Raw genomic sequence first — 57,671 nt, 5'->3', positions numbered from 1 at the left:
GAGCGCCCGGACAACTACGACCTGATGGTGCTGTCGGGGCCCGCGGTGGCGGCCCAGGACCAGGTGTCACCGCTGCTGGCCCTGGCCGCCAAGGTGCTGGGGGCCCTCGTGCCCGGCCTGCCGGCGCAGGACCTCGACGTCGACGCCATCTCGCGCGATCCCGCGGTGGTGGCGGCCTACAAGAGCGATCCGCTGGTGTACCACGGCAAGGTTCCGGCCGGCATCGGCCGCGCGTTGCTGCAGGTCGGCGAGACGATGCCGCAGCGGGCGCCGGCGCTGACGGCGCCGTTGCTGGTGGTGCACGGGTCCGAGGACCGGTTGATTCCCGTCGCCGGCAGCCGTCGGCTCGTCGAGTGCGTCGGGTCCACCGACGTCGAGCTGAAGGTGTATCCCGGCCTGTATCACGAGGTCTTCAATGAGCCCGAGCGCGAGCAGGTGCTCGACGATGTCGTCTCCTGGATCACCGCTCGGCTGTGAGCGGGCGTGTCGGACCGCTCCCGTACGTTGGCGCTAATGACCCGCACGGGCGATGAGGCGCAGAGCGCAGCGATGAGGAGGAACGGCGCTAATGACTCGCGCCGGTGACGATGCAGAGCGCAGCGATGAGGAGGAACGGCGCTAATGACTGACGACAAGATGCTGGCGCGCATCGCCGCGCTGCTGCGTCAGGCCGAAGGCACCGACAACTCCCACGAGGCCGACGCGTTCATGTCGGCCGCGCAGCGGCTCGCGACGGCCGCGTCCATCGACCTCGCGGTGGCGCGCTCCCATTCGGCCCAGCGTTCGGCCGCGCAGGCCCCGACGCAGCGCACCATCACCATCGGCGCGGCGGGCACCAAGGGGTTGCGGACCTACGTTCAGCTCTTCGTGCTGATCGCCGCGGCCAACGACGTGCGGTGCGACGTCGCGTCCAATTCGACGTTCGTCTACGCCTACGGGTTTGCCGAGGACATCGACGCCAGCCACGCCCTGTACGCCGGCCTGGTCGTGCAAATGGTGCGCGCGTCGGACGCCTACCTCGCCTCGGGCGCGCACCGTCCCACGCCGACGATCACCGCCCGGCTCAACTTTCAGCTGGCCTTCGGGGCGCGCGTGGGCCAACGGCTGGCCGAGGCCCGCGACGAGGCCCGGCGGGAAGCCACCAAGGACCGGCAACGTGCGCCGGGAACCGCTATCGCCTTGCGGGACAAGGAGGTTGAGCTCGTGGACTACTACCGCGGTGCGTCCAAGGCGCGCGGCACCTGGCAGGCCAGTCGAGCCTCGGCCGGGTATTCCTCGGCGGCGCGGCGCGCGGGCGACCGGGCCGGCAAGCGAGCGCGGCTCGGCAACAGCCCGGAACTCCCCGGGGCGCGGAGCGCGCTGAGCGGGTGACTCCCGGGAACTTCCCGCGGCGGGATTCTCAACGCTCCAGGGTCTATGCGGCCGAGGAATTCGTCCGCACGTTGTTCGACCGCGCCGCCCAGCACGGTTCACCCGCCGTGGACTTCTTCGGCACACAATTGACGCTGCCGCCGGAGGGCCGCTTCGGCTCGGTGGCCTCCGCCCAGCGCTACGTGGACGACGTGCTGGCGCTGCCGGCGGTGCGCAGCCGGTGGCCGGGGGTGGCCCCGTTGCGGGTCCGGCCGCGCCGGGCCGCCACCGCCGCGCACTACGAAAACCAGGACGGCGCAGGCGTTATCGCGGTCCCCGACCGTGACACCGCCGACTGGGCGCTGCGTGAGCTGGTGATGTTGCACGAAGTGGCGCATCATTTGTGCCGGGCCGAGCCGCCGCACGGCCGCGAGTTCGTCGCGACGATCTGCGAGTTGACGGAGCTGGTGATGGGACCCGAAGTGGGGCATGTGCTGCGCGTCGTCTACGCCAAAGAGGGTGTGCGGTGAGCGATCCCGACGAGAGGGCCCGCGAGATCGAAGCCCAGATGACCGACGACGAGCGGTTCTCCCTGCTGGTCTCGGTGATGGGCGCCGGCGACCTGTGGCCGGTGCGCGACGAACGCATCCCGGCGGACACGCCGATGAGCGCGGGGTACGTGCCCGGGATTCCCCGCCTCGGGGTGCCGCCCCTGCGGATGAGCGATGCCGGCCTGGGCGTCACCAACCCCGGCTACCGTCCGGGCGACACGGCCACCGCGCTGCCCGCCGGGCTGGCGCTGGCCGCGGGTTTCGATCCGGCGCTGGCCCGGTCCGCAGGCGAAGTGATCGGCTCAGAGGCGCGCAGCCGCGGATTCAACGTGCAGCTCGCCGGGGCGATGAACCTCGCGCGCGACCCGCGCAACGGCCGCAACTTCGAATACCTTTCCGAGGACCCGCTTTTGACCGCCGCGATGATCGCGGAGTCGATCGACGGCATTCAGCGCCACGGCGTCATCTCGACGGTCAAGCACTACTCGCTGAACTGCAACGAGACCAATCGGCACTTCCTGGACGCGGTCATCGATCCCGACGCGCACCGCGAGTCCGACCTGCTCGCCTTCGAGATCGCGATCGAGCGGGCGCAACCGGGCGCCGTGATGACCGCCTACAACAAGGTCAACGGCGTCTACGCCGCGGCGAACGATGTCCTGATCAACGAGGTGCTCAAGGGCGCCTGGGCGTATCGCGGTTGGGTCATGTCCGACTGGGGCGCCACGCCGAGCTGGGAGTGCGCGCTGGCCGGCCTCGATCAGGAGTGCGGCGCCCAGATCGACGCGCTGCTGTGGCAGGCCGAGGCCTTCGGCGCGCCGCTGCGCGACGCGTACGCCGAGGGCAGGCTACCCAGGGAGCGGTTGTCGGACATGGTCCGACGGATCCTGCGGTCCATGTTCGCCGTCGGTATCGACCGCGACGCCGCGCCGCCGGAGCCGGATCGGGCCGCGCACAACGAGATTGCGCTGCGCATCGCCCGCCAGGGGGTCGTGTTGCTGACCAACCGGGGAGCGCTCCCGTTGACGCCCGAGCCGGGCACGCGCATCGCCGTCATCGGCGGATACGCGCACCTGGGCGTGCCGGCCGGTTATGGTTCGAGCACCGTCGTTCCCGACGGCGGCTACGCGGGCGTGGTCCCGATCGGCGGCGCGGGGCTGGAGGCCGGGCTGCGCAACCTGTACCTGCTGCCGTCGTCGCCGTTGCAGGAGTTGCGAAACCAGTTGCCGCGGGCGCAGATCGAATTCGACCCCGGCATCAGTCCGGCCGAGGCGGCGCTGGCGGCGCGGCTCGCCGATGTCGCGATCGTGTTCGCGGTGCGCGCGGAAGGGGAGGGATACGATCTCGCCGACCTGTCGCTGCCCTGGGGCCAGGACGAAATGATCGCGGCGGTGGCGGCGGCCAACCCCAATACCGTGGTGGTGCTCGAGACCGGCAACCCGGTGAGCATGCCGTGGCGCGACGCGGTGAATGCCGTTGTGCAGGCGTGGTATCCGGGTCAGGCCGGCGCCCGGGCGAGCGCCGAGATCCTCACCGGCCGGGTCAATCCTTCGGGCCGGCTTCCGATCACCTTTCCCGCCGATCTGGACCAGACGCCTCGCCCGCGGCTACCCGGTGTCGGCACGCCGTGGGGGACCGCGAGCACGATCGAATACTTCGAGGGCGCCGATGTCGGCTATCGATGGTATGCGGCCAACGGCCACGTCCCGATGTTTGCCTTCGGTCATGGCCTGTCCTACACCAGGTTTGACTACCGTGACCTGGTGGTCACCGGCGGGGAGACCATCACGGCCAGTTTCACCGTCGTCAATGCCGGCGACCGCGCCGGGGCCGACGTGCCGCAGCTGTATGTGACGGCGGAGCCCGGCGGACCGTGCCTGCGGCTGCTGGGATTCGAGCGGATCGAGTTAGAACCGGGCGCCAGCCGCCGGCTGAGGATCGAGGCCGATCCGCGCCTGCTCGCACGCTACGACGGCGGCGCCGGATGCTGGCGGATCGAGGCGGGCGATTACACGGCGGCCGTGGGCATTTCGGCGTTGGCCATGCGGCTCGCGGCGGGGGTCGAACTGACCGGCCGTACGTTCGGGCGATGACCCCCTCGGGCTGACGCCCGAACGTACGACCGGCCCGAGGCGTTACTCGACGGGGGTCAGCGCGTCGCCGCACGTGCAGCGGTAGCCCTCGCCGGCGCCCGAGCAATGGCAGGGCACCTCGATGCGGACACGGCAGCCGCAGCCTTCGTGACCGCACGTCAGCAGGGTCCCGGCTTCGTAAGTTGCCATTTGACTCACCCTTTTTCTCCTGGTGTGACTCGTGCGGCGCGGTTCGGCCGCACCCCCACTATATACCCCCCATGGGTATGCGTAAACGGTCGCGACGGGTTTCGTGGCGGGGACGGCTGTCGTGCGGGGGCCCGGCGGGCGCGGCTAGCGTTGACGTCATGAGCGAGAAACCGACCCCCCACGACGTCGACGCATTCCTGGACAGCACGGTGGTGGGCGACGATCCGTCCTTGACCGCGGCGCTCGAGGCCAGCAACGCGGCCGGCCTACCGCCGATCGCGGTGTCGGTGCAACAGGGAAAGTTCCTGAGCCTGCTCGCCGGCGCCATCGGCGCGCGGCGCATCCTCGAGATCGGCACCCTGGGCGGCTTCAGCACCATCTGGTTGGCGCGTGGCGCCGGGCCGCAGGGCCGCGTGGTGACGCTGGAGTACGAGCCGAAGCACGCCGAGGTGGCGCGGGGCAACTTGAAGCGCGCCGGCGTCGACGATCGGGTGGAGGTGATCGTCGGCGCGGCGCTGGATACACTGCCGACGGTCACCGGACCCTTCGATCTGATCTTCATCGACGCCGACAAGGAGAACAACCTGGCCTATGTGGAGTGGGCGGTCCGATTGGCCCGGCCCGGTGCGGTGGTGGTGGTGGACAACGTGATTCGCGACGGGCAGATTCTGCGGCCGCATTCCGACGATGCCAGGGTGCGGGCGACCCGCGAGACGCTGCAGGCGATGGGCGAGCACCCGCGGCTGGACACCGCGGTGATCCAGACGGTGGGGGCCAAGCACTGGGACGGCTTCGCCTTGGCGCTGGTGCAGTAGCTCAGCGCGGGGACAGGTCGGCGACCGCCTGCGCGGCGGAGGTGAGTTCGCCGATCCGCAGGGCGGCTTCACCGGCGTACAGGGCGGCGCCGTCCAGCCAGGAGTCGGGCACACCGGCCACCGGTGCCAGCGGCGTGAAGAACGGGAGGGCCGGCGACTGCAGGCGCATCAGTGCGCCCGCATCGAAATAGCCCAGCGCCGACAGGGGACGACTGGCCGCGTTGAGCGCCGCCGGCACCGCCTTGGCCCGCCCGTCGGCGCGGCACCACCGGCGCGTCGCCTCGTTGGGCACGACGCGGTGCCGTAGCGGCCAGCTCAGGCCGAACAGGTTTGTCTCGATCGTCCTGTCGGCCCGAAGGATTCGCCGCTGATACTCGCGGCTCGCGTTGGCCTCGTGCGTCAACAGGAATCGCGTGCCCGCGATGACACCGCTGGCGCCGCCGTCGAGCGCGGCGCGAGTGTCGGCGGCGGTGGCGACGCCGCCGGCCAGGAACACCGGTCGGTTCCCGGCCGCGCGCAGGGCGTGCGGGAGAAAATCCAGGGCCGGCACGGTCCCCACGAGGTGCCCGCCGGCCTCGCGCCCCTGAGCGATCAAACCGTCAGCGCCGCAGGCGATCGCGGCCCGAGCCTGCGCCTCGGTGCCCACCATCACGAAGACGAAGACCCCGGCGTCGCGCAGATGCTCGACGAGGCCCCGCTTGTCGCCGAACGCCAACACCACCGCGTCCACCCGGGCGTCGACGCAGGCCGCGACGTGATGGCGATGCACAAAGGGCAGCAACAGGTTTACCGCGACGGCACGACCCGGCGCCTGCTCGCGCACCTCGTCGATCGAGGCGCGCAGCCGGCGCGGGGTGTCGATGCCCAGCGTGCCGAGCCCGCCCGCGTTGGCGACCGCGGCCGCCAGGGCCGCCCCCGCAAGACCGCCGCCCATGCCGGCCTGTCCCACCGGGTGATCGAGCCGCAATCGATCCGCGAGGTCCATGCCTCAAGAGGCTACGCGGTTTCTCGAACTGGGCCGCGATCGAGCGTAATGTTGATCACAGATGGATGGGTGCAGCCCAGCTCAAAAGGCTTGCTGCATAACAGAAAGGTCACAAAATGAGTACAGTCCATTCATCAATCGATCACCACCCCGATTTGATGGCGTTGCGCGCCCGCTACGAGCGTGTCGCCGAGTCGATGAGTGCGCATTTCACCTTCGGCCTGGCGCTGCTGACGGGTCTGTATGTGGCCGCGTCGCCGTGGATCGTGGGGTTCAGCGCGACGAGGTCGCTCGCCACGTCTGACCTGATCGCCGGTATCGCGGTGGCGTTCCTGGCGTACGGGTTCGCCACGACGCTGGATCGCGCGCACGGCATGACATGGACGCTGCCGGTACTCGGCGCGTGGGTCATCGTGTCGACGTGGATCCTGCCGGACGTCACGCTGACCACCGGCATGACCTGGTCGAATGTCGTCGCGGGCGCGTTGCTGACCTTCCTGGGTCTCAACGCCACCTACTTCGGCATGCGCACGCGCGCCACGGGAACGCACGCCTAGCCCCGAACTCGGTTAGGGCACAGGTCGATTCGCCGCCTGGCCGGGCGATCCGGTCAGGCGGAGATCAACCGCAGACTGCGCCGATGGCGGCCGAGCTGACCAGCTTGACGTACTTGGCCAGCACCCCGGTCTTGTAGCGCGGCGGCGGCGGTGTGAAACCCTTTCGCCGCGAATCGAATTCAGCCGGATCGGCGAGCACGTCGAGCACCCGGTTGGCGACGTCCAGCCGGATGCGGTCGCCGTCGCGCAGAAACGCGATCGGTCCGGCGTCCACCGCCTCCGGGGCGATGTGACCGACGCACAGCCCCGTCGTCCCGCCGGAGAACCGGCCGTCGGTCAGCAACAGCACGTCCTTGCCGAGACCGGCGCCCTTGATCGCGCCGGTGATGGCGAGCATCTCGCGCATGCCGGGTCCGCCCTTCGGGCCCTCGTAGCGGATCACCACCGCGTCGCCCTTGGTGATGGTGCCGTCCTCGAGGGCATCGAGCGCGGCCCGTTCACCGTCGAAAACCCTTGCGGTGCCCTCGAACACGTCGGAATCGAAGCCGGCGGACTTCACCACCGCGCCCTCGGGAGCCAGCGATCCGCGCAGGATGGTGATGCCGCCGGTGGGGTGAATAGGATTGCTCAGGGCCCGCAGCACCTTGCCGTCGGGGTCGGGCGGGGCGATCTCGGCCAGGTTCTCGGCCACGGTCGCACCGGTGACCGTCAGGCAATCGCCGCGCAGTAGGCCGGCATCCAGCAACGCCTTCATCATCACCGGCACGCCGCCGATGTGGTCGACGTGCGACATCACGTGGCGGCCGAACGGCTTGACGTCGGCCAAATGCGGAACCTTCGACCCGATCCGGCTGAAGTCGTCGAGCGTCAGCGCGACGTCGGCCTCGTGGGCGATGGCCAGCAGGTGCAGCACCGCGTTGGTGGACCCGCCGAACGCCATCACCACCGCGATGGCGTTCTCGAACGCCTCCTTGGTGAGGATGTCGCGGGCGGTGATCCCGCGCCGCAGCAGTTCGACGACCGCCGCGCCGCTGCGCCGCGCGAACCCGTCGCGGCGGCGGTCGGTCGCCGGCGGCGCCGCGCTGCCCGGCAACGACATCCCGAGCGCCTCGGCGGCGCTGGCCATCGTGTTGGCGGTGTACATGCCGCCGCAGGCGCCCTCGCCGGGGCAGATCGCCCGCTCGATGGCGTCGACGTCCTCGCGCGGCATCAGCCCGCGGGCGCAGGCCCCCACCGCCTCGAACGCGTCGATGATGGTGACCTCGCGCTCGCTGCCGTCGGAGAGCTTGGCCACCCCCGGCAGGATCGAGCCCGCGTAGAGGAACACCGAGGCCAGGTCCAGCCGCGCGGCGGCCATCAGCATCCCGGGCAGCGACTTGTCGCAGCCGGCCAGCAGCACCGAGCCGTCGAGGCGTTCGGCCTGCATCACCGTCTCGACGCTGTCGGCGATCACTTCGCGCGACACCAGGGAGAAGTGCATCCCCTCGTGGCCCATCGAGATGCCGTCGGACACGGAGATGGTGCCGAACTCGAGGGGGTACCCGCCGGCCGAGAACACCCCCTCCTTGACGGCCTTGGCGAGCCGGTCCAGCGAGAGGTTGCACGGCGTGATCTCGTTCCAGGACGACGCGACGCCGATCTGCGGCTTGGCGAAGTCCTCGTCTCCCATGCCTACTGCCCGCAGCATGCCACGGGCGGCGGCCTTCTCCAGGCCGTCGGTGACGTCACGACTACGCGGCTTGATGTCGGCGGTCCGAGCCGAATCGGTGGTGGGCATCGTTCAAGTATGCGCTGGCCAGTCGCGATGCCCGTTCCCGGGGTGATACCCCGTCGGGGTATAAGCTGGGATGGGCGGGCCAGACGGAGCGGCAGGGTGAATCGACGATGACAGACGAACACGGGTACTCGCAGCAGAAGGACAACTACGCCAAGCGGCTGCGGCGCATCGAGGGCCAGGTGCGGGGCATCGCCCGCATGATCGAGGAAGACAAGTACTGCATCGACGTGCTGACCCAGATCAGCGCCGTCAACAGCGCGTTGCGGTCGGTCGCGCTGAATTTGCTCGACGAGCACCTGAGCCACTGCGTCACCCGGGCCGTTGCCGAGGGCGGCGACGAGGCCGACACGAAGCTCAGCGAGGCCTCCGCCGCGATCGCTCGCCTCGTCCGCTCCTGATCGCAGGGCGTGTTGCCGCGCCAAGTTGGAGGAACCGGTAGCCGGTGTGCGTACGGTATGGGGAGCGTGACCTCGGCGACGTTGCTCAGCCGATTGCGCACACCCAAGCGATGACTGTGATGACTGCCGAAACCGCCAACGCAGCCGCGCGAACGTGGACGCCACGGATCGCGGCTCAGCTCGCCATCCTCGCGGCCGCGGCCTTCACCTATGTCACCGCCGAGATCCTGCCGGTGGGGGCGCTGCCGGCGATCGCCCGCAACCTCAACGTCAGTTTGGTCCTGGTGGGGACCCTGCTGTCCTGGTACGCCCTGGTCGCGGCCCTGACGACGATCCCGCTGGTGCGCTGGACCGCGCACCTGCCGCGCCGCCGCGTGCTGGTCGCGAGCCTGACCTGCCTGACCGCCTCCCAGCTCATCTCGGCGCTGGCGCCCAACTTCGCGGTGCTGGCCGCCGGGCGGGTGCTGTGTGCGATCACCCACGGGCTGCTGTGGTCGGTCATCGCGCCGATCGCGACCCGGCTGGTGCCGCCCAGCCACGCCGGGCGAGCCACCACATCGATCTACGTCGGCACCAGCCTGGCGCTGGTCGTCGGCAGCCCGCTGACCGCGGCCCTGAGCCTGATGTGGGGATGGCGCCTGGCCGTCGTGTGCGTCACCGTCGCGGCCGCGCTCGTCACGGTCGCCGCCCGGCTGATGCTGCCGGAGATGGTGCTCACCGAGGATCAGCTGGCCCACGTCGGGCCCCGGTCCCGCCATCACCGCAACCCGCGGCTGATCATCGTGAGCGTGCTGGCGATGATCGCGGTCACCGGCCACTTCGTGTCCTACACGTTCATCGTCGAGCTCATCCGCAACGTCCTGGGCGTGCGTGGGCCGAACCTGGCCTGGGTGCTGGCCGCCTACGGGCTGGCCGGCCTGCTATCGGTGCCGCTGGTGGCGCGGCCCCTGGACCACCGCCCCAAGGGCGCCGTCATCCTGTGCATGACGGGTCTGACGGCCGCCTTCGTGGTGCTGACGGCGCTGGCGTTCGGCGGCCGGTCCGGCGCGACGACCGCGCTGATCGGCACCGCCGCCATCGTGCTGTGGGGGGCCATGGCCACCGCCGTATCGCCGATGATGCAATCCGCCGCCATGCGCAACGGGGCCGACGACCCCGACGGGGCCTCGGGCCTCTACGTGACGGCATTCCAGGTCGGCATCATGGCCGGCTCGCTGGCGGGCGGGCTGCTCTACGAGCACAGCGTCACGATGATGCTGATCGCTTCGGCGATCCTGATGGCGGTCGCGCTGGTCGGCATCGCCGCCAACCGGCGGATGCTCGACGTCCCCCCGCCGCGGCCGACAAGCTCACTCGATTCATAACCGTCCAGCTCAGAGGCGTGTTCTTGGCTGCTCCGGGGCTGCGGACGCCCGCCGGCGACGGTCGACGGCGCCCGCCCTATGCCAGACTGTGTCGGAGTAGACGAGTGGAGGTATGCATATGTCGGGCTGGACGAAGGCCTGGACTTTCAAGGGTCTCTTCGCCGCTCTGAACGTCACCGGCTGGGGCGCAGTGTTGACCCTGGCGCTGGTGCTGAGCGCCGCCCCCGCGCTGGCCGACCCGGACCCGGCTCCCGCCGACCCGGGCGCCGTCGCCGCCCCGCCCGGCCCGCCCGCGCCGCCGGATCCCTTCGCGCCGCCACCCCCGCCCGACCCGCTGGCACCGCCGCCCCCGCCCGACCCGGCGGCGGCGCCACCATGGCTCCCGCCGATGGCGGAACCCGCGGCGGCCTCGGCCGCCGGGCAGAACCCCACCCCGTTCACCGGGACGGCCCCGTTCGGGCCCCCCAAGATCCAGCCCGCCAACGGGTCGACCGTCGGCGTCGCCCAGCCGATCATCATCAACTTTCCGGGACGCGTCGACGACGCCGGCGCCGCGGAGGGCGCGGTCCACGTCTCGTCGGTGCCCGCGGTCCCGGGCAAGTTCTACTGGATGACCCCGACGCAGCTGCGCTGGCGGCCGTTGAGCTTCTGGCCCGCCCACACCGCGGTGACCGTCGACGCCGGGGGCACCGTGTCGAGCTTCCGCACCGGAGACACGCTGGTCGCCACGGCCGACGACGCCACGCATCAGCTGACCGTCACCCGCAACGGCACGGTGGAGAAGACGATCCCGATGTCGATGGGCATGACGTCCGGCAACCACCAAACCCCCAACGGCACCTACTACGTGCAGGACAAGAAGGCGTCGGTGGTGATGGATTCGTCCACCTATGGGGTCCCGGTCAACTCGACCTACGGCTACAAGGTGACGGTGGAGGACGCGGTCCGGTTCGACAACGTCGGCGACTACGTGCACAGCGCCCCCTGGTCGGTGGACGACCAGGGCAAGCGCGACGTCAGCCACGGCTGCATCAACATCAGCCCCTCCAACGCGAAGTGGTTTTTCGACAACTTCGGCGCGGGAGACCCGATCATCGTGAAGAACTCCACCGGCGGCAACTACAAGAAGAACGACGGCTCCGCCGACTGGATGAACTAGCTGCCCGCGAGCAGTCGCAGAATCGCCCATTTCCCTGCGAAATCGGGCGATTTTGCGTCTGTTGGCCATCTCCTTGTCGAGGGGCCTTCCGCGGGCGCGGCGGTTATGTATAGCATCATATATAACTTCGGCCCCTGAGGAGCGGCGATGCGCGGTCCACGCGACCGGATGGTGGTATCTGCCGCCCTGCTGATCAGGGAGCGCGGCGCCCACGCCACCGCCATCTCCGACGTCCTCGAGCACAGCGGCGCGCCGCGCGGATCGGCCTACCACTACTTCCCGGGCGGGCGCACGCAACTGCTCTGCGAGGCCGTGGACTACGCCGCGGACCACGTCGCCGCGATCATCGCCGACGCCGCGAGCGGCCTCGACCTGATCGACACCCTGATCGACAAATTCCGCCAGCAGCTGCTCGACAGCGACTTCCGCGCCGGCTGCCCCATCGTCGCCGTGTCCGTGGAGGCGGGCGAGCAGGACGCCGAGCGCATGGCGCCGGTCGTCGAGCGCGCGGCGGCGGCGTTCGACCGCTGGACCGACCTGATCGCCCAGCGCTTCATCGCCGACGGCGTAGCCCGGGAACGGGCGGGCGAATTGGCGGTCCTGGCCACCACCGCGCTCGAGGGTGCGATCCTGTTGGCCCGGGTGCGCCGCGACCTGATGCCCCTCGACGTCGTCCGCCGCCAGGTGCGCGAACTGCTCTTGGCTACGTCGTCGTATCGGGTGACCGGAGAGGATGTCCCACAGTGACCACAGACACGACCGGTGAATGGCACTCCACCGCATGCATCCTGTGCGAATGCAACTGCGGCATCGTCGTTCAGCTCGACGATCGCCGGCTGGCCCGCATCCGCGGTGACAAGGCGCACCCGGCATCGCAGGGCTACACCTGCAACAAGGCGTTGCGGCTGGATCACTACCAGAACAGCCGCACCCGGCTGACCGCCCCGCTGCGCCGACGCGCCGACGGCAGCTACGAGGAAATCGACTGGGACACCGCGATCGTGGAGATCGCCGAGGGATTCAAGCACATCCGCGACACCTACGGCGGGGACAAGATCTTCTACTACGGCGGCGGCGGGCAGGGCAATCACCTGGGCGGGGCGTACAGCGGCGCCTTCCTGAAGGCGCTCGGCTCACGGTACCGCTCAAATGCGTTGGCGCAGGAGAAAACCGGCGAGTCCTGGGTCGACGGGCAGCTGTACGGCGGTCACACCAGGGGAGAGTTCGAGCACGCCGAGGTGGCGGTGTTCGTCGGCAAGAACCCGTGGATGTCGCAGAGCTTTCCGCGCGCCCGGGTGGTGCTGAACGACATCGCCAAGGATCCGGCCCGGTCGATGATCGTCATCGACCCCGTCGTCACCGACACCGCCAAGATGTCCGACTTCCACCTGCGGGTGCGGCCCGGCACCGACGGGTGGTGCCTGGCGGCGCTGGCCGCCGTCCTCGTCCAGGAAAACCTCTGCGACGAGACGTTTCTCGCCGAGCACGTGCGCGGCGCCGACACCGTCCGCGACGCGTTGCGCGACGTCGCGGTCGCCGACTACGCCCAACACTGCGGGGTCGACGAGGAACTGCTGCGCGCGGCGGCGCGGCGCATCGGCGCCGCGGCGAGCGTCTCGGTCTTCGAGGACCTCGGCGTGCAGCAGGCACCCAACAGCACGCTGTGCTCCTACCTGAACAAGCTGCTCTGGGTTCTCACCGGCAACTTCGCGAAAAAGGGCGGCCAGCACCTGCATTCGTCGTTCGCACCCCTGTTCGGGCAGTTCTCCGGCCGCACCCCGGTCACCGGCGCGCCCATCATCTCCGGGCTGGTGCCCAGCAACGTGGTCCCCGAGGAAATCCTGACCGACCATCCGGACCGCTTCCGCGTCATGATCGTGGAAAGCAGCAATCCCGCTCACTCGCTGGCCGATTCGACCGCCTGCCGCGAAGCCTTCCAGTCGCTGGAACTGATGGTGGTCATCGACGTCGCGATGACCGAGACCGCCAGGCTCGCCCATTATGTACTTCCGGCCGCATCCCAATTCGAGAAGCCGGAAGCCACCTTCTTCAACCTGGAGTTCCCGCACAACACTTTCCAATTGCGCCGTCCGCTGCTCGAGCCGTTGCCGGGAACACTGCCCGAGCCCGAGATCTGGGCCCGGTTGGTGCGGGCGCTCGGCGTGGTCGACGACGCGGATCTGCGGCCCCTGCGCGAAGCCGCCCAGCGGGGTCGGCAAGCGTACGCCGAGGCCTTCCTGTCCGCCGCCACCAATCCCACGGTGGCTCAGCTACTTCCGTACGTGCTCTACGAGACGCTCGGACCGACCTTGCCGGACGGGCTGCGCGGCGCGGCCGCCCTATGGGGCCTGGCCCAGAAGACCGCGATGAACTATCCCGACGCCGTGCGGCGCGCCGGTCACGCCGACGGCAACGCCCTGTTCGACGCGATCCTCGACAACCCCTCGGGCGTGACGTTCACCGTCCACAACTACGAGGACGACTTCGCGTTGATCAGCCACTCCGACCAGAAGATCGCGCTGGAAATCCCGTCGATGCTCGACGAATTGGCCGCGCTGGCCCGGACCCCGGCCGAGCTGACCACGCCCGAATTTCCGATCGTGCTGTCGGTGGGGGAGCGGCGCGCCTACACCGCCAACGACATCTTCCGCGACCCGTCCTGGCGCAAACGCGACGCCGACGGCGCGCTGCGGGTGAGCGTGGAAGACGCCCAGGCCCTAGGGCTCGTCGACGGATGCCGGGCCCGCATCAGCACCGCGGCCGGCAGCGCCGAGGCCACCGTCGAGATCACCGAGACCATGCTCGCCGGACATGCCGCTCTGCCCAACGGTTTTGGGCTCGACTACCTCGACGACGACGGTCACACCGTGGTGCCCGGAGTGGCCCCGAACGCCCTGACCTCGACCGGGTGGCGCGACCCCTACGCCGGTACGCCGTGGCACAAGCACGTGCCCGCGCGCATCGAGGCGCTGACGCCGGTTAGTTCCAGATCTTGACCCGGCGCTCCGGTTCCAGGAACAGCGCGCCGGTGTCGGCGCCGTCGAACGCGTCGTAGAAGGCGTCCATGTTGCGCAGCACGCCGTTGCAGCGGAATTCCGGTGGCGAGTGCGGGTCCACCGCCAGCCGCCGGATCGCTTCGGCCTCACGGGATTTGGTGCGCCACACCTGGGCCCAGCCGTAGAACACGCGCTGCACGCCGGTCAGGCCGTCGATCACGGGGGCGGGTTGGCCGTTCAGCGACAGCTGATAGGCCAGCAGCGCGATCGACAACCCACCCAGGTCGCCGATGTTCTCCCCGACCGTGAACGCGCCGTTCACGTGGTGGCCGCTCGACAGCCCCCTCGGGATGTACGTGTCGTACTGAGCGATGAGGGCCTTTGTGCGAGCACCGAATTCGGCGCGGTCGGCGTCGGTCCACCAGTCGACCAGGTTGCCGTCGCCGTCGTACTTGGCGCCCTGGTCGTCGAAGCCGTGACCGATCTCGTGCCCGATCACCGCGCCGATGCCGCCGTAGTTCGCGGCGTCATCGGCCTCGGCGTCGAAGAACGGCGGCTGCAAAATGGCTGCCGGAAAGACGATTTCGTTCATCCCCGGGTTGTAGTACGCGTTGACCGTCTGCGGGGTCATGAACCACTCGTCCTTGTCCACCGGGCCGCCGAGCTTGGCCAGCTCGCGGTCGTGGTTGACGGCGTACCCGCGCTGGTAGTTGCCGTAGAGGTCCTCGCGGTCGACCACCAGCGTGGAGTATTCGCGCCATTTCGCCGGGTAGCCGACCTTGGCGGTGAACTTGTCGAGCTTGGCCAGCGCCCGCTCCCGCGTCTGGGGCGTCATCCACTCCAGGTCGTTGATGCTCATCCGGTAGGCCGCCTGCAGGTTGGCCACCAGCTCGTCGATGCGCGCCTTGGCGCCGGGCGGGAAATGCCGTTGCACGTACAGCTTTCCGACGGCGTCGCCCATCAGGCTCTCGACCAGCGAGACCGCACGCTTCCACCGGTCCCGGATCTGCTCGGTGCCGGTCAACCGGCGGCCGTAGAAGTCGAAGTCCGCGGCCACCACCTCGTCGGTCAGCCAGGCGGCCCGCGCGCGGATCACCCGCCACCGCGCCCAGCTCTTCCACACCTCGAGGTCCTCGCTGCGCCACAGCTCGGCGAATGACCGAACGTAATCCGGTTGGCGCACAACGACTTCCGCCAGCGCCTCGGGCTGGGTGCCCAGCGCGACGACCCACGTGCCCCAGTCGAAACCCACCGACTCGTCGCGCAGTTCGGCGAACGTGCGCAAGTTGTAGGTGAGGTCGGCGTCGCGGCGCTTGACCACATCCCAGTGCGCCTCGGCCAGCCGGGTCTCGAGCGCGACGATGCGCTCGGCGGTCCGGATGTGGCTTTCCGGGTCGCCGCCGAAGACCAGGCCGAACATCCGGGCGATGTGCCCGGGGTACGCCTCGAGCACCTCGGCGTGCTGTTCTTCGCGGTAGTAGGACTCGTCGGGCAGCCCGAGCCCGGACTGGGTGAAGTGCACCAGATAGCGGGCCGAGTTCTTGGCGTCGGTGTCCACATACATCGCGACACCGCCGCCCACCCCGGTGCGCTGCAGGGCGCCGAGGGCGGCGGCTAGCGCGTCGGCGTCGGCCGCGTCGTCGATCACGGCCAGTTCGTCGAGCAGCGGGCGCACGCCGCGGCGCTGGACGGTCTCCTCGTCGAGAAAGCTCGCATACAGGTCGCCGATGCGTTGCGCGTCCGCGTCGCCGGCGGCCGCACCCCGCTCGCTGGCCTCGACGATCAGGTCCCGCACCTGCTCCTCGGCGCGGTCGTACAGCTGCCGGAAGGCGCCGTCGGTGGCCCGGTCCGCCGGTATCTCGTATTCGGCCAGCCAGCGGCCGTTGACGTGACCGAACAGGTCGTCTTGGGGGCGGATGCTGTCGTCTACGTAGCTCAGGTCGATGCCCGAGCGGAGGGCCGTATTCGTCACCCCGCCATCCTTCCATCTTTCCCGGGTGCGACGATCGGGCCATGTCCGAGGGCGCGCGCACCGAGCCACCTGCCGAAGAAGATGTCGTCGACGCCGGCGACGACGCCGAAGAGGGCGGCCACCCGACCGCCGACGACGCTGACGACGGCGAACCCGGCGATGGGGTCTTCTCGCATTACGGGGTGGCGTCAACGGTTCTCGGCGTGCTGTCGGTGGCCGCGGTCGTGCTCGGGGTGATCATCTGGTCCGGCCACCGCGACCAGGTCGCCGAGCGCGGTTATCTGAGCCGCGTCATGCAGACCGCCGCCGGGTGGACCAACGTGCTGATCAACATGAACAGCGGCAACGTCGACGCCAGCCTGCAGCGGCTGCACGACGGCACGGTCGGCGAACTCAACACCTACTTCGATGCCGCCGTGCAGCCCTACCGGGCGGTGGTGGAAAAGCTGCAGTCCAAGAGCGCCGGGCGGATCGACGCGGTGGCGATCGAAACCGTGCACCACGAGCTGGACGCCCAGCCCGGCGCCGACAGGCCCCCGGGGTCGGAATCGGTGACGACCAAGCTGCCGCCGTTCGCCAGCCGGACCGACTCGGTGCTGCTGGTCGCCACGTCCGTCAGCGAAAACGCCGGCGCCAAGCCGCAGACCGTGCACTGGAACCTGCGGCTGGACGTGTCCGACGTCGACGGCAAGCTGATGATTTCCGGACTGAGTTCGATCCGATGAGAAACATCTGGCGACTGTTCGCATTCGACATCGCGGCCCCGCTGGCCGCGATCGCCGCGTTGGTGGCCATCGGGGTGGTGCTCGGCTGGCCGCTGTGGTGGGTGTCGGCCTGCTCGGTGCTGGTCCTGCTGACCCTCGAGGGCGTCGCGGTCAACTTCTGGCTGCTGCGCCGCGATTCGGTCAGCCTCGGCACCGACGACGACGCGCCGGGGCTGCGGTTGGCGGTGGCCCTGCTGTGCACGGCCGCCCTGGCGGCGGCCGTCGCGACCGGATACACGCACTGGACGAAGACGGACCGCGACTTCACCGACGACTCCCGCAAGGTCGTGCGGATCGCCACCGGCATGGCCGAGGCCATGGCGTCGTTCAGCCCCACCGCCCCGACCGATGCGATCGACCGGGCCACGGCCATGGTCGTCCCCGAGCATGCGGCGGCGTTCAAGGAGCAGTACACCAAGTCCAGCGCCGAGCTGGGCCAGCACAAGGTCACCGCCCAGGCCGCCACGGTCTCGGCCGGCGTCGAGGCGCTCGGGCCGACGGCGGCCAGCGTCGCGGTGATCCTGCGGGTGACCCAGAACGCGCCGGGCCAGCCACCCAGTCAGGTGGCGCCGGCGCTGCGGGTGACGCTGACCAAGCGCGGTAGCGACTGGCTGGTCGCCGACGTGCTGCCGATCAGGTAGCTCAGTTGGATTCGGCCGAGGGGCCGGACTTCACCTTCACGAACCGGTCCGACAACCGGCGGATGCGGATCATCAGTGCGGCCGTCGGGCTGGTGCTGCCGTCGAGGTAGCCGCCCAGCTCCTCGGGGCTGACCCCGATGCGGGACGCGAACTCCTGCTGCGCGAGTCCCGAGCGGTCGATCAGTAGCCGCACGTGGCGGGCCACCTCGGCGCGCTCGTTGGCGTCCAGGTGGGTGCGGGCGCGCTCGAGCACCTCCCACAGCGCCTTGGCGATGCCGTAGGGGCGGGTGCCGCCGAGGACCTCTTCGACCTGGCGGGCGGTGCGCCCGTACGGGTCGCGCTTCAACGCGCCGGCGATGCGCTTCCAGGTGGCGATGTCACCGCCCTGCAGGGCCGACCGGATGGCGGCGGTCGGCCAGAACTCCACCGGCTGGTCCAGGTCCGGAACGGATCCGGACGGCCCCTCGGACGGGCCACCGCCGCGGTTGCGCTGTTCGGGGGCCGGCCGGCGGGGCGGCGGTGGGGGGCGTCGGTCGGATGCCAACGTCACCTCGCCTCCTCCAGCATCGCTACCGCCACGGACAGGCAGCGTTCCCTGATCCCCTCCCAGTCCGAGTTCGCGTCGGCTTCCGACCCCTGGTCTTCCGGGTAGTCGCACGGATCGGGATCTGCGAGTCGACGGACCAACTGGGTGGCGATGCATTGCCGCCTGGACGATTCACAACAGTAATACCTGTCCATTCCGGCCAGCACCACCGCGGCGGTCTCGGGTTCCATCGCATCCACCATGTCTGCAAAGTCGGCATAATCGCGGCGACTGTTACGGCACATGATGAGGTAGCCCTTGAGCCGCAGGGTCTCCGCGCCGGTCGGGACCAGCAACCGGTCGCCGGTGGGCAGCTGCACATGGGTCGTCTCCACCGGGCTGCGCCGCGCGTACCTCGGACGGTCGGTGGCCCCCGCCGGTGCGGCGTCCGGGTCGGTCTCGAGCGCGTCGATCGCCACCGACAGGCGGCCCCGCCACAGCGTCACCGGATGAACGGGCCGGTCCGACCCGGAAATGGCCTTGGCGATCCCGTTGCGCGCCGCCAGCCCGCCGACGAGCTTCTTGGGGCCCGACGAACCGTTGGCATGGCCGTTGGTGGCGGTCTTCCTGTCGGCCGCGGTCACCCCGACGGCGACCTTCTCCTCGCCCAGCGCTACCTGGTGGGGGATCTGCCCGGGCCCCAGGCCGCGGGTGCGTTCCTCGTCGGGGCCCGACGAAGCCTGACCGCGGCCGCGACCGCAGCCGCTGAAGGCCAGTGGATCGGTCACGCAGATGGCGTCGGGCGCCAGGTGCTTGAGCTTGGCGGCGGACTTGAGCACCATCCGCAGGTCCGCGCTGGGCGCCACCAGCGCCGAGATGTCGTCGGGAATGACGACGACGTCGCCGAGGTCGACCTCCGGCAGCGGCCGGTCGAAGTCGACCGACGGCAGCACGCGGGACAGCCACGGCGGCAGCCACCAGTTCCACTGCGCGAACATCGCCATCAACGCCGGAACCATCACCAGCCGCACCACGGTGGCGTCCACCGCGATCGCCACGGCACAGGCCACGCCGATCTCGGCCACCAGCGGCATGCCGGCGAAGGCGAACCCGACGAACACCGCGATCATGATCAGCGCCGCGCTGGTGATGGTGCGGGCGCTGGTGCTGACGCCGTAGGCCACCGCGTCACGGGTGTTGCCCGAATGCAGGAACCGTTCCCGGATGCGGGTGAGCAGGAAGATCTCGTAGTCCATCGACAACCCGAAGGTCATCGCGAGCACCAACGGGGGAACCGTGCTGTCGATCGAGCTGATCTGGGCGAAGCCGAGATCCTTCAGCCATCCCCACTGGAACACCATCACCAAACTGCCGTAGGCGGCCGCGACCGACAGCAACGTCATCAAGACGCCCTTGAGCGCCAAGAACACCGAGTGGACGGACACCAACAGCATCACGAACGCGATCAGCGCGACGAAGCCCAGCACCAACGGTTCGGTCGCCGACACCTGGTCGTCGAAGTCCTTGATCAGCGCGGTCGGGCCGCCGACGTCCACGCGCGCGGTCCCCAACTGTTGGACCTTGGGGAGCTCCGCGCGCATCCAGCCCACGGTTTCGCGGGCCCGCATGTCCTCGGGGTCCACCGACAGCACCGCGGACAGCAGCGCGCTGCCGTTGTCCTCGGCGTACTGGGGCGGTGACACCGAGACGATGTTCGGCGCCTGCGTCATCCGCTGGCGGACCGCGCCGACGGTGTGGCTGTGCTCGGGCGAGGCCGCCCCGCCCTCGGGGAAGTTGATCAGCACCCGGATCGGCCCGAGCGCGCCCGGACCCAACGCCTGGGCGGCGGCGCCGACGCCGGCGCGGATCTCGTGGGACGAGTCGAACTGGCGTAACAGGCTGTTGCCCAACACCATTGACGCCGCGGGCGCGGCCATCACGAGCAGCACCAGCGACGCCGCCAGCGCGGACATCCACGGCCGGCGCATCACCCATCCGATCCACCGGTTCCAGAACCGCGACTGGGTGCTTTCGGGCCGACGGGACCAGTGCAGGAAGCCCGACCGCTTGGCGGCCGCCCGGCCGAACGTCGCCAGCGCCGCCGGTGTCAGGGTGGTCGAGGTCAGCATCGCGACGGCGACGGCCAGGATCGCGCCGGTGGCCATCGACTTCAGCGCCGGGGTGTTGATCACGTAGATCCCGGTGAGGGACGCGACGACGGTCGCCCCGGACAACACCACGGCCAGCCCGGAGGTCGCCATCGCGGCGTCGACGGCCTCGCGGGGCTGTCGCCCGCTGCGCAGTTCCTCGCGGAAGCGCATCAAGATGAACAGCGAATAGTCCACGGCCAGCGCGATCCCGAACATCGACACCGTCGAGGTCACGAACACCGACATGGTGGTGTACGCGGAGAGCAGGTACACCAGGCCCATCGTCACCACGACCGTGCACACGCCCAGGGCCAGGGGGATCGCCGCGGCGGCCAGTGAGCCGAACACGGCGAGCAGGACGATGAGGATCACCGGCAGGTTCCACCGTTCCGCGGCGGCGATGTCGTGCTTGGTGTTGGCGGCCGCGGCGGCGCTCAGCGCCCCCTGGCCGATGACGTAGAGCCGCACCCGGCCATTGGCGGTCTGGCCGGGCTGGTCGCCCTTGATGCCGACCTTCGTGCGGAGCTTCTTGGCGACGTCGCTGGTGTTGCGGGAATCGAGCCGCACCGACAGCACGTAGGGGCGGTCGGGTTGCGGCGGCCGCTGGGTGGGGTTGGGGATCTCCGAGGTGCCGGGGACCTCGGCGGTGAGCCGACGCAACTGTGCGACCGCCTCGTTCATGTCCTGGTAGGTGGCGTCGGCGCGGGGCGCGGCCACCAGCGCCAGCGATGACCCGCCCTGGTCGTGGTAGAGCTCCTCGAGCTGGTCGTGGACCGCCAGCGACTGGGAACCGGCCACGTCGAAACCGCCGCCGGTGAGGTTGCCGGATTGCGTCAGCGCCAGGTAGACCGCAGGAACCAATGCCAACAACCAGCCTGTGAAGACCAACCAGCGGTACTTACGCAGGCTGCGGCTGAGGCGCATCATCAACTGCTGGATTTTTCTCGCTCCCCGGTTCTCGCGTAGCGCGTGCAGGCGAGGATACCGGAGCACGCTGTGGTTTATGTGGGGTTATGTAGTTCCTGAGCTGCGGTGACGGCGTCGTTGCCAAGAAGCTGCGGAGTCGTTGTGAACCGGTGACCAAGCGGGATCTCGGTCACATCCGCAGTTCGCGGCTGGCCGGGCGATATCGGCGGTGGCAGGATGTCGGTTGGCCTGGCGGGTCCTCGGGGGATTCAGGGGGACCCGGCCATCGGCAAGGCCGTCCATTGCAGCTGTTTGCGACGCGCCCATCCGTTGCGGTCCGCGCAAACTGTGAGGAGTTCTCGATGACGACAGGCAGCGCTGGACGGCGTCGCAAAATCTTGGCCGGCCTGATCGCCGCCGCCGCGCCCGGCGCCGCCCTCGCGGTGCTCGCCGGTCCGCCGGCGACCGGCGCCAACGATCCGTGCGCGGCCAGCGAGGTCGCCCGCACCATCGGCTCGGTCTCGAAGTCGATGGGTGACTACCTGGATTCGCACCCCGAGACCAACCAGACGATGACCTCGATGCTGCAGCAGCAGGCGGGGCCGCAGTCGCTGAGCGGGCTGAAGACCTACTTCGACGCCAACCCGAAGGTCGCCGGGGACATGGCGTCCATCGCGCAGCCGCTGACCAACCTGTCGCTGCAGTGCAAGCTGCCGATCTCGATCCCGCAGATGATGGGCATGATGCAGCAGGCGCAGGGGGCCGCGGGCGCCCTGCCCGCGCTGCCCGGTAACCCCCCGGGCGCCTCCCCGCTGGGCGGAACGGGCGCCCCGCCCGCCGCGCCGCAGCCCGCTCCTCTCCCTGCCGGCACCAACCCCCTCTCGGGCCCGCCGCGCGGAAACACCGTCGGCTAGCTGTCCCGGCCCTCGGTCTCCGGGTTTCGGTCGGGCGGCAGCGGCCCCTGCAGGGCGGCCTCGGTCGGGTCGGCGGAAGCGTCGCCCGGCTGCGGCACGATCGGCAGCGGACCGGTGATCGGGTCGTCGTCGGAGTCGTCGACGTTCTCGGTGCGGAACACGAAGAAGAACACCACCCAGCCGACCGCGGCGATGAGCAGCCAGCTGATCAGCCGGTAGATCAGCATGGCCGAGATCGCGCTCGACAGGGACATCCCGCTCGAGACCAGCCCCGGCACCAGCACCGCCTCGACGACCAGCAGCCCGCCGGGCATCAGCGGGATGGTGCCGACCGCGCGGGCCGCGGCGTAGGCGACGGTCAGCCCGGCCACCGACGCGTGATCCCCGGCGGCGTACGCGGCGAAGCCGAGGCAGGCGACGTCGGCGACCCAGTTGAACATCGACCAGCCGAACGCCACCCCCAGGTCGCGGCGGCCCAGGCTCACCGATTCGAGCTGCATCAGCGTCTCGCGCCACTTGTCCAGGCCGGTGTCGGCGGGCTTTCCGCGCACCGAGTTGACCCACGTCAGGACCCGGCTGCCGATGCCTTCGATCAGCTCCGGCCGCGAGGCGACGGCCTGCGCCAGCAGCAGCAGGGCGACGAAACCGCCGAGCGTGAACAGCAACGAGAACGGGTTGTTCTTCGCGCCCAGCAGGAAAGCACCGCCCAACCCGAGCAAAGCCAACCCCACCGCCTGCAGCACGCCCGACATCACCAGCTGCCACGACGCCACCACCGTCGAGGCACCCCAGAGCCGTTGCTGGCGGAACAGGAACGTCGCCGACAGCACGGGCCCGCCGGGCAGCGTGGTGCTCAGCGAGTTGGCCGCATAGAACGCGGCCTCGGAGCGCAGTTGCTTGACGTGCACCCCGGCCGACTTGAGCAGGGTGCGCTGGATCTGGGCAAAGCTGTGCATCGACGCGGCCGCCGCCACGACCGAGGCGAGCAACCACCACCAGTTCGCCTCGTACAGGCTCATCCACGCCTTGGCCAGCTGATCCCAGCCCAGGGAAACCTCGACGGCAAGCACGATGGCAACCATCCCGAGGATGACCCAGCGCACCCACCAGTACTTCCCGCGCGGGGTTTGTTCGCGCGGGAAGTCGAGATTGCGGGCGGGTGCGTCGTGGGACACGTGATTTAGGGTAACGGTGCAGGTGGCGCGGCGATCGCTGCGCGCCGCCGACTGTGTCGCCGTCGTGACCGGATCGTGCCGGCTCCGACGGCTGCAGGCGACCCGCAGGCGCCTCGGAACGGGTTCGGAGCGGCACCAGCGCCCCTTGCGGCCGATAGGCTGGCCAGATGTCAGCAAACATCGACGACGCCTCGGTTGAACCCGTCATACGCAAGACCGCAGCCTGGGCGTGGCGGTTGCTCGTCATTTTGGCGGCCGCGGTCGCCCTGTTGTGGGTGATCCAGAAGCTGGAAATCATCGTCGTTCCGGTGCTGGTGGCGCTGCTGTTGAGCGCGTTGCTGCTGCCGGTGGTCGACTGGCTGGACCAACGGGGCCTGCCCCGTGGCGGCGCGGTGGCGTTGGTGTTGCTGGGCGGCTTCGCGATCCTGGGCGGCATCCTGGCCTTCGTCATCCTGCAGTTCATCGACGGTCTGCCCGGTCTGACCGAACAGGTGGCGCAGAGCATCGAGTCGACCCGCCGGTGGCTGATCAACGGGCCGACGCATCTGCGCAGCGAACAGATCGACAGCGCGGGCAACGCGGCGATCGAGGCGCTGCACAACAATCAGGCGAAGCTGACCAGCGGTGCACTGTCTACCGCGGCTACCGTCACCGAGCTGGTCACGGCGGCGGTGCTGGTGCTGTTCACGCTGATCTTCTTTCTCTACGGCGGGCGCAACATCTGGCAGTACGTGCTCCAGGTCATCCCGTCGGACGTTCGCGCCCGGGTGCACGAGGCTGGCAAGGCCGGGTACGGGTCGCTGATCGGGTATGTGCGGGCCACCTTTCTGGTGGCGCTGACCGACGCGGCCGGGGTCGGTGCCGGCTTGGCGATCATGGGCATCCCGCTGGCGCTGCCGCTGGCCTCCTTGGTGTTCCTGGGTGCCTTCATCCCGCTGATCGGTGCGCTGATTTCGGGCCTGCTGGCTGTGGTGGTCGCCCTGTTGGCCAAGGGCATCGTGTACGCGCTCATGACGCTGGGTGTGTTGATCGCGGTCAATCAGGTCGAGGCCCACCTGCTGCAACCGCTGGTGATGGGCCGCGCGGTCTCGATTCACCCGCTCGCCGTGGTGCTGGCCATTGCCACCGGCGGCGTGCTCGCCGGGATCGTCGGCGCGCTGCTGGCCGTCCCGACGGTCGCATTCCTCAACAACGCGTTCCAGGTGCTGCTGGCGCCGAATCCCGAGGCGGAAGCCGAAAGACAGACCGAGGAGGCGGACGAGACGAACGCCATCCTGCAAGCCGAACCGGACAAACCCGGGGACGGCTCCGGCTGATACAGCTTCAGCAGGCGCCGAAGCGCTTGCCCTATAGCCGTCCCTCGCGCCGCAGCAGATCCGCCGCGGACAGCCCGCCGCCGGAGCGGCGCCGCTGCCGCGCCGGGTCGCCGTTCTCGCCCTGGCCGCGGGGGTTCACCGCGTCGCCGGGGGCGTCGCTGTCGGGGTCGTCCGGGCGGTTGCCGGGCACGGGGATGGCCCGGGTCTGATCGCCGGACGGCGGAGCCGTCGGCGGGCGCTGGGGTGCCTGCGGGGCCAGCGGCGCGGGCTTGGCCGGGGGGCGCGGTTCGGCCGGCCGGTCCCGGCCCGGGGCGCCCTGCGCGGCGAAACGTGTGGTCTTGGCCTCGGTCGGCTGGTTCGGCCGGGCCGGGATGCGGGTGGTGTCCACGCTGTCGTCGGCCCGGGTGGTCGACGCGCTCGGGGTGGGTTCCTTTGCGGGCCGGGGTTCCGGCGCCGGGCGCGCCGGTCGCGACGGCTCCAGCGGCGCGGGGTGGGTGGGGTCGTGCGGCGGACGCGGCGCGGCGGCGACCAGGCTGGCCGCCACCGGCGGCCGCGCGGGGCGCCCGTTGAGCGTCGGCCGCTTGCGCTCGTCGGGCAGATCGATCTCGCCCAGCCCGATCTTGTTCTGCAGGCGCCGGGCCCAGCGCGGCGCCCACCAGCAGTCGTCGCCGAGCAACTTCATCACCGACGGCACCAGGAACATCCGGACGACCGTCGCGTCCAGCAGCAGCGCCGCCATCAGACCGAACGCCAGATACTTCATCAACACCAGGTCGGAGAACACGAACGAGCCCGCGACCACGGCCAGCACCAGCGCGGCGGCCGTGATCAGGCGGCCGGTGGTCGCGGTGCCGATCCGGATGGCCTCGGCGGTCGACATGCCGCGTTCGCGCGCCTCGACCATGCGCGAGACCAGGAACACCTCGTAGTCGGTGGCCAGGCCGAAACCTACGGCGACAACCAGCGCGATGACCACCACCATCAGCGGGGTCGGCGTGAAATTCAGCACCCCCGACAGGTGACCGTCGACGAAGATCCACGTCAAGATACCCATCGTGGATCCCAGCGTGAGAGCGCTCATCACCGCGGCTTTCACGGGCAACACCACCGAGCCGAACGCCAGGAACATCAACAGCATGGTGGCGCCGAGCAACAGCACCAGCATCAGCGGAGCCTTGTCGAACAGGCTGTGGATGCTGTCCTGCTCCAGCGCCGGGGTGCCGCCTACATAGAGATTCAGCCCCTTCGGGGGGTTGACCGCCCGCAGTTCGGTGATCTTCTTGGCGGCGTCGTTCTTGTTGACCAGGCCGTTCTGGATCACCCGCACCGAGCCGTCCTTGGGCACCGTGGCGCCGTTCGGGCCGGCGACGCAGGGATTGCCGGCGATGGTCGGGCAGGCCCGCTCCTCCCATTGCTTGTCGGTGAACCCGCCGATCGAGGAGATCCTGTTGCGGATGTCGGCCACCTGCTGGTCGGTGACCTTGCTGTGGTTGTCGCTCTGGATCACCACCGTCAACTGCTCGGTGCGGTAGCCGGGGAATCGCTTGTCGAAGTGTTCCTGCGCCAGGCGCACGGCGTTGTCGGGCGGCAGATACTTCTCGCTCATGCCGCCGAACGAGAGGTTGCCCAGGGGGATGACCAGCAGGATCATGCCGACGGCGATCGGGATGGCAAACGCCAACGGCCGCTTCATCACCCAGTTGACGAGTTTGCCCCAGAAGCCGGCCTCGACCTCCTCGCGGGTCTTGGTCTTCTGCAGCCGGTCGGCGAGCCAGTTCAGGTAGGCGCGCGAATACTTCCAGTTGCGCAGGAACGGCACCCGGAACGCGGTCCGCACGCCCAGCGCGTCGACGTGGCGGCCGAGGATGCCCAGGCACGCGGGCAGGAACGTGATCGACAACAGCGCGGCAAGCCCTACCGCCGCGAAGATCGCGTAGGTCAGCGAATGCACGAAGCCCTGCGGCAACACCAGCAGGCTGGCGCTCGAGGCGATGATCAGCACCGCCGAGAACGTCACTGTGCGCCCGGCCGTCATCACGGTTCTTCGCACGGCGGCCTCGGTGTCGTAGCCCTCGGCGATCTCCTCGCGGAACCGGCTCACCACGAACAGCCCGTAGTCGATGGCGATACCCAGGCCGATCAGCGAGACCACCGGCTGGGCGAAGAAGTGCACCGGCCCGAACAGGGAGACCAGCCGCAGGATGCCCAGCGAACCCGCAATGCTCAGCCCGCCGACGATGGCCGGCAGGCCGGCGGCGACCGCGCCGCCGAACACCAGGAACAGGACCACTGCCACCAGCGGCACCGCGAGGACCTCCATGCGGCGCTGGTCGGTCGCGATCGTGCCGGTCAGGGCGTTGGCGATCGGCTCGAGGCCGGCCAGCTCCACGTTGCCGCCGCCGAGCTTCTGCAGGCCGGGCGCGATGGCCTTGTAGTTGTTGAGGATGCTGTCGTCGTCGTCGCCCTTGAGCGGAACGCTGACGAAGGTGTGCTTCTTGTCCTCGCTGACCATCCCCTTGATCACGGGGTTGTCGCTATTGGGCGCGGCCAGCCAGCCCGCCCACCCGACGACCTGGTCGGGATGATCCGCCTTGAACTTGTTGAGTTCGCCGACGACCTTGTCCCGCCACGCCGGGTCCTCGACCGTATTGCCGTCGGGGGCGGTGAACGTCGCGACCACGTGGCTGGTGCGGTCGCGGCCGTAGGTCTCGTCCCCCAGCACCGACGCCTTGACGGATTGACTGCCGTCGTCGTAGAAGCCGCTCTGTGTAACATGCTTGCCCAGGCTGATCCCGAAAACGCCGCCGAGCAGACACAGAGCTACCGTGACCCCGATCACGATGTACCGATACCGGTACACAGTTCGACCCCACCAGGCGAACACGCAAGCTCCTTACTGGATCGTCTTAGTCGTCAACGACCCGCGCACTGGTTGTTCAGTGTCACACACGCGCGGTCAACAGCGCTGACAGCGGCCGGAACGGCTGCAGCCATGCGCCCTGGTCAGGCAGCGAATCCAGGCCGATCCGCGGCAATGGTTCCCGGAAGACGCCGGCGATGTCCTCCAGGTCAACGAAGTCCAAGGTATCCGACGCTAGCGCCCAACTCGCATGTTCGCGAAATCCGATCACTTGGACGCTGATGCCGGTCCGGGCGATCTCCTCGAGCGGTTGGCGGAACGCCTGTCCGTCGGCCGACGCCACCACCAGGGCCGCCAGCCCTTCGGTCCGCCGGAGTTCGATATGGGCCAGCATGTCGCGGTCGACGTCGCTGTCCTCATCGATCTTCGGCTTGGCGAACACCGCGAACCCCACGTTACGCAATGCGTCCACCCAAGGCCGGACGACGTCGGCGCTGCCCGGCGCGATGTTGGTGAACACGGTGGCCTCCGGCTCGACGACGACGCCCGGTCGCTGCGCGCTGATCTCGGCCGTGCGCGACAGCAGCCAGCGTCCCAGGGCGTCGAACCGCGGGCGTTCCAAGGCGGTCGGCCGGCGACCCAGGATCGAGCCCAGACCCATGTCGAGGTTGGGGGCGTCCCACACCAGCAACACGCGTCCGCCGGACGGCGAAAAGCCGCCTAGGGCGCCCACGCTGTCGTCGGGCAGCACCGCCGGCGGCGCGACGGGTTCCGCTCCGGCGTTGGTCGTCTCAGTCAGGCTCATCACTCATCGCCTACTCATCGTTTAAGCCAAACGAACTCGGTGACGGCGCTGCCCGCTTCTTGGGCTTTCGTCTCGTACTTGGTGGTCGGGCGGACGGTCGAGATGGGCAGCGGGGTTTCGGGCTCCGCCCGGCGCAACCGGGACTCGCCCGCGCCGACTTCGGCGATGTGCTCGGCGTAGCCGGCGTGGTCCGTCGCAACGTGGAGGACACCACCAGGGAGTAGCCGGTCGGCTATCAAGCCAACCGTGCCCGGCTGCAGGAACCGGCGCTTGTGGTGCCGCGCCTTGGGCCACGGATCGGGGAAGAAGACGCGGACCCCGGTCAGCGAAGCCGGGGCGATGAGCCGCTGCAGCACGTCGAGCGCGTTGCCGCGGACCAATCGGATGTTGGTCACCGCGTCGCGGTCGATCGCGCACAGCAACTGCGCCAGCCCCCGCCGGTAGATCTCGACCGCGATCACATCGACGTCGGGCTCGTCCTTGGCCATCGCCAGCGTCGATATGCCGCTGCCACAACCGATTTCGAGCACCAGCGGCGCCTGACGCCCGAACCACGAGCGGGTGTCCAGCGGCGGCTCGTCGCCGACGGCCCCGTCGGCCGGGGCGCCCACCGACAGGCCGAGGTCGGGCCAGCGCCGCTCCCACGTCTGGCGCTGCGCGTCGGACAGCGCGGATCGTCGCGACCGAAACGCCGTCGCGGGCAGGTAGCGCTGGTCGGGCCGGGCCGATTCCCCGGTCGGCGTGTCGGCAGACATCGCCACCCCGCGCTGCGCATGCATTTGTCCATGGTGGCCTATAAACCTCGGATGTAGCCGCCCCTGGTCCGGATTGATACCCAACAGTTGCCTTGAACTGGTAACTGATTAACGGTGGCTCGCTTCTTGGCGACGTGAATGCCACCATTCGGTGGGACCGACGGGGCGATCGGGTCATTCGGACCGAACAGGCGGGGTATGAGGGGACAAGGACACCAGATTTTCGTCGACGAGCTGACGCGGTTTGCCGACGGCGTCGTCGATCCGCGCGTGACGGCGATCGCCAGGCGAACCGCCGCACCCCTGCGCGTCGTGGTTCGCGGCCGCCGGGGGGTCGGCCGCCGCACGGTGGCCCGCGCGCTGGACCGCGCGGGAAGCGCGTCGGGGATCGCGGCGGACCTCCAGCTGAGCGCGGCGGCGCCCGATCCGGGCGCGGACGCGGTGGTCTACGTGGTCGCCGAGGTGGTCAAGCCAGAGGACGCCCACGCCATCGCGGCCGCCGGGCAGCCGGTGGTGGCGGTGCTGAACAAGGCCGACCTGTCGGGCCGGCGCGGCGACGGGCCGATCGCGGCGGCCCGGGCGCGGTGCGCCGATCTGTCGGCGCTGATCGGCGCTCCCATGGAACCGATGATCGGCCTGCTCGCGGTCGCGCTCGACGAGCTCGACGAAGCCGACGACAACGCGCTGTGGGCGGCGCTGCACACGCTCGCCACGCACCCCGGGGCCGCCGCGTGCCTCGACGGCTCGTTCGCCGGGTTCCTGGCGGCGGACGGCCCGGTGCCGACCGGCGTGCGTCAGCGCCTGCTGGACACCCTCGACCTGTTCGGCACCGCGCTGGCCGTCGCCGCGATCCGCCAGGGCAGAACGCCGGCGCAGGTGCGCGCCCTGCTGCGCCGGATGAGCGGCGTCGACGCCGTCCTGGCCAAGGTCGGCGCGCTGGGCGCCGAGGTGCGCTACCAGCGGGTGCTCGGCGCCGTCGCGGAATTGGAGGCGCTGGCCGCCGGTGGCGGCCTGCTCGGCGAGCGGATCGGCGGGTTCCTGTCCCGCGACGACACGGTGGTCGCCCGGATGGCGGCCGCGGTGGATCTGGCCGAGGCGGCCGGGCTGGACCCGGGCGGCCCCGGGTCGGCCGGTGTGGACCGCGACCCGTCCGCGCACCTGCCACGCGCGGTGCGGTGGCAGCGCTACAGCCGCGCCTCGGCCAGCGAACTGCACCGCGCCTGCGGCGCGGACATCGCCCGCGGATCGCTGCGGCTGTGGTCGCAGGCCTGCGCGTCACTGCCGGGGGAATCCTGGTGAGCGGCGGCGATCCCATCGCCCAGGTGGACGCGCTGGTGGCCGCGGTCGCGCCGGACCTGGATCCGCCGGCCGTGCACCGCTGCGACGTGGTCCTGGTGACCGGCCCGTGGATGGCCGGGGTGAGCGCGGTGGCCACGGCGCTGCAAGGCCGCCTGCCGCAGCACAAGTTCGTGGAGTCGACGGACCTGGGGCCCGGCGAGGTGCCGATGGCGGTGGTGTTCGTCGTGTCCGCGGCGGCCCACTTGACTGCCTCCGACTGCGCGCTGCTGGACGCCGCGACCGAGCACACCGACGCGGTGGTGGGGGTGGTGTCCAAGATCGACGTGCACCGGGGTTGGCGTGAGGTGGTCGACGCCAATCGCGAAGCGCTGGCCGCACATTCGCCGCGCTACGGCCGGGCGCCGTGGGTGGGCGCGGCCGCCCTGCCCGATGCCGGTGAGCCGGACGTCGACGCCCTGGTCGCCGCCGTCTCGGCGCAACTCGACGACCCCGACCTCGCCCGGCGAAACAGGTTGCGGGCGTGGGAATCTCGCCTACAGACCGTCAAACGGCGGTTCGACCGCGACGTCGAGGGATCTGGTCGTCGCGCGCGGGTCGAGGCGCTGCGCGAGGAACGCAGCACGGCGTTGCAGCGGCGGCGTCAGGCGAAGAGCGAACGCACCATCACCCTGCGCGGCCAGATCCAGCAGGCTCGGGTGCAGTTGTCGCACTCCGCGCGCAACCAATGCGCGACCGCGCGCACCGAGCTGCAGGAACACGCGGCCGGGTTGTCGCGGCGCGACATGTCCGGGTTCGAGGCGCACACCCGCGCCCGCCTCGACGAGGTGGTGGCCGAGGTCAGCGACGGCACGGACACGCAGCTGTCCGACGTCGCGCAGGCGGTGGGTGTGCCGGTGGACCTGCCGGCCCTCGAGAAGATGCCGGAGGTCGACGTCTCGGCGCCGCCGCTGAAGTCGCGCCGGCAGGAAACCTGGCTGATGATCGTGCTGGGCGTCGGCTTCGGGCTGGGGGTGGCGCTCACGCTGAGCCGGCTGCTGAGCGGCGTGGTCTCGCGGCTCAACCCCGCGCTGGCGGTCGTCGCGGCGGTGGTGTGCGTGGCGATCTCGGTGGCGCTCACCTTCCTGGTGATCAACATTCGCGCCCTGCTGCATGACCGGGCGCTGCTGGACCGCTGGGCGGGCGACGCGACGTCCTCGCTGCGCTCGGTGGTCGAGGAACTGGTCGCGACCCGGGTGCTGGTCGCCGAGTCGGTGCTCAGCAAAGCCTTGCTCGCCCACGACGAGGCCGAGAACGCGCAGGCGTCCGCCGCCGTCGGCGTCATCGACACCGAACTGCGCGAGCACGCCATGGCCGCCGCGCGGGCCGCGGCCGCGCGGGATCGGGAGATGCCCGCGGTCGCCGCCGCCCTGCGGGCGGTGCGTGCAGAACTCGGAGAACCGGGTATACAACCGGCTGAAAGTCCCGCCGAAACCGGCGACGGTGACGAAACCGAAAAACCCGCTTCGAGGAGCGAAGATGGCGACCCGTCGGGAGCTTCTGAATCGTTGTTGTGAGAAGGCTTATACCTGCCCGAGACTTCCCCGACAAGTTCCTCACGATAACCTGTAGTTAACGCCACCAAGTCCTTAATTATGTGGGCGACGGCATACCGAGCAACACAAGCCCGATACGCAACGGATCCAGGAGAGTTCGATGACCTCAGCGACCATTCCCGGTTTGGACACAGCACCCACGAAGCACCAGGGCCTGCTGTCATGGGTGCAGGAGGTTGCCGAGCTCACCCAGCCCGACCGGGTGGTGTTCGCTGACGGCTCCGACGAGGAGTTCAACCGGCTGGCCGCGCAACTGGTCGAGGCCGGCACGCTGAAGAAGCTGAACGAGAAGAAGCACCCCAACTCCTACCTGGCGCTGTCCGACCCGTCCGACGTGGCGCGCGTGGAGTCGCGGACGTTCATCTGCACCGAGCAGGAGAGCGGCGCCGGCCCGACCAACAACTGGATGGACCCGTCCGAAATGCGGTCCATCATGACCGACCTGTACCGCGGCTGCATGCGCGGCCGCACCATGTGGGTGGTGCCGTTCTGCATGGGCCCGCTCGGCGCCGACGACCCGAAGCTGGGTGTGGAGATCACCGACTCCGAGTACGTCGTCATCTCGATGAAGGTGATGACCCGGATGGGCAAGGCCGCGCTGGAGAAGATGGGCGACGACGGGTTCTTCGTCAAGGCGCTGCACTCGGTGGGGGCTCCGCTGGAGGAGGGCCAAAAGGACGTCCCGTGGCCGTGCAACGACACCAAATACATCACCCACTTCCCGGAGACCCGCGAGATCATGAGCTACGGCTCGGGTTACGGCGGTAACGCGCTGCTGGGCAAGAAGTGCTACTCGCTGCGGATCGCCTCGGCCATGGCCCACGACGAGGGCTGGCTGGCCGAGCACATGCTGATCCTCAAGCTCATCTCCCCGGAGAACAAGGCGTACTACTTCGCCGCGGCGTTTCCGTCTGCCTGCGGCAAGACCAACCTGGCCATGCTGCAGCCGACCATTCCGGGCTGGCGCGCCGAGACGCTCGGCGACGACATCGCCTGGATGCGGTTCGGCAAGGACGGCCGGCTGTACGCGGTCAACCCCGAGTTCGGTTTCTTCGGCGTCGCGCCCGGCACCAACTGGAAGTCCAACCCCAACGCCATGCGCACCATCGAGGCCGGCAACACCGTCTTCACCAACGTCGCGCTCACCGACGACAACGACGTGTGGTGGGAGGGCCTCGAGGGCGACCCGCAGCACCTGATCGACTGGAAGGGCCGCGACTGGACGCCGGACTCCGACGAGAAGGCCGCCCACCCGAACTCGCGCTACTGCACGCCGATGTCGCAGTGCCCGATCCTCGCGCCGGAGTGGGACGACCCGCAGGGCGTGCCGATCTCGGGCATCCTGTTCGGCGCCCGCCGCAAGACCACGGTCCCGCTGGTGACGCAGGCCCGCGACTGGCAGCACGGCGTGTTCATGGGTGCCACCATGGGCAGCGAGCAGACCGCCGCCGCCGAGGGCAAGGTCGGCACCGTCCGCCGCGACCCGATGGCCATGCTGCCGTTCCTGGGCTACCACGTCGGTGACTACTTCCAGCACTGGCTCGACCTGGGCAAGAACGCCGACGAGTCCAAGATGCCGAAGGTGTTCTTCGTCAACTGGTTCCGTCGCGGCGACGACGGCGGCTTCCTGTGGCCGGGCTTCGGCGAGAACAGCCGCGTGCTCAAGTGGATCGTCGACCGCATCGAGCACAAGGCCGGCGGTCAGGACACCCCGATCGGCATCGTGCCGAAGGCCGAGGACCTCGACCTGGACGGGCTCGACGCCAGCGGCGACGAGGTCGCCCAGGCGCTGGCGGTCAACCCGGCCGAGTGGCGCGAGGAACTGCCGCTGATCGAGGAGTGGTTCGAGTTCGTCGGCGACAAGCTGCCGACCGGCGTCCGCGACGAGTTCGAGGCGCTCAAGCAGCGGCTGTCCGAAGCGGGCTGATCAGCCCGCCAGCCGCGAATTGGGGCTGGCCTTCTTCTGCGCGTACATCAGCTCGTCGGCGCGGGCGAGTAGTTCGCCCACGTTCGCGGTGTCGGAAACCGGCGCCCGCACGAAGCCGATGCTGGCCGAGAGACGGTAGGGCCGTTCACTCGTCTTGTTGAAATTCCCGAACGCGAGCGCGAGCCGCTCCTCGAGCGACGGGGTGTCGCCGTCGCTTTCGGTGATCATCACACAGAATTCGTCGCCGCCGATGCGGGCGAGGATGTCGGACTCGCGCCGGATGGTGCGCAGCACCCCGGCGACGTCTTTGATCAGTTTGTCGCCCGTGTCGTGGCCCAGCTCGTCGTTGACCTTCTTGAGGCCGTCGACGTCGAGGAAGGCGAGCACGCAATTGTGGCCGAGGTGGTGCGACCCGCGCAGTTTCTGCTCGGCCAGCAGGTAGAAGCCGCGACGGTTGTTCAACCCGGTCAGCTCGTCGGTGACCGACAGCCGGCGGATCTCCTCGTTGGCGTCCTCCAGGGCGGCGGTGCGGTCGCGCACCCGCCGTTCCAGCTCGGAGTACACCCGCACGTTCTCCATCGCGATCGACGTCGAGTCCGCCAGGGCCTGCAGCAGGTGGACCTCCTGGTCGGACGGCTGGTGCCGGCTGGCCCAGTAATTGCCGATCGCGCCGATCGGCTCGAGCTTGCGGATGGGCACCATCACCAGGCTCTTGACGAAGGTGGGGCGGTACAGGGCGTGCGGGATGCGCGGGTCGCCGTAGATGTCGGGGATCACCGCCGCGTCGCGGTTGAGCATCGCCCAGCCGCTGATGCAGGACCCGATGGGGAAACGGCTGCCCTTCCACAGCGGGGCGATCGCGTCCTCGTCGGCGTAATAGCAGCTGTCGTTGTCGCGGAGCACGAACGTCGCGCCGTCACAACCGGTGAGCTCGCGCGCCGAGGAGCGGACGATGCGCTGCAGGTCGGGCAGGGTGCGCGCCAGCGACAGCTCCTGAATGGCGTGCACGAGCCGCTCCATGCCGTCGACATAGTCGGAATCGGCGAACGAAGATGCGGCAGGCTCCGATTCTTGCTCGGCGGTCATGCGCACCTCCGTGCGGCAGTGGCGTATCCCGCCGCGCGTTGCTGACCAAGGTCGGGTTCCAGGGCCCACGGCGCTCTACTTGACTGCATTATGGCTGGCGCCGCGCGCCCCGCGCCGGGATTGACGCAGAAACTCGCCGGGTCCACCCACCACTTAACACCCGTCAAGTTTGGCGGCGGTACAGTCTGCGCATGCAGATCCGCCCGTATATCGGCGCCGACAAACCTGCTGTCATCCTGTACCCGTCCGGCACGGTCGTCACCTTCGATGACCTCGAGGCCCGCGCCAATCGCCTGGCGCACCGGTTCCGTCAGGCGGGCCTGCGCGAGGGTGACACGGTCGCCATCCTGATGGAGAACAACGAGCACATCCACGCGGTGATGTGGGCTGCTCGCCGCAGCGGTTTGTACTACGTGCCCATCAACACCCATCTGACCGCGGCGGAGGCCGCCTACATCGTCGACAACAGCGCCGCCAAGGCGATCATCGGCTCGGCCGCGCTGCGCGACACCTGCGCCGGCCTCGCCGAGCAGCTGCCGCGCGGGCTACCGGAACTGTTGCTGATCGCCGCCGAGAAGCACGACGAGGGCCTGCCGGGCTGGGAGCGCTACCCGGAATGCGTTGCCGGCCAACCGGATACCCCGATCGACGACGAGATCGAGGGTGACCTGCTGCAGTACTCGTCCGGAACCACCGGCCGGCCCAAGGGCATCAAGCGCGAATTGCCGCACGTTCCCCCGGCCGACGCCCCCGGCATGATGTCGGCGCTGGTCGGCTTCTGGATGACGCCCGATTCGGTCTACCTGAGCCCCGCGCCGCTGTACCACACGGCGCCGTCGGTGTGGTCGATGAGCGCGCAGGCCGGCGGCATCACCACGGTGGTGATGGAGAAGTTCGACGCGGAGGGCTGCCTGGATGCCATCCAGCGGCACCGGGTCACCCACGGACAGTTCGTGCCGGCGATGTTCACCCGGATGCTGAAACTGCCTGATGCGGTGCGTCATTCGTACGACCTGAGCAGCCTGCAGCGGGTGATGCACGCCGCGGCGCCGTGCCCGGTGGAGATCAAGAAGCAGATGATCGACTGGTGGGGTCCGATCATCGACGAGTACTACGCCTCCTCCGAGGCGCACGGGTCGACGCTGATCACCGCCGAAGATTGGCTGGCGCATCCGGGTTCGGTCGGCAAGCCCATGGGGGGCGCCGTGCACATCCTGGACGAGAACGGCGACGAGCTCCCGCCCGGCCAGGCCGGCGAGATCTACTTCGAGGGCGGGTATTCGTTCGAATACCTCAACGACCCAACGAAAACCGCGTCATCGCGCTCCAAGCACGGCTGGGCCACCGTCGGCGACATCGGCTACGTCGACGACGAGGGCTACCTGTACCTGACCGACCGGCGCCACCACATGATCATCTCCGGCGGGGTCAACATCTACCCGCAAGAAGCCGAGAACCTTCTGGTCACACACCCCAAGGTGATGGACGCGGCGGTGTTCGGCGTTCCCGACGACGAGATGGGCCAGCGCGTCACCGCGGTTGTGCAGACCGTCGACCCCGCGGACGCCACCGACGCGTTCGGCGATGAGCTGCTGGCCTGGCTGCGGGATCGCCTGGCGCACTACAAATGTCCGCGATCGATCGCCTTCGAAGCGCAGCTGCCGCGCACCGACACCGGCAAGCTCTACAAGAATGGGCTGATCGAGAAGTACTCGGTGTGACCGATGCTCCGGGTGGTCGACCTGTCGAGCGCGCCGGAGGGCGGCGCGGCGTCGCCGCCCGGCGTGATCATCGCCGTCGGCTCGGCCGACGACATCGCTAGGGCCGGAACCTGGCTTGACGCAGCGACTTTCACGCTGACCGAGGACGCCTGCGCCGACCGCCGGGTCATCACCGTCGATTCCGTGTCCGACGCGCTGGTCGAGCTGACCGATCGCTGTCGACGTTGGCCGCACGCCGGCGGGATCTGTGACGACGTATTGCGCGCGGTGGATCCCGAGGGGCCGACGCTGGCCGGGGTGGTGGCCGAGTCGCTGGGGTATTCAACGCTGCAGTCCGGCCCGGAGTTCGCGCGGTGGCTACAGGAGCGCGGCCGGGTCCGCATGCCCGACATCGCCGACCCGGTACTGGCGGACCGTGACGGCGACATCCTGCGCATCGCCTTCAACCGGCCGCAGCGCCACAACGCGTTCTCCACCGACGCCCGCGCGGCGCTGTTGGAGGCGCTGTCCGTCGCGCAGCTGGATCCCTCGGTCACCGGCATCGTGTTGAGCGGCAACGGCCCATCGTTTTGCAGCGGTGGAGATCTCGCCGAATTCGGCACCTTCGCCGACCCGGCGAGTGCCCACCTCGCCCGCACCCGGCACAGCCCCGCCCTCGCGCTCGACGCGCTGACCGCGCGACTCGGCCGCGCGTGCCGCGCCGAGGTGCACGGCCGGGTGATGGGCAGCGGACTGGAGATGGCCGCGTTTTGCGGGTGGGTCACCGCCCGCGGCGACGCGGTGTTCGGGCTACCGGAATTGGCGCTCGGCCTGATCCCCGGCGCCGGCGGCACCGTCAGCGTCGCCCGGCGGATAGGCCGGTGGCGCACGGCGTATCTCGTGCTGTCCGGCCACACCGTGGACGCCGAGACCGCGTTGGCCTGGGGGTTGGTGGACGAGGCCTAGCGATCGCGCCGCGGCACGCTCGACGTGGCCCGGGTTCGGCGTCAGAAGCCCGAATACGTGGTCGTGGTCGTCGAGGGCAGATGGGAGACGACCAGCACCCCGGCGACGACGTAGATCAGCACGAAGATCACCGCCGCGACGACGCCCACGATGGCGCCGATGATGGCCCACTTCTTGGCGTTGTTGGCCGCCTCGTGCGCCTCGGCGTAGCGGCCCTGCGCCCACAGCCCGGAGACCTTGTTGGAGTACACAATCGAGACGATCCCCAGCGGCAGGCAGCACAGCACCGTGCACAGGATCGCCCAGACCAGATAGTTCTCGGGTTCCGGCTGGCCCTGCCAGCCCGGCTGGGCCGCGGGCCATCCCGCGGGCGGCTGACCCGGCCACGCCGGCGGCGGCTGCGGCGGATACCCCGGCGGCGGCTGACCTTGCCAGTCCGGCGGCGGTTGGCCTTGCCATTCCGGTTGTTGCCCTTGCCATTCCGGTTGTTGCCCGGGCCATTCAGGCGAACCGCCGGGCGGCGCGGGAGGATAACTCATGGCGGCTGCCTTTCCCTTTGGTTCGGAAGTCAGGCAAATATACTCCCAAACGCCGTTCTGCCGCCGCGCGATTGACAAGCCCGCGTCAGATCCCGCCGCGGGTCACCAGTTGCCGGGCGATCACATTGCGCTGGATCTCGTTGGTGCCTTCACCGACGATCATCAACGGCGCGTCCCGAAAGTAGCGTTCGACGTCGTACTCGGTGGAATAGCCGTAGCCGCCGTGGATTCGCACCGCGTTCAGCGCGATCTCCATCGCCACCTCGGAGGCGAACAGCTTGGCCATCCCGGCTTCCATGTCACAGCGTTCACCGCTGTCGTAGCGCTCGGCGGCGTAGCGGGTGAGCTGGCGGGCGGCGGTGAGTTTGGTCGCCATGTCGGCCAGGTAATTGCCCACCGACTGGTGCTGCCAGATCGGCTGCCCGAAGCTCTCCCGCTGCTGGGCGTAGGCCAGCGCATCCTCGAGCGCGGCGGTGGCCACGCCCAGGGCGCGCGCCGCCACCTGGATGCGGCCCGTCTCGAGTCCCTTCATCATCTGTGAAAAGCCCTCGCCCGCAACGCCACCCAGTATCGCCGTTTCCGGCACCCGGTAATTGTCGAAGGACAGCTCGCAGGACTCCACGCCCTTGTAGCCCAGCTTGGGCAGGTCCCGCGACACCGTCAGCCCCGGCCCGTGCTCGACGAGCACGATCGAGATGCCCGTGTGGCGCGGCTTGGCGTTCGGGTCGGTCTTGCACAACAGGGCGATCAGCCCGGAGCGGCGGGCGTTGCTGATCCAGGTCTTGGACCCGTTGATCACCAGGCCGCCCGCGTCGTCGCTCAGGGCGGTGGTCGCCATGTTCTGCAGGTCCGAGCCGCCGCCGGGCTCGGTCAATGCCATGGTGGCGCGCACCTCGCCGCCGGCCATCGGCGGCAGGTAGGTCCGTTTCTGCTCCTCGGTGCCGAACAGCGTCAGCAGCTTGGCGACCACGGTGTGCCCGCCCATCGCGCCGGCCAGGCTCATCCAGCCCCGCGCCAGTTCCTCGGTGACCCGCACGTAGCAGGGCATGGACACCGGCGAGCCGCCGTACTCCTCGGGCACGGCCAGCCCGTAGATGCCGATCCGCTTCATCTGCTCGATCCACGCCTCGGGATAGGTATTGGCGTGTTCGGTCTCGCGCACGCTCGGCTTGACCTCGCGGTCGATGAACGCCCGCACCGTCGCGACCAGCATGTCCTCTTCGTCGTTCACCTATGAGCACCTCGTCGATTCGCGCCGAACGTCGACTTGCTGGGGAAAATCGGCACCAGCAGGTCGACGTTGGGCCTGATCCGGATTGACCCTCGATTCCACAGCCTGCCAGCATGTGGCGTTGTGACTAGTGACGGGTATGCGCGGATTCGCGAGGGTGGGCCGTACTTCGACGACCTCTCGGTGGGGCAGGTGTTCGACTGGGCGCCGTCGATGACGCTGTCGTCCGGCCTGGCGGGCGCGCACCAGGCGATCGTTGGCGACCGGCTGCGCCTGGCGCTCGACGCCGATCTGTGTGGGGCGGTGACGGGGCTGCCCGCCCCGCTGGCCCACCCGGGGTTGGTGTGTGACGTGGCGATCGGCCAGTCGACGCTGGTGACCCAGCGGGTCAAGGCCAACCTGTTCTATCGCGGCCTGGTGTTTCACCGGTTCCCCGTCATCGGCGATTCCCTCTACACCCGCACCGAAGTGGTTGGGCTGCGGGCCAATTCACCCAAGCCGGGCCGGGCCCCGACGGGCTTGGTGGCGCTGCGGATGATCACGATCGACCAGGCCGACCAGTTGGTACTCGACTTCTACCGTTGCGGGATGCTGCCCGCCGGACCGGATTTCGATGCCGACAACGCACCGCACGACGATCTGTCCACCATCGGCGCCGACGTGCCCGGCCCGGCCCACGATCCCACCGCGCAATGGGACGGTGAGGTTTTCCGCACCAAGGTGCCCGGGCCGCACTTCGATCCCGCTCTGGCGGGATCGGTGCTGCACAGCACCGCCGACGTCGTCACCAATGCCCCCGAGCTCGCCCGGCTCACCCTGAATATCGCTGCGACCCATCATGATTCGCGGGTCGGCGGGCGCCGGCTGGTGTACGGCGGACACACCATCGGGCTGGCGCTCGCGCAGGCCGGCAGGCTGCTGCCCAATCTGGTGACGGTGCTGGGCTGGGAGTCGTGCGATCACACAGGTCCCGTACACGAGGGCGACACCCTCTACAGCGAGCTGCACATCGAATCCGCCGAGCCGACCGAGCATGGGGGAGTGCTCGGGTTGCGGTCGCTGGTGTATGCCGCCGGTGACGCGGAGGGCGGGCCGGACCGGCCGGTGCTGGATTGGCGGTTTCGCGCGCTGCAGTTCTAACGACGATGCGCGCCACGAGCACAATGGGGGGCGTGAGCTCGGCCGCAACCGCCTGGGGAAGCAGCGGGCTGGCCTACCTGACCGGCCCGCCCGACGGACCCGCCGACTTCTCCCGCGCCCGCGTGCTGTCCCGCGCGCACGAGGTGGCCGCGGCGATCGGCGGCCGCTGGGGCATCGACGTCGACGCGGCCGGGCTGCTGACCGGCCGGGCCGCCCTGCGGGGCCTGACCCGCGCCGGCCGGGTGTCGCCCGGCGGCGCCACCCGCCTGCTCGCGGCGCGGGACGGCTGGTGCGCGCTCACCCTCTCCCGCGCCGACGACCTCGCCGCCGTCCCGGCGCTCCTGCAGGTCGACGACGCCGCGGTCGACCCGTGGCCGCAGCTGCGACGGTGGGCCGCCACCCGTGCGGTCCCCGACATCGTCGAGCGGGCGGCGCTGCTCGACATCCCGGCGGCGGGCCTGGGCGAGGCGACGGCCGCGCCGCCGCACACACGCCGCATCGGACCGCCGGCGCCACCGCGCGCGCCGCGGGGGATGCTGGTGGCCGATCTGTCCTCGATGTGGGCGGGCCCGCTGTGCGGTCGGCTGCTGGCCCACGCCGGGGCGACGGTCGTCAAGGTCGAAAGCCCTCGCCGCCCGGACGGAACCCGCGCCGGGGACCGAACCTTCTTCGACTGGATGAACCACGAAAAGCTGTGCTATGGCATCGATTTCGACAGCCAGACCGACGAATTACGCGAGCTCCTCACGGTCAGCGACGTCGTCATCGAGGGCTCCCGCCCGGCCGGGCTGGCGCGCCGGGGCCTCGGGCCCGACGACGTCGCGCCACGACCGGGCCGAATCTGGTTGCAGATCACCGCCTATGACGGGCGCCGGCCGGGATTCGGGGACGACGCCGCCGTCGGCGGCGGCCTGGTCGGGACCAGCGCCGAGGGGCCGGTGTTCTGCGGCGACGCCATCGCCGACCCGCTGACCGGCCTGCAGGCGGCGCTGGCGGTGGCCGAATCCCTGGCGCGCGGCGGCGGCGAATTGATCCGCCTCTCCATGGCGGCCGTCGCCGCGACCTACGCGGCGCTGCCCACGGGGCCCTCGGAGTCGCCCGCGCCGGTGTCACCGCCGCTAATGCCGCCGGCGGCGCCACCCGCGTCCGGGCTGGGCGCCGACAACGCGGCGGTGCGCCACCTCGTCGGCCAAAGACGTTGCCCGTCATGCTGATTCGTCAGGCGACCCTGCTGGATGGGACCGTGACCGACATCCGCGTTGGCGCGCAGATCGAGGAGATGGCGCCCTCGGGCGAGGGTCTGACCCCGCGGGCTGGCGAGGGCGTGCTGTACGCGGGCGGCGGAACCGTGCTGCCCGGGCTGCACGACCACCACGTGCACCTGCGCTCGGCGGCCTCGGCGCTCGATTCGTTCTTCGTCGGACCGCCCGGGGTCAGCACCGAAGCCGAGCTCACCCAGTTGCTGGCGAACGCCACGCCCGGGCCCGACGGGTGGATTCGCGCCGTCGGCTACCACGATTCGGTCGCCGGGGAACTCGACCGGACCGCTCTGGACGCGATGGTCCGCAGCGTGCCCGTGCGCATCCAGCACCGCAGCGGCGCGTTGTGGATCCTCAACTCCGAGGCGCTGGGCCGGATCGGCCTGGCCGAACACCCCGACGGGCGACTGCGCAGCGCCGACGACGGCTGGTCGCAGGCCCTGGACCGACGCGAAACCGACCTCGCCGAACTCAGCCGCCGCATCACGGCGACCGGCGTCACCGGGGTCACCGACGCCACCCCCGACCTCGACGCCGACGACAGGGCCTTGCTGGCGGCGGCGCACGGCCGCGGCGAGTTCCGGCCACGGGTCAGCTTCCTGTCCCCGGGCAAGAAAATCCTGCACGACGACCGCCTCAACCTCGACGGCCTCACGGAATGGATTGCCGGCCAGCACAACACGGGCCAACCGGTCGCCGTGCACTGCGTGACCGCGGCCCAGCTGGTGGTGACCATCGCCGCCCTGCGCGCGGCCGGCGGCCACCCGCAGGACCGCATCGAACACGCCGCGGTGGTGCCCGACGACAACGTGGCCGACCTCGCCGAGCTCGGGGTCACCGTGGTCACCCAGCCCAACTTCGTCGCCGAGCGCGGCGATCAGTACCTCGCCGAGGTTTCCGCCGCCGAGCACGATCAGCTGTGGCGCGTCGCGGCGCTGCGCGACGCGGGCGTGCCGGTCGCGCTGTCCACCGACATGCCGTTCGGCCACGGCGACCCGTGGACGGCGATGCGCGCCGCGGTGCACCGCACCACACCGAGCGGTGCCGTTCTGGGCGCCGACGAATGTGTCTCGCCGTCAACGGCTTTGACGATGTTTCTGGGCTGCGCGGATCGACCGGACCGGGTGCGCGCGGTGCGCACCGGGCAGCCGGGCGACCTGTGCGTGCTCAGCGAGCCACCGGCGACGGCGCTGGCCGAGCTGGACGCCGGCATGGTGGCCGCCACCGTCATCGGCGGCGAGCTGGTGTACTTCGCGATGTGACCCGGCGGTCAGGACGCCGGGGCGAGCGCGGCGCGCAGGATGTCGCATTGGCTGCCGAAGAACTGTTGTGACACTTGAAGTTTCGGCGCGATCAGGTCGAACCCGTGGAAGGCGCCGGGAACGATCTCGACCTGGCACGGCACCCCGGCGGCTTTCAGCCGTTCGGCGTAGGCCAGGTCTTCGTCGTGGAACAGGTCATGGGTGCCCACACCGATCCATGCCGGGGGCAGCCCGCTCAGGTCGTCGCGCCGGGCGGGCACCGCGACCTGCGGGTCCGCGCCGCCCAGGTATGCGGCCCAACCGAATCGGTTGCTGCGGTTGTCCCAGAGCCGGTAGTTCGCGCTGGGCTCGGTCGCCGAACTGCGGTCGTCGAGCATGGGATAGGTCAGCAGCTGGAACGAGGGGCTCACCTCGGCGCGGTCGCGGGCCAGCAGGGCCAGGGCCGCGGCGAGGCCACCGCCGGCGCTGGCACCCCCGATGGCCACCCGGTACCGGTCCACCGACGGCAGCCCGGCGAGCCAGGTCAGCGCCGCGTAGCAGTCTTCCAGCGGTGCGGGGTACGGATGTTCGGGCGCCAGGCGGTATTCCACCGACGCCACGGTGATGCCCAGCCGCCTGCTGAACCCGCTGCACAACCGGTCGTCCTGCTGGGCGGTGCCGATCACGTATCCGCCGCCGTGAATCCACAGCAGCGCGGGCGTCGGCTCGCTGACACCGGCGGGCCGGAACAGCCGGACGCCGGCCCCGGACTCGAGGGTGATCACCTCGACGTCGCGGACGGGCTTGCCCAGCCGCGCCCGCCAGTCCATCGCCGCCCGCATGATGGGCAGGGTGCGTGGGCCGACGAGCCGCCGGGGAGCGAAGCGGGCGAGTTTTTGCAGGTCAGGATGAACAGCGTCGTTCGTCACCGATCCAGTATCACCGACGGGGAAAATGAAGGGACCGCTATCGGTGTTCTGCCGTTCATGACACGAGGAGGCCGCGTGCCCGCAAACGTCCCCCACCTCGCCACGCGATTGGTCGACACGACGCTCGGGATGCTTCGGGTCCAGGTGAGTGGCGGAACCGGTCCCGCGGTCCTCATGTGGCCGAGCCTGCTGATGACGGGCGACCTGTGGGCCGGGCAGGCCGCCCGGTTCGGCGACAGCCATCGCCTGGTGCTCGTCGACCCGCCCGGCCACGGCAGCAGCGCGCCGCTGAGCGGGCCCTTCAGCTTCGCCGACTGCGCGCGCTGCGTCGTCGACCTGCTGGACGGGCTCGGCATCGACCGCGCCCACTTCGTGGGCAACTCCTGGGGCGGGATGATCGGCGGCACCTTCGCCGCGCTGCACCCCGAACGGCTCGACCGCGCCGTGCTGATGAATTGCACCGCCTCCAAAGCCGGTGTCGCACAAAAGATTCAGTACGCCGCCATGCTGTGGCTGGCGAGACTGCTCGGCGGCATCCGGCCGCCGCTGACCCGGTCGGGCATCCGCGCCTTCCTGGGCCCGACCACGCTGCGCACCCGCCCGGACGTGGTCGAGGCCGTGCGGACGAACGTGGCTGCGGTGAACGCCGATTCGGTCCGCTGGGCGGTGCGCAGCGTGGTCTCGGCCCGGCCCGATCAGCACGCCCTGCTGGCGCGCGTCACGGCGCCGGTGCTGGTGGTCGCCGGCGCGGAAGACGCCACCTTCCCGGTGGCCGAAACCCGGGCCATGGCCGAGTCGATCCCTACCGCGTCCTTCACCGTCCTGGACGGGGTCGCGCACCTCGCGGCGCTCGAGGACCCCGCCCGGGTGAACGCGCTGCTGGAGTCGTTTCTGTTCGGGTGACGCGGCGCCGCTATCGAACCGAAACACGCGTTGCCACGTAGCCCTAACGGGCCCGTGCAGGGCCCACAAGGCAGTGGATTAACCGAACCGCGATCGGGGTATCGGTGCAATGCTGGCGAACGTGCTTGCCGTCAGCTTGTGGGGTTTGTCGGCTCGTGTTCGCTACGTCCCGCCTGGGGCCGCGCGTCGCAGGCCGCCCGATCGGCCGCGACGCGAGGGGCGAGACATGCTGGGGCAGCTATACGATCGGGCACTCGGCGGGGAGCGATGTTGGATCCGCCATGACGACGGCGAACTGCGGCCGCTGCCGGCGCACCGCTGGTTGGGCGTGCGATGTCCCCCCGACGGCTCAGGCGGATCCGGTGACGCCGTCGACGAGGTTTTCGACGAGGCCGTCACCCAGATGTGCACCGGGCCGACCATCGAGCTGGGCTGCGGTCCGGGGCGGTTGGTGGCGAGACTGATCCAGCGGGGCATCCCCGCACTCGGTATCGACCGATCCGCGACCGCGATCCAGCTGGCGGGCCGGGGCGGTGCGCCGGCCCTGTTGGGTGACGTGTTCGAGGAGCTGCCCGGAACGGGCTTGTGGCAGACGGTGTTACTGGTCGACGGCAACGTCGGGCTCGGTGGAGACCCGCTGCGGATTCTCGCGCGCGCCTTCGAGTTGTTGGCCCGCGGCGGCCGTTGCATCGCCGAATTCGAAGCCGAGACCATCGGCATCCGGTCGCGCTGGGTCCGCCTCGAGTCGTCGTGCGAGGTCGGGCCCTGGTTTCGCTGGGCCACCGTCGGGGTGGACAGCGCCGCCGCGCTGGCCGCGCAGGTGGGGCTGACGCTGACCGGCGTCCGCCTGATCGGCGACCGGGTGATCGCCAGCCTGGCGGCGGTCTGAGCGTGTCGCGCGCAGCTAAATCAGGCGCACGTAGCGAACCGCCAAATGCGTTCCAAACAGGGTGAATAACCCCGTCAGCGACACCCCTGGGCAAAGCGTGAGCGCAACCATAGCCGGTTCTACGTAAACACCGGTTTCGGCGACCTGCCCGGGGGTACAGTTCCCGACATGACGGCGAACCGACCGGGTTTCACACCGTGGATGAAGTGGTTGCTGCGGGCCGGTCCCGCCGACTATGCGCTGGCGCTGAGCGTGGCCGGGGCGTCGCTGCCGGTTGTCGGCAAACACCTCGAGCCGCTGGCCGGCATCACCGCCATGGGCGTGTGGGGCGCGCGGCACGCACCCGAGGCGATCTCCGCGGCGAAAAAGGACTGGTTCACGCCGGGGATCAACGACGCGCGGCGCCGGGACCGTGAGAGCACGCGGCAGGTCTCCCTCGCGGCGTTGCGGGGGGTCGTGTCGGCGGCGGACCTCGAGATGGATTGGCCGGCGGCCGAACGGACACCGCCGATCTGGGACGGCCTGCGCCAGCGGCGCCACCTTTATCGCCGGGGCGTCCACTACGGGGACCACCCCGCACAGGTGCTCGACGTCTGGCGCCGCAAAGACCTGCCCGCGCAACCCGCGCCGGTCCTGATCTTCCTGCCGGGCGGCGCCTGGGTGCACGGCAGGTGCATGGGTCAGGGGTCCGCGCTGATGTCGCGGCTGGCCGAGCAGGGGTGGGTGTGCCTGGCGGTCGACTACCGCGTCGCGCCACACCACCGCTGGCCGCGCCACATCGTCGACGTCAAAACCGCCATCGCGTGGGCGCACGCCAACGTCGACAAGTTCGGCGGCGACCGCAATTTCGTTGCGATAGCGGGGTGTTCGGCCGGCGGCCACCTGTGCGCGCTGGCCGGGCTGACCCCCGACGACCCGGAGTACCGGGCGAAGCTGCCCGAGGGTGCGGACACGTCGGTGGACGCGGTCGTCGGAATCTATGGCCGGTACGACTGGGAGGACCGCTCCACGCCGGAGCGCGCCCGGTTCGTCGAATTCCTGGAACGGGTCGTGGTGAGAAAGTCGATCGCCCGTCATCCCGAAGTATTCCGGGCCGCCTCGCCGATCGCCCGAGTGCACCGTAATGCGCCGCCCTTCCTCGTGATTCACGGCAGCAAGGACAGCGTCATCCCGGTGGAGCAGGCGCGCAGCTTCGTCGAGCGGCTGCGGACGGTGTCGCATTCGACGGTGGGCTACCTGGAGTTGCCGGGCGCGGGCCACGGATACGACCTCATCGACGGCGAGCGCGCCGGCGCGGCGGCACACGTCGCCTCCCTGTTCCTCAACCAGGTTTATCGCACCAAGACACGGATCGGGGCAAAAGAGGTTATCTGAGCCGGCGCCGCTGAGTATGGTCCCTCTATGGGTAAGGGGCAGCGGTGAAGAGGCTTAGCGGCTGGGACTCGGTGCTGCTGTACAGCGAAACGCCGAACGTGCACATGCACACCATCAAAGCCGCCGTCATCGAACTGGACGTTGATCGGCGTTCCCTGGACGTCGACGCGTTCCGGCAAGTCATCGCCGGCCGGCTGAACAAGCTCGATCCGTTCTGCTACCAGCTCATCGAGGTCCCCCTCAACTTCCACCACCCGATGTGGCGGGAAAACTGCGAGGTCGACCTCGACTATCACATCCGTCCCTGGCGAGTGTCGCCGCCCGGGGGCCGCCGCGAGCTGGACGAAGCCATCGGGCAAATCGCCAGCACCCCGCTCGACCGCAGCCGCCCGCTCTGGGAGATGTACTTCGTGGAAGGGTTGGCCAACAACAGGATTGCGGTCGTCGGCAAAATTCACCACGCGCTCGCCGACGGCGTCGCATCCGCGAATTTGTTGGCCCGCGGCATGGACCTGCAGCCGTGCCCGGACGGCGGACCGTACATGTGCGACCCACCCCCGACCACGCGGCAGCTCGTCGCCTCGGCGCTCGCCGACCACGTCCGCCACGTTGGGCGGCTGCCGCACACGATCCGCTACACCGCGCAGGGTTTGGGCCGGGTGCGCCGCAGCACACGCAAGTTCTCCCCGGAACTGACGCGGCCGTTCGAGCCGCCGCCGACGTTCATGAACCACAAGCTCACCCCGGAACGCCGGTTCGCCACCGCCACACTGGCCCTGGCCGACGTCAAGGAGACCGGCAAGCGGCTCGGGGCGACGATCAACGACATGGTGCTGGCCATGTCGACGGGCGCGTTGCGCACCCTGCTGTTGCGCTACGACGGCAAGGCCGAGCCGTTGTTGGCTTCGGTGCCAATGAGTTTCGACTTCTCGCCCGAGCGGATCTCCGGCAATCGTTTCACCGGCGTGCTGGTCGGCCTGCCGACCGATTCCGACGATCCGCTGGAGCGGGTGCGGTGCAGCCACGAGAACGCGATCGCCGCCAAGGAAAGCAACCAGCTGATGGGACCGGAGTTGGTCAGCCGGTGGGCGGCCTACATGCCGCCGGGCCCCACCCAGGCCTTCTTCCGGTGGGCGTCCGGCCGCGATGGCCACAACAAGATCCTCAACCTGAACATCTCCAACGTCCCCGGGCCGCGCGAGCGCGGCCGCGTGGGCGGTGCGCTGGTCACCGAGATCTATTCGGTGGGCCCGTTGACCGCCGGCAGTGGGCTCAACATCACCGTGTGGAGCTATGTCGATCAGCTCAACATCTCGGTGCTCGCCGACGGGGCCACGTGCGAGGACCCGCACGAGGTCACCGACGCCATGGTCAACGATTTCATCGAAATACGCAGGGCCGCAGGGATTTCGGAGAAGCTCACCACAATCGAAGCCGCGATGGCGCCGGCCTGACCGGGTCGGCACGGTCGCTGACCGCGCGCGGGCGGTAACCCGAATCTCGCCGGGCCGTTAACGCCATTCCCGTCGACCGTTACCATCGGTCCGACAAGTCAGTAGCGTGACGAACAAGGGAGCACCGTGAGCGAAGAGGCCAACGAACCCGAAGTCCTGGTCGAACAGCGGGACCGGATCCTCATCATCACGATCAACCGGCCGAAGGCCAAGAACGCGGTCAACTCCGCGGTGGCCAACGGCCTGGCCGCCGCCGTCGACCGGCTCGACGACGAACCCGGCCTGTCGGTCGGCATCCTCACCGGCGCGGGCGGCTCGTTCTGCGCGGGCATGGACCTCAAGGCCTTCGCCCGCGGCGAGCTCCCGATCGTCGAGGGCCGCGGCATGGGCTTCACCGAACGTCCGCCGGTCAAGCCGCTGATCGCGGCGGTCGAGGGCTACGCGCTGGCCGGCGGCACCGAGCTGGCGTTGGCGACCGACCTGATCGTGGCCTCCAAGGACTCGGCGTTCGGCATCCCGGAGGTCAAGCGCGGCCTGGTCGCCGGGGGCGGCGGGCTGCTGCGGCTGCCGCAACGCATCCCGTCCGCGATCGCCATGGAGCTGGCACTGACCGGTGAAAACCTGAGCGCCGAGCGCGCGCACGCGCTGGGAATGGTCAACGTCCTCGCCGAGCCCGGATCGGCGCTGGACGCGGCGATCGAGCTGGCCGAGAAGATCGCCGCGAACGGGCCGCTGGCGGTGGCCGCCACCAAGCAGATCATCGTCGAGTCCCGCGGCTGGAGCCCCGAGACCATGTTCGCCGAGCAGAACAAGCTGCTCGCCCCGGTGTTCTCCTCCAACGACGCCAAGGAGGGCGCGATCGCCTTCGCCGAGAAGCGCCCGCCCAAGTGGACGGGCACTTAATCGGTCAGGTAGCGCTGCAGCGTCGGCCCCAGCCGGCCGACCAGGTCCTCGATGCTGGTCGACGCGAGCGGCTCGATCTTCAGCTGGTAGCGCGCGAAGGCGAGCCCGGCCAGGTGGCTGGCCACCAGCTCGACCCGTAGCTCGGCATCGGCAACCCCGAATTCCGTCGCGACCCGCTCGGCGATCGGGCCGGCGAGGCTGTCGTGCAACACCTTTCGCGCCTCGGGGTGGATCGCCGCCGAACGCCACAGCGTCAGGAACGGCTCGAACACGGCGCCTTGTTCCCAGTGCTCGAGGAAGCGGCGCGCCAGCCGTTCGCCGACCCGTTCGGTCCCCTCGTCGAGCAGCGTGGCCAGCTGGTGCAACGGGTGCTCGGGACCGGTCAGCGTGGACGCGGTGAACAGACCTTCCTTGTTGCCGAAAAAGTAGTAGACCATCGCGACGTCCACACCGGCGTCGGCCGCGATTGCGCGGACGGTGGCCCGTTCGTACCCGTCGCGCATGAAGCGTTCGCGCGCCGCATCGATGATGCGCTGTCTGTTCACTTGGCCGGTGCGCCACCGGCCGGCGCGCCGCGCTGCTGGCATGCGCACCAGAATACTTCAACAAGCGTTGGCGAATGCCGTCGCGCGGCGTACCTTAGTTGTTGAACGAAGGTTGAAGTATTAGCTGAAGGAGGCCTTCAATGGTGACGAGGACGCGGCGACGCCTGTGGTGGCGCCACCTGATGTCGGTCCTGTTGTTCCCGGCGACGATGACGCTCGTGGTGCCGGCCCTGATCGTCGGCACGGCCGGCGTGCACGAGCCGCGCCTGGATGCCGCGCCGACGATCGCGCTGATCACGGTCGGCTGCGTGCTGATCGCCGCCGGCCTGGCCCTGATGATCTGGACGAATGTGCTGTTCGACCGGGTGGGCGAGGGGACGCTCGGGCTGGGCAACGTGATGGGGGAGCCGGTCCATCTGGTGGTGCGGGGCCCGTATCGGCACGTGCGGAACCCGATGATCACCGGCGTGCTGTGCATCCTGCTCGGCGAGGCGGCCATCATTGCATCGGGCCCGCTATTGCTTTGGTTCGCAATCTTTTTCACGTTCCAGGCCATCGCCATCCGGTTCTGGGAGGAACCCCATCTCGCCGAGCGCTACGGCCGTGAATACGTCGACTATCGAAGCAACGTGCCGCGCTGGATCCCGCGGGTCTCGGCCTGGGATCCGCCCGCCCGCTCCTGAGGCGGTGGCAAGCGCCGGCACCGATCGCAACTCGGGGTTCCCGTCCCACCGTTGCCGTCGAGGGACCCGCCGTGACCAGGGCGCCCGTCGCGCGGCAAGCTCGGCATCGAGGGACAATCCGGCTGAGTTACACTGCAGACGAGATTTGTAAAGGGCCGGGAATCCAGAAGGATCGAGGATGAGCATTTCGTTGCTGCTCGAGATGGCCGTGTCCGGCGACGCCGAGCGCACCGCGGTGGTGTCCGGCGATTTGCGGCTGACCACGCAGCAGCTCAGCGATCTTGCCGACGGCGGCGCGGGGGTGGTCGCGGCCTCGGGAGCCAAGCACCTGGTGTACGTGGGCACCGGCGGCGCGATGCTGCCGGTGTTGATCTTCGCCGCGGCGCGCGCCGGGGTGGCGTTCACGCCGATCAATTACCGGCTCTCCGCCGAGGGCATCCAGGCGCTGATCGAGCGGCTGCCCGAGCCGTTGGTGGTGGTCGACGGTCGCTACCGGGAGATGATCGGCGGCGTGTCGGACCGGGTGATGGTGTCCGACGACTTCCTCGACGCCGCCGGCGGTGCCGAGCCCGCGGCGGAATTCCCCGATCCGGACGCCGTCGCGATCGTGCTGTTCACGTCGGGCACCACCTCGCAGCCCAAGGCCGTCGAGCTCTCGCACAACAACCTGACCAGTTACGTCACCGGGACGGTGGAATTCGGGGCGGCCGCCGACACCGATGCCGCGCTGATCTGCGTGCCGCCGTACCACATCGCCGGGGTCAGCGCCGCGCTGTCGAATCTGTATGCCGGCCGCAAGATGGTGTACCTGCCCAATTTCGATGCGCAGGAATGGGTTCGGCTGATCAACACGGAGAACGTGACCACCGCGACGGTGGTGCCGACCATGCTCGACCGCATCGTCACGGTGCTGGAGAACGGGGACGGGCCGGCCATCGAGTTGCCGTCGCTGCGCAACCTCGCCTACGGCGGCTCCAAGGTCGGTTTGCCGCTGGTTCGCCGGGCCCTCGAGCTGCTGCCCGACGTGGGCTTCGTCAACGCCTACGGCCTGACCGAGACCAGCTCGACGATCGCGGTGCTGACACCCGACGACCATCGCGCGGCGCTGGCGGCGTCGACTCCGGAGGGCGCGCGGCGGCTGGGGTCGGTCGGGCAGGCGGTGGCGGGCATCGAGCTGCAGATCCGCGACGAGGCCGGCAACGTGCTGCCGCCGGGCGAGACCGGTGAGCTGTTCGTGCGGGGCGAGCAGGTCTCGGGCCGCTATACCGGGATCGGTTCGGTGCTCGACGAGAACGGCTGGTTCCCGACCAAGGACATCGCCATGCTCGACGACGAGGGCTACCTGTTCATCGGTGGGCGCAGCGACGACACGATCATCCGCGGCGGCGAGAACATCGCGCCCGCCGAACTCGAAGAGGTCCTGGTCGAGCACCCCCACGTGCGGGACGTCGCCGTGGTCGGGGTCGAGGATCCGCAGTGGGGCCAGGCGATCGTCGCGGTGGTGGTGCCGGCGCCGGGCGTCGACCCCGACCCCGCGGAACTGCGCGAATTCGTCCGCAAGAGTTTGCGCGGATCACGCACCCCCGACGAGGTAGTGTTTCGCGACGAGCTGCCCACCACCGCCACCGGCAAGGTGTTGCGGCGGGAGATCATCCAGACCCTCACGGAATTGCGCTCCGCGCCGGCCCAGCAGTAAGCGATCAAGGACGGAAATCAATGATCAAGAACGGAACTCGTCTCGCCAGCCAGGTATGCGACACCCAGGTGATCGTCGTCAGAAGCGCGGACAGCCTCGACGACCTGCGGTGTGGCGGTGCGCCGATGGTGCCGGTGGGCGCCGAGCGCTCGGGCGAACTGGACCCGGCGTTCTCCGACGGCACGGTCATGGGCAAGCGCTACGTGGACGAATCCGGCGCCGAGGTGCTGGTGACCAAGCCCGGCGCCGGAAGCCTGAGCATCGGGCAGACCGCGCTGCACCTCAAAGAGGTCAAGCCGCTACCCGCGAGCGACTGACGACGTCACTGCGAGCCGGCAGGCTTGCCCGGGATCTTGTTCCGGAGAACGAATTCCTTTGCCTTGATCAGGAATTCGAGCTGCTCACCCACTTGGTGTAGTGGGCCTGCGTTGCGGGTCGACCGCGACAGGACGATGGCGCCCTCCAGCGCGGAGATCGACATCACGGCCAGCGACGCGGCGTCAGCGTCGTCGAAGCCGTCATTGACGAACGCGCGGGTGAGCGCGGTGCACCAGCGGCCCAGGATCGCGCCGGCCTCGGTGGAGAGCTTGGGCCCGTCACCGTCGGAACACCCGATCGCCGCCGCCACCACCGGGCAGCCGGCGGTGAAGCCGCCCTCGGTGAGCAGCCGCTCCCAGTACCCGACGAACTCGGCCAACAACTCCCGGGCGCCGCGCCCGGCGGCGTCGTCGATCAGGGCGGTGATGGAGTCGCCGGAGTAGCGCAGCGCTTCGGTCAGGATCTGATTGCGCCCGTCGGGAAAGTGGTAGTAGACCGAGCCACGCGGGGCGCCACTGCGGGCGAGCACCGCGTCGATCGTCACGCCCGCGGCGCCGCGCTCACGCATCACCTCGGCGGCGCTGGCCAGCATTTTTGTCCGGGTGTCCCCGCGCTTCGTCGGGGCGTCACCGATAGTCGGCACTGTCGTACCTCCCGAGGCTGGCGTCATGCAGCGTGCGAGTGGCGCAGCGCCGGCCAGTGCATATGACGCGGGCTGAAGCGGAATGTCCGGCGCCGCAACTCTGGCATCTCGCGGGTGAATTGATAGCCGGCGACGTTGAGCTCAATGATCCACATGGTGTTCTCCCGGCCTGTGTGCGGCCCTTGATTATGCTAAGAACCATATAAGACGTCCGTAAATTAAGCAATTTCTCAGGCGAAATGTGACGTACGCCGCACAAACAGGGCGCGTCGGCGCGGCGGTCCGCACTTGCGGCCGCGTGAACCGGCCGAAAATATGCTCTATTGCATAACCGCTAGAACGCGGCCAGGGACGGCCCCCCAAACGCCGAACGCGCACCCACGGCGAAAAATCGGCAGATATCTCGCCCTGCGTGCACGTTCGACGCGGGATTTAGCTTTCGATCGTGTGGCCCATCGGCATCAGCACGCTCTTCTGCTGGGTGAAGTGCTCGACGCCCTCGGGTCCGTTCTCGCGGCCGATGCCGGAGTTCTTGTAGCCGCCGAACGGGCAGCACGGGTCGAACGCGTACCAGTTGATCGCGTACGTCCCGGTGCGGATCTTCTCCGAGACCTCGATGCCCCGCTGCACGTCGGCGGTCCACACGCTGCCGGCCAGCCCGTACACCGAGTCGTTGGCGATCTTGATCGCATCCTCCTCGGTGTCGTAGGGGATGATCGAGAGCACCGGCCCGAAGATCTCCTCCTGGGCGATCGTCATCTTGTTGTCGACGTCGGCGAACACCGTCGGCTGCACGAAGAAGCCGCCGTCGAGGCCCTCGGGACGGCCGCCGCCGCACACCAGCCGCGCACCCTCCTCGATGCCCTTGGCGATGTAGCCCTCCACCCGGGCCCGCTGCTTCTCCGAGATCAGCGAACCGATCTGGGCGGCCGGGTCCGACGGCAGGCCCACCGGCAGCGCCTGCACGAAAGTGCTTACCGCGTCCACGATTTCGTCGTACCGCGAGCGCGGAGCCAGGATGCGGGTCTGGGCCACGCAGGCCTGCCCGGTGTTCATGATCCCGGAGAACACCAGCATCGGGATCGCCGAAGGCAGGTCGACGTCGTCGAGGACGATGGCCGCCGACTTCCCGCCCAGCTCCAGGGTGCACGGCTTGAGCATGTCGGCGGCGCGACGGCCGATCTCCTTGCCCACCGCCGAGCTGCCGGTGAAGGAGAAGATGTCGACGTCCGGGTTGGAGGTCAGCGCCTGCCCGGTCTCGATCCCGCCGGGCACCACCGACAGCACGCCATCGGGCAGCCCCGCCTCGGCGAAGGCCTCCGCCAAAGCGTTTGCGCTCAGCGGTGTTTCGGCCGCCGGCTTGAGCACCACCGTGCAGCCGGCCAGCAGCGCCGGGCCCAGCTTGTTGACCGCCAAAAACAGCGGCACGTTCCAGGCCACGATCGCGCCCACCACACCGATCGGCTCGCGGTGGACGATGCTCTGCCCGTAGCCGCCGGTGCGGACCTCTTTCCACTTGACCTGGTCGACGGCCGGGCCGGCGAAGAAGTTCAGCGCCCCGATCGAGCTCATCCAGTGCATCGTTTCGACGGTCGTCGGCGGCTGGCCGGTCTCGGCCGCGAGCAGCTGGGTGAACAGGTCCTTGCGCTCCTCCATCACCTTGAGCGCGTTGGCGATGACGGCGGCGCGCTCCTTCGGCGGCGTGGTCGGCCACGGGCCGTTGTCGAAGGCCGCGCGGGCCGCGGCGACGGCGGCGTCGACGTCGGCCGCGGCGGCCAGCGGCACCTTGCCGACGTAGTCACCGGTGGCCGGACAGGTCACCTCGATCACCTCGGAGGTCGACGGTTCCGTCCACTTGCCGCCGATGAAAAGCTTGTCGTATTCGGTCTTAGCGTCTGTCATCTTCCGCCACTCCTCCTGCTTGTTCAGATCGCACTGCCCTGTCATCGTCGTCGGCGGGCATGCGCGCCACCCTACCCAAGCCAGGGCAAAACGAGAACACGTTTCACTCTTGGGGTTGCAGGACCAGCACCAGATTGCTCACCAGGAACTCGCGCAGCACCGGCACGCCCGTCAGCCACCACGCCCATCGCGGGTGGTAGCGGGGAAATGCGGCCAGCGCGGCGCCGGTGTTCGCGGCCCACGTCAGGCCGTCGGCCGCCGACACCTCGAACAACGACGACCCGTAGTTGTTTTTGGCGGGATGGCCGTGCTTGCGCGCGTAGCGCGCCGCGGCGCGCTCGCCCCCCAGGTAGTGGGTCAGGCCCATCTCGTGTCCGCCGAACGGGCCCAGCCAGACCGTGTAGGACAGCACGGCCAGCCCGCCGGGCCGGGTCACTCGCAGCATCTCGGCGCCGAGTTGCCAGGGCCGCGGCACGTGTTCGGCGACGTTGGACGACAGGCAGATGTCCACCGAATCGTCGGCGAACGGCAGCGCCATGCCCGACGCGCGCACGAAGGTTCCCCCGGCCGCCGCGTCGGCGGGTCCGGCCGCGTGCATCTCGCCCGGGTCGGGCTCGACGCCGACGTAGTCGAGTCCGGCGCGGGCGAAGGCCGTCGCGAAGAAGCCCGGCCCGCCGCCGACGTCGAGCAGCGTGCGGCCGGCGGGGGAGTCCGCGTGGGCGGCCCGCCACAGGTCGCTCACCATCGCCACGGTGTCGGCGGCCAGCGCGCCGTAGAAGCGGGCGGGATCGGTCTGCTCGTAGCGAAACTCCGACAGCAACCGCACCGAGCGGGCCAGCGTCGCCCGGCGAGCGAAGAGGTCGGTCACGGCCACCGGCCAACCCTACGGCCGGGCGCGCAACCGGGCGCGCACATAGTGTGGCGGCAAAGAGGGTACGGAAGCGACGAAGACCCAGACGACGGCTCCGACGAAGGTGGCTCAGGCAGCGAAATGGATGTTCCCGATTGGGTGTGGGCCCTGACCGTCTTGGCCATCGTCGGGCTGTTGGCCTTCGACTTCTTCTTCCATGTCCGCAAGGCGCACGCCCCGACGCTGCGGGAGGCCGCGCTGTGGTCGATGGCCTACGTCGGCATCGCGCTGCTGTTCGGCGTCGGCCTGCTCGCGTTCGGAGGCCACGAGGAGGGCCCGGAATACTTCGCCGGGTACGTCACCGAGAAGGCGCTCTCGGTCGACAACCTGTTCGTCTTCTTGATGATCATGGCCAGCTTCCGGGTGCCGCGCGAGGATCAGCAGAAGGTGCTGCTGTTCGGGATCGTCTTCTCGCTGATCGCGCGGACCGGCTTCATCTTTCTGGGCGCCACGCTGATCAACACGTTCGCATGGGTCTTCTACCTGTTCGGGCTGATCCTGCTGCTCGCCGCCGGCGGCGTGCTGCGGCCCGACGAGCGCGAGGAATCCCACAAGGCCGACAACGTCGTCATCCGGATCGCGAAGAAGGTCCTGCACACCACCGAGCACTATGACGACGACAGGTTGTTCACGATGGTGGATGGCCGGCGCGCGATGACGCCGATGCTGCTGGTCATGGTGGCCATCGGTGGAACGGACATCTTCTTCGCGCTCGACTCGATCCCGGCGATCTTCGGCCTCACCCAGAACGTCTACATCGTGTTCACCGCGACGGCCTTCTCGCTGCTGGGCCTGCGCCAGCTGTACTTCCTCATCGAGGGCCTGCTGGACCGGCTGGTCTACCTCTCGTACGGCCTCGGGGCGATTCTGGGCTTCATCGGCGTCAAGCTGATCCTGCATGCGCTGCACGAGAACAACGTCCCCTTCATCAACGACGGCGAGCCGGTCTCGCTGGTCGAGATCAGCACCTACCTGTCGCTGGCCGTGATCGTCGGCGTTCTGGTCGTCACCGTCGTCGCCTCGTTGCTGAGCCCCATGGGCAAGGCCCGGACGGCCATCGCCGGCGCCCGGCGGCACGCGACGGCCTATCTCGACTCCGAATACACCCACGACGCGGGCGAACGCGAGCGCATCTTCCGCAAGCTGCTGGACGAGCGCGACCAGATCCTCGCGCTCGGTCCCAAGTACCGCCAGCTGGTCCGCGACGAGCCGGCGCTGATCGACCTGTTCGACCGCGCGGCCGCCAAGCACGACGAAGCCGTCGGCCGCGGCGAGGCCGAGCCGTTCGTCAGGATGGGCCTGACCTCCTGAGAAGCCGGCCGCCGGCGCGCGCTGTGTAGTGTTGCGCTCTAGTGTTCGATTCCCTGCTTGATGCGCTCGGCAACTCGTGGTGGGCGTATCCGCTGATCCTGGCCTCGTGCACTTTCGACGCCATCCTCCCCCTGTTGCCGAGCGAGACGGCGCTGCTGACCGGCGGCATCCTTGCGGCCAACGGTTCGATGCTGCTGGGCTGGGTGATCGTCA

Annotated in this window: 51 protein-coding genes (2 of these 51 only partly in view); 33 read left to right on the top strand and 18 right to left on the bottom strand. The window is 69.5% G+C overall.

Translation table 11 applies throughout. From position 1 onward, the window contains the following. The 4 genes from P6281_RS24890 to P6281_RS24875 all read left to right on the top strand — a co-directional run. On the top strand, nt 1-477 hold the 3' portion of the coding sequence (locus P6281_RS24890; protein ID WP_008261933.1) for an alpha/beta hydrolase. Its footprint begins 357 nt before the window's first position; the window shows 477 of its 834 coding nt (coding positions 358-834); its start codon lies beyond the left edge, outside the window; its stop codon occupies nt 475-477. 144 nt (nt 478-621) lie between these two features. Further along, nucleotides 622-1,371, top strand: coding sequence for a DUF2786 domain-containing protein (locus P6281_RS24885; protein ID WP_008261931.1), 750 nt, complete (start codon nt 622-624; stop codon nt 1,369-1,371). Beyond that, nucleotides 1,368-1,880: a TIGR04338 family metallohydrolase gene (locus tag P6281_RS24880; RefSeq protein WP_014386021.1), complete on the top strand. Its 513-nt coding sequence runs from the start codon at nt 1,368-1,370 to the stop codon at nt 1,878-1,880. Before P6281_RS24885 ends, P6281_RS24880 begins: the two co-directional genes overlap by 4 nt. Beyond that, nucleotides 1,877-3,994: a glycoside hydrolase family 3 protein gene (locus P6281_RS24875; RefSeq protein ID WP_036429559.1), complete on the top strand. Its 2,118-nt coding sequence runs from the start codon at nt 1,877-1,879 to the stop codon at nt 3,992-3,994. Before P6281_RS24880 ends, P6281_RS24875 begins: the two co-directional genes overlap by 4 nt. A gap of 42 nt (nt 3,995-4,036) precedes the next feature. On the opposite strand, the gene mymT is transcribed toward P6281_RS24875, so the two are convergent. Next, complete coding sequence (gene mymT, locus P6281_RS24870; RefSeq protein ID WP_008261926.1) at nt 4,037-4,183, bottom strand: metallothionein MymT; 147 nt, start codon at nt 4,181-4,183, stop codon at nt 4,037-4,039. 158 nt (nt 4,184-4,341) lie between these two features. On the opposite strand from mymT, the gene P6281_RS24865 reads away from it, so the two are divergent. After that, nucleotides 4,342-4,998 (top strand): O-methyltransferase, encoded by a 657-nt coding sequence (locus P6281_RS24865; protein ID WP_008261924.1) that lies wholly within the window; start codon nt 4,342-4,344, stop codon nt 4,996-4,998. Nucleotide 4,999: 1 nt separating this feature from the next. On the opposite strand, the gene P6281_RS24860 is transcribed toward P6281_RS24865, so the two are convergent. Beyond that, on the bottom strand, nt 5,000-5,983 hold the full coding sequence (locus P6281_RS24860) for an NAD(P)H-dependent flavin oxidoreductase (RefSeq protein WP_008261922.1): 984 nt from the start codon (nt 5,981-5,983) through the stop codon (nt 5,000-5,002). Between the two features lie 116 nt (nt 5,984-6,099). Here P6281_RS24860 and P6281_RS24855 point away from each other — a divergent pair, with 116 nt between their 5' ends. Beyond that, complete coding sequence (locus tag P6281_RS24855; RefSeq protein WP_008261919.1) at nt 6,100-6,540, top strand: SPW repeat protein; 441 nt, start codon at nt 6,100-6,102, stop codon at nt 6,538-6,540. Nucleotides 6,541-6,604: 64 nt separating this feature from the next. Here P6281_RS24855 and ilvD read toward each other — a convergent pair whose 3' ends face one another. Further along, nucleotides 6,605-8,317, bottom strand: coding sequence for a dihydroxy-acid dehydratase (gene ilvD / locus P6281_RS24850; RefSeq protein WP_008261918.1), 1,713 nt, complete (start codon nt 8,315-8,317; stop codon nt 6,605-6,607). A 107-nt stretch (nt 8,318-8,424) separates the two neighbouring features. Between ilvD and P6281_RS24845 the strand changes: the two genes are divergently transcribed. From P6281_RS24845 to P6281_RS24825, 5 genes are all read left to right on the top strand, one after another. After that, nucleotides 8,425-8,715 (top strand): metal-sensitive transcriptional regulator, encoded by a 291-nt coding sequence (locus P6281_RS24845; protein WP_008261917.1) that lies wholly within the window; start codon nt 8,425-8,427, stop codon nt 8,713-8,715. A 119-nt stretch (nt 8,716-8,834) separates the two neighbouring features. Beyond that, complete coding sequence (locus tag P6281_RS24840; protein WP_008261916.1) at nt 8,835-10,079, top strand: MFS transporter; 1,245 nt, start codon at nt 8,835-8,837, stop codon at nt 10,077-10,079. Between the two features lie 118 nt (nt 10,080-10,197). Beyond that, entirely contained in the window at nt 10,198-11,238 is a 1,041-nt protein-coding gene (locus tag P6281_RS24835; protein ID WP_008261915.1) for a L,D-transpeptidase, read from the top strand. A gap of 147 nt (nt 11,239-11,385) precedes the next feature. Beyond that, nucleotides 11,386-11,985, top strand: a complete 600-nt coding sequence (locus P6281_RS24830; protein ID WP_008261912.1) for a TetR/AcrR family transcriptional regulator — start codon at nt 11,386-11,388, stop codon at nt 11,983-11,985. Then, complete coding sequence (locus P6281_RS24825; protein ID WP_324738546.1) at nt 11,982-14,234, top strand: molybdopterin-dependent oxidoreductase; 2,253 nt, start codon at nt 11,982-11,984, stop codon at nt 14,232-14,234. The genes P6281_RS24830 and P6281_RS24825 overlap by 4 nt, the downstream gene beginning before the upstream one ends. On the opposite strand, the gene P6281_RS24820 is transcribed toward P6281_RS24825, so the two are convergent. Next, a complete protein-coding gene (locus P6281_RS24820) occupies nt 14,218-16,206 on the bottom strand; it encodes a M13 family metallopeptidase (protein ID WP_163713506.1) in 1,989 nt (662 codons plus the stop codon). The genes P6281_RS24825 and P6281_RS24820 overlap by 17 nt on opposite strands. A 41-nt stretch (nt 16,207-16,247) precedes the next feature. On the opposite strand from P6281_RS24820, the gene P6281_RS24815 reads away from it, so the two are divergent. Both P6281_RS24815 and P6281_RS24810 read left to right on the top strand, forming a co-directional pair. Continuing rightward, a complete protein-coding gene (locus P6281_RS24815; RefSeq protein WP_014386014.1) occupies nt 16,248-16,931 on the top strand; it encodes a hypothetical protein in 684 nt (227 codons plus the stop codon). Continuing rightward, nucleotides 16,928-17,611: a hypothetical protein gene (locus P6281_RS24810; RefSeq protein ID WP_008261908.1), complete on the top strand. Its 684-nt coding sequence runs from the start codon at nt 16,928-16,930 to the stop codon at nt 17,609-17,611. Before P6281_RS24815 ends, P6281_RS24810 begins: the two co-directional genes overlap by 4 nt. Before the next feature lies 1 nt (nt 17,612). Here the strand turns inward: P6281_RS24810 and P6281_RS24805 are convergent, their stop codons facing one another. Then, nucleotides 17,613-18,161: a helix-turn-helix domain-containing protein gene (locus P6281_RS24805; protein ID WP_008261906.1), complete on the bottom strand. Its 549-nt coding sequence runs from the start codon at nt 18,159-18,161 to the stop codon at nt 17,613-17,615. After that, entirely contained in the window at nt 18,158-21,214 is a 3,057-nt protein-coding gene (locus tag P6281_RS24800) for an MMPL family transporter (protein WP_009952659.1), read from the bottom strand. The genes P6281_RS24805 and P6281_RS24800 overlap by 4 nt, the downstream gene beginning before the upstream one ends. A gap of 341 nt (nt 21,215-21,555) precedes the next feature. Here P6281_RS24800 and P6281_RS24795 point away from each other — a divergent pair, with 341 nt between their 5' ends. Further along, nucleotides 21,556-22,107, top strand: coding sequence for a hemophore (locus P6281_RS24795; RefSeq protein WP_201358998.1), 552 nt, complete (start codon nt 21,556-21,558; stop codon nt 22,105-22,107). Here the strand turns inward: P6281_RS24795 and P6281_RS24790 are convergent. Next, nucleotides 22,104-23,282, bottom strand: coding sequence for a lysylphosphatidylglycerol synthase transmembrane domain-containing protein (locus P6281_RS24790; protein WP_201358997.1), 1,179 nt, complete (start codon nt 23,280-23,282; stop codon nt 22,104-22,106). The genes P6281_RS24795 and P6281_RS24790 overlap by 4 nt on opposite strands. 167 nt (nt 23,283-23,449) lie before the next feature. On the opposite strand from P6281_RS24790, the gene P6281_RS24785 reads away from it, so the two are divergent. Beyond that, nucleotides 23,450-24,598 (top strand): AI-2E family transporter, encoded by a 1,149-nt coding sequence (locus tag P6281_RS24785; protein ID WP_014386010.1) that lies wholly within the window; start codon nt 23,450-23,452, stop codon nt 24,596-24,598. Between the two features lie 31 nt (nt 24,599-24,629). Here the strand turns inward: P6281_RS24785 and P6281_RS24780 are convergent, their stop codons facing one another. Genes P6281_RS24780 through trmB form a run of 3 tightly spaced genes read right to left on the bottom strand, consistent with a single transcriptional unit; the run spans nt 24,630 to nt 29,060 of the window. Then, entirely contained in the window at nt 24,630-27,482 is a 2,853-nt protein-coding gene (locus P6281_RS24780) for an MMPL family transporter (protein ID WP_201408351.1), read from the bottom strand. 58 nt (nt 27,483-27,540) lie between these two features. Then, entirely contained in the window at nt 27,541-28,263 is a 723-nt protein-coding gene (locus P6281_RS24775; RefSeq protein WP_201358994.1) for an NYN domain-containing protein, read from the bottom strand. Nucleotides 28,264-28,277: 14 nt separating this feature from the next. Next, entirely contained in the window at nt 28,278-29,060 is a 783-nt protein-coding gene (trmB, locus tag P6281_RS24770; RefSeq protein WP_236595435.1) for a tRNA (guanosine(46)-N7)-methyltransferase TrmB, read from the bottom strand. Nucleotides 29,061-29,216: 156 nt separating this feature from the next. Between trmB and P6281_RS24765 the strand changes: the two genes are divergently transcribed. The 3 genes from P6281_RS24765 (at nt 29,217) to P6281_RS24755 (ending at nt 33,836) form a co-directional block, all read left to right on the top strand. Next, nucleotides 29,217-30,317, top strand: a complete 1,101-nt coding sequence (locus tag P6281_RS24765) for a hypothetical protein (protein WP_201358992.1) — start codon at nt 29,217-29,219, stop codon at nt 30,315-30,317. After that, on the top strand, nt 30,314-31,870 hold the full coding sequence (locus tag P6281_RS24760) for a hypothetical protein (protein WP_201407155.1): 1,557 nt from the start codon (nt 30,314-30,316) through the stop codon (nt 31,868-31,870). The genes P6281_RS24765 and P6281_RS24760 overlap by 4 nt, the downstream gene beginning before the upstream one ends. A gap of 139 nt (nt 31,871-32,009) precedes the next feature. Continuing rightward, complete coding sequence (locus P6281_RS24755; RefSeq protein WP_014386006.1) at nt 32,010-33,836, top strand: phosphoenolpyruvate carboxykinase (GTP); 1,827 nt, start codon at nt 32,010-32,012, stop codon at nt 33,834-33,836. Here the strand turns inward: P6281_RS24755 and P6281_RS24750 are convergent, their stop codons facing one another. Continuing rightward, nucleotides 33,837-34,922 carry a GGDEF domain-containing protein gene (locus tag P6281_RS24750; RefSeq protein ID WP_014383463.1) on the bottom strand — a complete coding sequence of 362 codons (1,086 nt, stop codon included), beginning with the start codon at nt 34,920-34,922 and terminating at the stop codon, nt 33,837-33,839. A 191-nt stretch (nt 34,923-35,113) separates the two neighbouring features. Between P6281_RS24750 and fadD4 the strand changes: the two genes are divergently transcribed. Together fadD4 and P6281_RS24740 are read left to right on the top strand one after the other, a co-directional pair. Continuing rightward, complete coding sequence (gene fadD4 / locus P6281_RS24745; protein WP_014386005.1) at nt 35,114-36,643, top strand: fatty-acid--CoA ligase FadD4; 1,530 nt, start codon at nt 35,114-35,116, stop codon at nt 36,641-36,643. Between the two features lie 3 nt (nt 36,644-36,646). Next, nucleotides 36,647-37,588: an enoyl-CoA hydratase/isomerase family protein gene (locus P6281_RS24740; RefSeq protein ID WP_201358990.1), complete on the top strand. Its 942-nt coding sequence runs from the start codon at nt 36,647-36,649 to the stop codon at nt 37,586-37,588. A gap of 41 nt (nt 37,589-37,629) precedes the next feature. Here P6281_RS24740 and P6281_RS24735 read toward each other — a convergent pair whose 3' ends face one another. Then, nucleotides 37,630-38,127: a CD225/dispanin family protein gene (locus tag P6281_RS24735; RefSeq protein WP_008261870.1), complete on the bottom strand. Its 498-nt coding sequence runs from the start codon at nt 38,125-38,127 to the stop codon at nt 37,630-37,632. Nucleotides 38,128-38,212: 85 nt separating this feature from the next. Then, nucleotides 38,213-39,358 carry an acyl-CoA dehydrogenase family protein gene (locus P6281_RS24730; protein WP_008261869.1) on the bottom strand — a complete coding sequence of 382 codons (1,146 nt, stop codon included), beginning with the start codon at nt 39,356-39,358 and terminating at the stop codon, nt 38,213-38,215. Nucleotides 39,359-39,481: 123 nt separating this feature from the next. Between P6281_RS24730 and P6281_RS24725 the strand changes: the two genes are divergently transcribed. From P6281_RS24725 to P6281_RS24715, 3 genes are read left to right on the top strand one after another with little or no spacing between them, the layout of a single operon-like run. Next, the gene (locus P6281_RS24725; protein ID WP_014386003.1) at nt 39,482-40,498 is read left to right on the top strand and encodes a MaoC family dehydratase; all 1,017 of its coding nucleotides are present in this window, start codon (nt 39,482-39,484) and stop codon (nt 40,496-40,498) included. Between the two features lie 23 nt (nt 40,499-40,521). Further along, nucleotides 40,522-41,712, top strand: a complete 1,191-nt coding sequence (locus P6281_RS24720) for a CoA transferase (RefSeq protein WP_085318480.1) — start codon at nt 40,522-40,524, stop codon at nt 41,710-41,712. Further along, nucleotides 41,706-43,019, top strand: coding sequence for an amidohydrolase family protein (locus P6281_RS24715; protein ID WP_014386000.1), 1,314 nt, complete (start codon nt 41,706-41,708; stop codon nt 43,017-43,019). Before P6281_RS24720 ends, P6281_RS24715 begins: the two co-directional genes overlap by 7 nt. Nucleotides 43,020-43,027: 8 nt before the next feature. On the opposite strand, the gene P6281_RS24710 is transcribed toward P6281_RS24715, so the two are convergent. Beyond that, nucleotides 43,028-43,927: an alpha/beta hydrolase gene (locus P6281_RS24710; protein WP_008261865.1), complete on the bottom strand. Its 900-nt coding sequence runs from the start codon at nt 43,925-43,927 to the stop codon at nt 43,028-43,030. Between the two features lie 129 nt (nt 43,928-44,056). On the opposite strand from P6281_RS24710, the gene P6281_RS24705 reads away from it, so the two are divergent. The 5 genes from P6281_RS24705 (at nt 44,057) to P6281_RS24685 (ending at nt 49,450) form a co-directional block, all read left to right on the top strand. After that, complete coding sequence (locus P6281_RS24705; protein WP_071196530.1) at nt 44,057-44,830, top strand: alpha/beta fold hydrolase; 774 nt, start codon at nt 44,057-44,059, stop codon at nt 44,828-44,830. 226 nt (nt 44,831-45,056) lie between these two features. Beyond that, the gene (locus P6281_RS24700; protein WP_008261863.1) at nt 45,057-45,719 is read left to right on the top strand and encodes an SAM-dependent methyltransferase; all 663 of its coding nucleotides are present in this window, start codon (nt 45,057-45,059) and stop codon (nt 45,717-45,719) included. Nucleotides 45,720-45,887: 168 nt separating this feature from the next. Then, complete coding sequence (locus P6281_RS24695) at nt 45,888-47,093, top strand: alpha/beta hydrolase (protein WP_014385999.1); 1,206 nt, start codon at nt 45,888-45,890, stop codon at nt 47,091-47,093. Nucleotides 47,094-47,137: 44 nt separating this feature from the next. Continuing rightward, nucleotides 47,138-48,547: a WS/DGAT/MGAT family O-acyltransferase gene (locus tag P6281_RS24690; protein WP_014385998.1), complete on the top strand. Its 1,410-nt coding sequence runs from the start codon at nt 47,138-47,140 to the stop codon at nt 48,545-48,547. 126 nt (nt 48,548-48,673) lie between these two features. Beyond that, entirely contained in the window at nt 48,674-49,450 is a 777-nt protein-coding gene (locus tag P6281_RS24685; RefSeq protein ID WP_008261853.1) for a crotonase/enoyl-CoA hydratase family protein, read from the top strand. Here P6281_RS24685 and P6281_RS24680 read toward each other — a convergent pair. Continuing rightward, complete coding sequence (locus P6281_RS24680; protein WP_008261850.1) at nt 49,447-50,037, bottom strand: TetR/AcrR family transcriptional regulator; 591 nt, start codon at nt 50,035-50,037, stop codon at nt 49,447-49,449. The two genes, P6281_RS24685 and P6281_RS24680, sit on opposite strands and share 4 nt — an antisense overlap. A gap of 98 nt (nt 50,038-50,135) precedes the next feature. On the opposite strand from P6281_RS24680, the gene P6281_RS24675 reads away from it, so the two are divergent. From P6281_RS24675 to P6281_RS24665, 3 genes are all read left to right on the top strand, one after another. After that, a complete protein-coding gene (locus tag P6281_RS24675; protein WP_008261849.1) occupies nt 50,136-50,678 on the top strand; it encodes a methyltransferase family protein in 543 nt (180 codons plus the stop codon). A gap of 178 nt (nt 50,679-50,856) precedes the next feature. After that, complete coding sequence (locus P6281_RS24670; RefSeq protein WP_008261848.1) at nt 50,857-52,374, top strand: class I adenylate-forming enzyme family protein; 1,518 nt, start codon at nt 50,857-50,859, stop codon at nt 52,372-52,374. A gap of 20 nt (nt 52,375-52,394) precedes the next feature. Further along, on the top strand, nt 52,395-52,691 hold the full coding sequence (locus P6281_RS24665) for a hypothetical protein (RefSeq protein ID WP_008261847.1): 297 nt from the start codon (nt 52,395-52,397) through the stop codon (nt 52,689-52,691). Between the two features lie 5 nt (nt 52,692-52,696). Here the strand turns inward: P6281_RS24665 and P6281_RS24660 are convergent, their stop codons facing one another. The 3 genes from P6281_RS24660 to P6281_RS24650 form a co-directional block, all read right to left on the bottom strand. Beyond that, entirely contained in the window at nt 52,697-53,362 is a 666-nt protein-coding gene (locus P6281_RS24660) for a TetR/AcrR family transcriptional regulator (RefSeq protein WP_172417544.1), read from the bottom strand. A gap of 405 nt (nt 53,363-53,767) precedes the next feature. Then, nucleotides 53,768-55,237, bottom strand: coding sequence for an aldehyde dehydrogenase (locus tag P6281_RS24655; protein WP_008261845.1), 1,470 nt, complete (start codon nt 55,235-55,237; stop codon nt 53,768-53,770). A gap of 103 nt (nt 55,238-55,340) precedes the next feature. Then, nucleotides 55,341-56,111, bottom strand: a complete 771-nt coding sequence (locus P6281_RS24650; protein ID WP_008261844.1) for a class I SAM-dependent methyltransferase — start codon at nt 56,109-56,111, stop codon at nt 55,341-55,343. 117 nt (nt 56,112-56,228) lie between these two features. On the opposite strand from P6281_RS24650, the gene P6281_RS24645 reads away from it, so the two are divergent. Both P6281_RS24645 and P6281_RS24640 read left to right on the top strand, forming a co-directional pair. Continuing rightward, nucleotides 56,229-57,458, top strand: coding sequence for a TerC family protein (locus P6281_RS24645; protein ID WP_008261842.1), 1,230 nt, complete (start codon nt 56,229-56,231; stop codon nt 57,456-57,458). A gap of 41 nt (nt 57,459-57,499) precedes the next feature. Further along, a protein-coding gene (locus tag P6281_RS24640; RefSeq protein WP_008261841.1) for a DedA family protein crosses the window boundary here: on the top strand, nt 57,500-57,671 show its beginning. 440 nt of this gene lie beyond the right edge of the window; the window shows 172 of its 612 coding nt (coding positions 1-172); its start codon is at nt 57,500-57,502; the stop codon falls past the right edge of the window.

It is taken from the genome of Mycobacterium sp. 5-140-3-2 (genome assembly GCF_035666375.1).
In the GTDB taxonomy this organism is placed as follows: Bacteria; Actinomycetota; Actinomycetes; order Mycobacteriales; family Mycobacteriaceae; genus Mycobacterium; species Mycobacterium intracellulare.
Note: the sequence above shows the minus strand (reverse complement) of the source record. Positions and strands in the feature narration are given on the sequence as shown.

Coding starts and splice junctions, on each gene's coding strand:
- P6281_RS24885 (WP_008261931.1), top strand. CDS start 622: ATGACTGACGACAAGATGCTGGCGCGCATCGCCGCGCTGCTGCGTCAG.
- mymT (WP_008261926.1), bottom strand. CDS start 4,183: ATGGCAACTTACGAAGCCGGGACCCTGCTGACGTGCGGTCACGAAGGC.
- P6281_RS24865 (WP_008261924.1), top strand. CDS start 4,342: ATGAGCGAGAAACCGACCCCCCACGACGTCGACGCATTCCTGGACAGC.
- P6281_RS24860 (WP_008261922.1), bottom strand. CDS start 5,983: ATGGACCTCGCGGATCGATTGCGGCTCGATCACCCGGTGGGACAGGCC.
- P6281_RS24855 (WP_008261919.1), top strand. CDS start 6,100: ATGAGTACAGTCCATTCATCAATCGATCACCACCCCGATTTGATGGCG.
- ilvD (WP_008261918.1), bottom strand. CDS start 8,317: ATGCCCACCACCGATTCGGCTCGGACCGCCGACATCAAGCCGCGTAGT.
- P6281_RS24845 (WP_008261917.1), top strand. CDS start 8,425: ATGACAGACGAACACGGGTACTCGCAGCAGAAGGACAACTACGCCAAG.
- P6281_RS24840 (WP_008261916.1), top strand. CDS start 8,835: ATGACTGCCGAAACCGCCAACGCAGCCGCGCGAACGTGGACGCCACGG.
- P6281_RS24835 (WP_008261915.1), top strand. CDS start 10,198: ATGTCGGGCTGGACGAAGGCCTGGACTTTCAAGGGTCTCTTCGCCGCT.
- P6281_RS24830 (WP_008261912.1), top strand. CDS start 11,386: ATGCGCGGTCCACGCGACCGGATGGTGGTATCTGCCGCCCTGCTGATC.
- P6281_RS24815 (WP_014386014.1), top strand. CDS start 16,248: ATGTCCGAGGGCGCGCGCACCGAGCCACCTGCCGAAGAAGATGTCGTC.
- P6281_RS24810 (WP_008261908.1), top strand. CDS start 16,928: ATGAGAAACATCTGGCGACTGTTCGCATTCGACATCGCGGCCCCGCTG.
- P6281_RS24800 (WP_009952659.1), bottom strand. CDS start 21,214: ATGATGCGCCTCAGCCGCAGCCTGCGTAAGTACCGCTGGTTGGTCTTC.
- P6281_RS24795 (WP_201358998.1), top strand. CDS start 21,556: ATGACGACAGGCAGCGCTGGACGGCGTCGCAAAATCTTGGCCGGCCTG.
- P6281_RS24785 (WP_014386010.1), top strand. CDS start 23,450: ATGTCAGCAAACATCGACGACGCCTCGGTTGAACCCGTCATACGCAAG.
- P6281_RS24775 (WP_201358994.1), bottom strand. CDS start 28,263: ATGAGCCTGACTGAGACGACCAACGCCGGAGCGGAACCCGTCGCGCCG.
- P6281_RS24765 (WP_201358992.1), top strand. CDS start 29,217: ATGAGGGGACAAGGACACCAGATTTTCGTCGACGAGCTGACGCGGTTT.
- P6281_RS24755 (WP_014386006.1), top strand. CDS start 32,010: ATGACCTCAGCGACCATTCCCGGTTTGGACACAGCACCCACGAAGCAC.
- P6281_RS24750 (WP_014383463.1), bottom strand. CDS start 34,922: ATGACCGCCGAGCAAGAATCGGAGCCTGCCGCATCTTCGTTCGCCGAT.
- fadD4 (WP_014386005.1), top strand. CDS start 35,114: ATGCAGATCCGCCCGTATATCGGCGCCGACAAACCTGCTGTCATCCTG.
- P6281_RS24740 (WP_201358990.1), top strand. CDS start 36,647: ATGCTCCGGGTGGTCGACCTGTCGAGCGCGCCGGAGGGCGGCGCGGCG.
- P6281_RS24735 (WP_008261870.1), bottom strand. CDS start 38,127: ATGAGTTATCCTCCCGCGCCGCCCGGCGGTTCGCCTGAATGGCCCGGG.
- P6281_RS24720 (WP_085318480.1), top strand. CDS start 40,522: ATGGGGGGCGTGAGCTCGGCCGCAACCGCCTGGGGAAGCAGCGGGCTG.
- P6281_RS24715 (WP_014386000.1), top strand. CDS start 41,706: ATGCTGATTCGTCAGGCGACCCTGCTGGATGGGACCGTGACCGACATC.
- P6281_RS24705 (WP_071196530.1), top strand. CDS start 44,057: ATGCTTCGGGTCCAGGTGAGTGGCGGAACCGGTCCCGCGGTCCTCATG.
- P6281_RS24700 (WP_008261863.1), top strand. CDS start 45,057: ATGCTGGGGCAGCTATACGATCGGGCACTCGGCGGGGAGCGATGTTGG.
- P6281_RS24695 (WP_014385999.1), top strand. CDS start 45,888: ATGACGGCGAACCGACCGGGTTTCACACCGTGGATGAAGTGGTTGCTG.
- P6281_RS24680 (WP_008261850.1), bottom strand. CDS start 50,037: ATGCCAGCAGCGCGGCGCGCCGGCCGGTGGCGCACCGGCCAAGTGAAC.
- P6281_RS24675 (WP_008261849.1), top strand. CDS start 50,136: ATGGTGACGAGGACGCGGCGACGCCTGTGGTGGCGCCACCTGATGTCG.
- P6281_RS24670 (WP_008261848.1), top strand. CDS start 50,857: ATGAGCATTTCGTTGCTGCTCGAGATGGCCGTGTCCGGCGACGCCGAG.
- P6281_RS24665 (WP_008261847.1), top strand. CDS start 52,395: ATGATCAAGAACGGAACTCGTCTCGCCAGCCAGGTATGCGACACCCAG.
- P6281_RS24660 (WP_172417544.1), bottom strand. CDS start 53,362: ATGACGCCAGCCTCGGGAGGTACGACAGTGCCGACTATCGGTGACGCC.
- P6281_RS24655 (WP_008261845.1), bottom strand. CDS start 55,237: ATGACAGACGCTAAGACCGAATACGACAAGCTTTTCATCGGCGGCAAG.
- P6281_RS24645 (WP_008261842.1), top strand. CDS start 56,229: ATGGATGTTCCCGATTGGGTGTGGGCCCTGACCGTCTTGGCCATCGTC.